We start from the raw sequence: 57,671 nt of genomic DNA, 5'->3' as shown, positions 1-57,671 counted from the left end.
GCCTGGGCCAAGAAGACGTTGCTGTCGGTCGACGAGATCGTCATCACGGCGACCCCGGACCTTGCCAGCCTCAGGAATGCCAAGGCCATGTTCAATATCCTGCAGCAATCCCGCCCGCATGATCCGCCGCCCAAGCTGGTGCTCAATCAGGTCGGAATGCCTAAACGTCCTGAGATCAAGCCGAACGACTTCACGAAGGCCCTGCAGACAGAGCTGATGGCGACGGTTTTCTTTGACGCCAACCTGTTCGGGAGCGCAGCCAACAAGGGCCAGATGATCGCTGAAGTCGCCGGGAGAAGCCCGGCCGCAAAGGCCTTCGGCACCGTGGCAGAAGCTCTAGCGGGACGGCGGGATCAGAAGAGCGGCCGCAAGGGCAGGCTCGGCCTTGGATCGCTGCTGGATAGCTTTCGACGGAAAGCTGGCGAACGTCCCTCAAAGAGGTCGCGATAATGCGCTGACGATCCCTACTTGCCGACAACAGTCGGCACGAGCCTGCATGTTTCGGAGCAGGAAAAGATCTGCATCTCGGTGCCGTGATAAACTGTCGTCACTTGATGTCCGTTGGCAGACACACTGATGGCGAGATTGGCGACTTCCTGTCCGCTGTCTCCCAGCACGATCATGTTGGTGCTTCCGATAGCCTTCCCGGTCAGGACGATGGTGTACTCGTCACTGAGCGTCCCATCGACGATGTTGGGATTGCCGATGACGATCGTACGTGCCGGATAATCAAAGGCAAGAATTCTCGCAAAGTCCAGAGTTACGCCAACCGTAACGGGAGGCCGGCCGGCCGGAACATCCGTCCTGACTGTCCGTGCCGGCCGAAGCTGAGCCTCATCGGCAATGCTGCTTCCTGAGAGGAATGCAGCAGCAGCGAAAGCCGCGGCGGCGAAAACCCTTTGACGGGACTTCGGCATGAGATGGTTCCAATCCTTTGCTCTCTCTTTCAAACCACCCCTTCCTTGGCCTTCGCAATTAGGCCATTTGGCTGATCTTCCAGTCTAGATCCTAGACCAGGAAGCCGAGTAGACCCTTCCGATGGGAAACCGTTTAATGAACTTGCGGCAAAAGAAGCCTGCACATCCCTTTGGAGATGAAAGCAGAGCGACAAACGCCAGGCAGGGGCGTCTACTCACATGTTCGGCAAGAGAAGTCTGAGGGAAGAACGGATCAACGGAACTCCCGGATCCCTTCCGGCTGCCCAGGTTGACCGGCTGTCGATTGCCCCCCCTGCCGGCTTGATACCGGGTTCAGGCGAGCACCCGTCCCCCTCTGCTCCGGCGATTGCCAAAGCCGCCTCGGGCGAAGGTGCGGTCCCCGTGTCCCTCTCCACCCGCCGGTCGGACAAATACTACGAGGTCAAGAATCAGATTTTCGCAGCCCTGATCGAAACCATCGATGTGGCACAGCTGTCCCGGATGGAAGCCCTGCAGGCGCGGGAGGCTATCGGGGAGATCGTGAACGACATTATCACGGCCAAGAAGATCGTGATGTCGATCGCCGAGCAGAACGAGCTTCTGCAGGACATCTGCAACGACGTTCTCGGCTATGGTCCCCTGGAGCCGCTCCTGGCCCGCGACGACATCGCCGATATCATGGTCAACGGCGCCGACACGGTTTATATCGAGGTAGGCGGCAAGGTCCAGAAGACGGACATCCACTTTCGGGACAATGCGCAGCTGCTTCACATTTGCCAGAGGATCGTCAGCCAGGTCGGTCGCCGCGTGGATGAGTCGAGCCCGATCTGCGATGCGCGCCTCGCCGACGGCTCGCGCGTCAACGTCATCGCACCACCCCTTGCCATTGACGGGCCGAGCCTGACGATCCGCAAGTTCAAGAAGGACAAGCTCACTCTCGATCAGCTCGTCAAATTCGGATCGATCACACCGGACGGTGCCGAGATCCTGCAGATCATCGGACGGGTGCGCTGTAACGTCCTTATCTCCGGGGGCACGGGGTCCGGCAAAACGACGCTGCTGAACTGCCTCACCCGCTATATCGAGCCGGGAGAGCGCGTCGTCACCTGTGAGGATGCGGCCGAACTGCACTTGCAGCAGCCGCATGTGGTGCGCCTGGAAACGCGCCCGCCTAATATCGAGGGCGAAGGACAGATCACCATGCGCGATCTGGTCAAGAACTGCCTGCGCATGCGACCTGAACGCATCATCGTAGGCGAGGTGCGCGGCCCGGAAGCTTTCGACCTCCTCCAGGCCATGAACACGGGGCACGACGGCTCGATGGGCACTCTCCATGCCAACTCGCCGCGCGAGGCTCTTTCCCGCCTTGAATCAATGATCACCATGGGTGGATACAGTCTTCCATCCAAGACCATCCGGGAGATGATCGTCTCTTCAATCGATGTCATCATCCAGGCGACGCGCCTGCGTGACGGCTCGCGCCGCATCACGCACATCACGGAGGTACTCGGCCTCGAGGGTGACGTCGTCACCACCCAGGACCTGTTCATTTATGAAATGCTCGGGGAGGATGCGCAGGGAAACATCATCGGCAAGCATCGTTCCACCGGCATCGGCCGTCCGCGCTTCTGGGACCGCGCCCGGTACTATGGAGAGGAAAAGAGACTTGCCGCCGCGCTCGATGCCGCTGAGAAGTCGAACTGAAGCAAAACCCGGGAGAACCTGACCCATGCTTCCGGCAGAGCTTGTTCCCATCGCTATTGCCCTGCTCTCCTTCTGCTGTGTCGCAGGTGTGGTGCTTGCCCTCCTCTATGCGCAGATTGCACGACGGTCGGAGAGCTACCGGCGCTTCGTAGCCATTGCCTCGACTGATGCAGCAGTTGATCGCTCGATGAGTGCTGAGGATAACAAGCGCAAGAAGGCCATCGAAGTCACTTTGCGTGAGCAGGAGGAGAAGCAGAGAGCCAGGAAGGGATCCAGACCGACTCTGTCCGGACGCCTGAGGCAGGCAGGATTGGAGTGGAACAAAGGAACTTACTACATCGCCAGCATGGGTGCCGGCGTGGTCTCATTCCTGATCGCCATTGGAACGCTGAGCTCCAATCCACTTCCGGCTCTCGGCTTCGGCCTGACCGGCGCTCTCCTGATCCCGCATCTTTATGTTGGTATTCTTGGAAAGCGCCGCCTGAAGCGGTTTTCCGACGAGTTTCCCAATGCTGTCGACATCATCGTGCGTGGCGTCAAATCAGGTCTCCCGCTTGGGGATTGCCTGAGGATCATCTCCCTTGAGGCACAAGAGCCCGTTCGGGCCGAGTTCAAGGCGATCCTGGAGGAGCAGACCATGGGGCTGCCGATCGATCAGGCCGTACAGAAGCTGCCCGAGCGCATCCCACTCGCCGAGGCCAACTTCTTCGCCATTGTGATCTCCATGCAGAGCCGTACGGGTGGCAGCCTGTCGGAGGCTCTCAGCAATCTCTCGAAGGTCTTGCGCGAGCGCAGGAAGATGCAAGGAAAGATCAAGGCAGCGAGTTCAGAAGCGAAGTCGTCAGCGGCCATTATCGGCAGCCTTCCCGTTCTCGTCGGCCTTCTGCTCTACCTGACGTCTCCAGAGTATATCGCCCTGCTGTTCACCACCTACCTAGGCAATCTGGTGCTCGGGATCAGCGCATTCTGGATGTTGGTCGGCACTCTGGTGATGCGCAAAATGATCAACTTCGATTTCTGAGGCCGTGATGGATTTGGACATCCTCCTCGTCAACTCCGAATGGCTGATGATGATCTCGGCCGCTACCTCGACCTTCGCGGCGACCATCCTCGTCTTGTGGCCCTATCTGGCTCGCGACCAGCTCCACAAGCGGATGGCCCACGTCGCGAGCGAGCGTGAACGCATCCGTCTGCGGGAGAGGGCACGGCTCAATGCTCAGAACAAGCAGGTATCTCTGAGGACCGAGCCTAAGAAGCTGTTCAAGGACATTGTCGACCGCTTCGATCTCACGAAGCAAATAGAGGATGGGGACCTCGTCCAGATGCTCCGCATGGCGGGCTTTCGGGGGCAGGGTCCTGTTGTGACCTATCTGGCCGCAAGAGCACTCGCTCCGATCGGCATGCTGGCCCTCGCCTCGATCTATGTCTTCCTGATTCTCAAGCTGCAGCATCCACTCTTCGTCAAACTTGGCCTCGTGGTCGCGGCAGGCTGGTTTGGGCATTATGCGCCGTGGCTCTATGTCAAGAACCGCATTACCAAGCGTCAGCAGACGATCCGCCGCTTCTGGCCGGACGCTCTCGATCTCCTGCTCATCTGCGTGGAATGCGGTATGGGGGCGGAGAGCGCCCTGCGAAAGGTCTCGGAGGAGATCGGCACGCAATGCCCTGAACTCGCCGAGGAACTGAGCCTCACGACCGCTGAACTCGCCTACCTCCAGGATCGCCGCAAGGCCTACGAGAATCTTGGCGTCCGGACAGGTCTTGAAGGGGTCAAGAGCGTTGTCACCAGCCTGATCCAGTCGGAGAAGTACGGCACTCCTCTCGCCCAGTCCCTGCGCGTGTTGGCTCAGGAAAACCGCGATATGCGGATGAGCGAGGCAGAGAAGAAGGCGGCGGCGCTCCCTCCCAAACTGACTGTGCCGATGATCATCTTCTTTCTGCCGGTCCTGTTTGCCGTCATCGTCACGCCGGCAGCCATCCAGGTGATGAGCATGAAGTAGAAGGCAGAACGCCGCTATGCGCTCCGCAAAGGACCATACTAGGCATCTTGTCCTTTAACCTTTGGTAAGGATTAGGTCGTTTAGCCGAATGTAAGGTATTAAAATAACGTTCTATGATGCTCATCAGTTAACCATCGGGCTTTCGTGCGTTGGCGGCAGAACTTGGCATGAGCATGTATGTGCGATCCGCTTGGAAGCGCTTCTCTCGCGGGATGAGGGAAGACAGCGGTTCATTCGCCGTGGAGTTTGCCTTCGTCGCACCCTTCCTCATCCTCATCATGGGTGGGATCGTCGAAGGTAGCCTGCTCTTCTACACCTGGGGAAACATGGAACATATCGGCCGGCAGGCAGCCCGCGCTGCGGCCGTCGGCGAGTTCACCCGGGAAGAGGCGCAGGACTTCATCGTGAGTCGGATGGCGGCTTCGATTGGTGGACCAGCCGTCACGGCTGTCGTGAGCTATGAAACAGGCCCCGACCCGATCGACAGCGAAGTCATCGTCGACGTAACGGTTCCAGTCACGGAACTCTCAAAATTCCAGCCGTTCGGTCTGTTTCGGCTGGTCACTCTATCAACCAGGGTCACCATGCATCGGGAGGTAAGCTCATGAAGGGCTTCCGTAGACTTGGACGGGCGTTCAAGCGGAATGAAAACGGTTCAGCGGCCCTCATCGTCGGGCCAGCGATGGTCGCGCTGCTGGGCGTGACGTCGGTTTCCGTTGACACGATGAACGCGTTCACGGCGAAGGAGCAGTTGCTCACCACGGCTCAAGCAGCGGCTTCTGCCGCCGCCAGCGTGATGCCGGACAGGAACAAGGCCGCCGAAGCCGCCCTCACCTATGCCGAGGCGAACCTCAAGGGCGCCCCTCCCGGTACGGTGGTGACCTATGAAGACATTCAATTCGGCAATTGGGACAAGGCTACGCACACCTTCACCCCTGCAGGTGCTGGAGATGCGGCCAATGCCATTCGTGTGACGGCCAGCCGGACCTCTGCGAAAGGCAACGCCGTGCCAACGATTTTCGGGCGCGTTCTCGGAATCGATTCCCTAGGCGACATGTCGATGAGCGCCACTGCATCGCGGTTCGACGGGCTACCCTGCATCAATGCACTAGCCGATTCCGGCAAGGGTCTGACGCTCAGCTCCAAAGCCAAGATCGAAATGGGCGATTGCCCGGTCCATGTGCAGTCGACCTCCAGTGACGCCCTGACCTTGGACTCCACGGCAAAGATCACCGCTGAGGAAGTCTGCCTCAACGGCGGCTATGTGCGAAGGAGCAGCAACGAGGTCACACCGGAGCCGGGCATGGGTTGCACGACGGTCGCGCAGGATCCCTTCGTGAACCTTCCGCCGCCTCCGACCTCCTCGGATTCATGCCTCTTCACCAACAAGCCCCCCATCAATGGCGAGCTTCTCGGTCTGATCCAGAATGCGGTCTATTGCGGCGGCCTGCACATCACGGGCAACTCGACTGTCGTCCTGCCTCCCGGGGTCTACACGATCAGGGGCGGCAAGCTGAAGGTTGACGCCGGCTCGACACTGATGGGTGAAGGCGTCACCATCTACTTGACCGGCAACGATACGGTGCTGGACTTCAGCGATAGCGCTAACATCAATCTTTCGGCCCCGACAGAGGGGCCCCATGCGGGCATCCTGTTCTTCCAGGATCGCAATTATGGCGGCCAGCATAATCTGAGCTCGAACGTGAATGCGACCTTGGACGGAGCCCTGTATTTTCCGGCGGGCACTCTTAACGTGAATGGCAACAGCACGGTCAGTGCCGCGTCCTCCTGCCTGATGATCGTTGCCGACAGCATCAACATCGACACCAAAGTTACGGGGGACTCGGCCAGCACCGTGACGGCCCCCAACTCGTCCCTGTGCCCACCCTCGCCCTACGTAAAGCGGTCCGTGGTGGTGATGTAAGGGGGTAAACCCCCTACTTAATAAGACATCGGTGTGAGCGCTTACACCGATGTCACACGACAGGAGCATTTTTGCTGAGAGGGCCTTCCTCCTGCTCCATGAAACCATCCAGAATGCCGCCTTGCCCTCAGCCCCTAGCTCGTTTCCTGGGTTGTCCTGCTGGCTACAGGATTAGCAGCAAAGGCAGGGTCTGGACTTGCCCGATCCTCATGAGCGCCCCATTGCTGGGTCTTACAAAGCGATTTGTCCTGAAATTCTTGAGCCAACGCTTGGTGCAGAATAGCCATGCAGTCGCTTAGCCTTAGAGGTGAAGCCTGATTGGCGGCTGCAAAGAAGGCTGAACGACACCGGACCGCTCATCACTTGGAGTTTCCGGCGCCCGGTCCAATCCAGCAGCACTCTGCTCTCACCAGGATCGAAACTCTGCTCTACGACAACAGGGATTCGGATTGCAGGATCTGGATCTGTCGGCAAACGTCCAGGGCTTCTTTGCAAACCTTTTCCAGAGGGGTGCGGATATCACCTCCCTCGAGGCAGATCCGCTCAAGGGAAGTACAAAGCGATGCAAGCTCAAGGAATCCCAGAAGTGCGGCCTGAGCGATGATGGCATGCGCCTCCTTGGCGATCTGCCTGTGATCGAGATGAGCGGCATCTTTAGTCAGGAATGCACTCTCGAGTTGCCCCTGGAGTCGGTCAAGCCACAAGGCGACGCGCTCAGATCCCATCGTTCTGCGGAAGCTCTCGAAGTCCGTCTCCGAAAAGCTCGCGGAAGCCCCGGAATCCTCTTCTTTCTGGAATGCTCTACTGTCCTGCCGGGGAAGCCACTCCGCCAGTTTCGCAATCAGGTCTCTGCGTCGGATAGGCTTACCGATATGGTCGTCGAACCCAGCTTCTTTGAAGCTTTGGATCTGCTGAGGCAACACATTGGCCGTCATAGCAAGAATGGGAACCCGCTTCTTCACGCTCTGCGATCCGCGTATCAGCCTCGTTGCTGTGATCCCGTCCATCCCTGGCATCTGGATGTCCATGAGGACGAGATCGAAGTCGCCATCCTGCATGGCGGCGATAGCCTCCACTCCATTCGAAGCACAGCTGACAGCATGACCGGCCGCCTCCAAGTGACCCCGCACAAGCTCCTGGTTGATCTCGACATCTTCTACCAGGAGAATGCGTGACGGCACTGGAGCGGCCGGATCCTTTGCCTGGATCGGGAGTGCGGGGAACTCGCCTGCAGCCGGCAAGACAATCTCGATCCAGAATATCGATCCCCTGCCCTCCTGGCTTTCCATCCCGATTTTGCCGCCCATGAGCTCAACGAGGCGTTTTGAGATGGCAAGTCCAAGTCCCGTCCCTCCAAACTCCCGTCTGATGGATGGATCGACCTGTGAAAATCTCTTGAACAGGCGATCTTGCTTCTCCAGAGGGATTCCGATGCCTGTGTCGATGATGGAGATGCGGATGATCTCACCCTTCGTCGAGCTTCCTTTATGCTCGACATCAACGGTGACATGTCCCTCCCGGGTGAACTTCACCGCATTGTTGAGGAGATTGAGAAGGATCTGTCGCAGACGCGCCTCGTCGCCGCACAGCATGATAGGTTGCCCCCGATCCATCTCGACCCGGATGGGGACGCTCGTCTTGCCTGCTCCGCTGCTCACGATGGACACGGTATCGTCGACCAGTGAAACAAGAGAGAATGGCTCCATTCTCAGATTGATCTGGCCCGCTTCGATGCTCGCGAAGTCAAGGACGTCATTGGCCACCGTCAGCAGGGCTGAGGCCGAGACCTGGATCAGCGCCGCATAGCGGCGCTGGATGGCATCAAGGCTTTCGTCGAGCAAACGTTCGGTATAGCCGATGATCCCATTCAGAGGCGTGCGGATCTCATGGCTCATGGCAGCCAGGAAATCCGTTTTGGCCTGACTTGCAATATTGGCTTGGCCCAGAGCCCGTTCCGCGACCTCCTTGGCTGCCGTGAGTTCATGCTCCCGCTCAGCAATGGCATCCGCCATGCGGTTGAGGGCGCGGGCAAGAATCCGCACCTCGCCCGCGCCTTTGCGCGTCGCGCGCGATCTGAAGTATCCATGTTCCAGTGCTTCCGCTGTATGCACCAATTCGCGTAAAGGGCGAAAAATGAAGCTCTCAACCCCGAGCATTCCCAGAAGCAAGCATCCGCCAAGGATCAAGGTTATCAGGACAAGCCGATAGCGCAGCACTTCGTCGATAGCACCGAGGGCGAGGTCCCGGTGAATTCCGATAGCGAGAATCGCGTCAGTTTCAGGCAGAGCCCGGAAAGCGAAGAGACGGGGCACGCCAGCCAGATCGCGAGCTTCGAAAGCTCCCGCAGGAACCCCTAGGGCCTTCTGGATAACGGGGAAGTCCCGGAGGCTGCCAACGACCGGCCTGTCGAGAGGAGGGAAATGCGCAATGAGGGCTCCCCTGCGATCCAGAACGAACATGCTGATGTTGAGTTCGGAATCTACCCGGATCGGAGAGCGTTCCTCGAATACGTCCGAGCTAATATCGGCAGATATGACACCAACCACTGCCCCGTCTTGAATGACCGGGACCGCAGCCGTCATGCCAGGAATGTCGTTGCGTGGGTCCAAGGCGAGTTCGCCGATCGCGAAGCTGCCGCCCTGCAGGATCTTTTTGAAGAACTCGCGCCCGCCGAAATCCGCTCCGATTGCACCGAGATGCCCGTTGCAGATCTCACTTCCACGAGTATCCGATAATCGGAGGCTGTCGATCCAGCGGTGCAGCGAAATGTGGCGCCTCAGGAAGAGACTGCAATCCACGCCGCCGGCACGCACCTCCGGGGCATCGGCCAGAAAGCGCAGAATGGCCCTGGCCTCTTCCACAATATGGTTCTGACGATCGACGGCATAGGTGATGAGCAGTTCCGCGCGCTTGCGAGTGGCCTCGATGGCACGCTCGCGCTCTTCTCCCGCCAGTTGAACCATTGCGCCGGTCAACGGCATCAGAACCGCAAACCCGATGAGAATGAAGCGCCAGAACAGGCTGTTGTGGTGGAGCCGCCGCAGCGTCGTGCTTCCTGGGCTCATGCGTGCCTCTGCTCGGGCAAAAGGTGAGAACCGCTGGCCAACTTGCGGGCGAGCCTCATCCCGCTACTGGCTACCGGTTAGGCAATCTGCCGACGAGCGGAATAGGGCCGCGCTCCGGCGACGGCTGCGGCCGCCCGGTTATTAACGCCAAAGAAGCGGAATACCGCGGCCATATGGATCTTGACCGTGCCCTCACCAAGGCGCAGCGCCAAAGCAATCTCCTTGTTGCTCTTGCCTTGCACCAAGAGATCGAGCACATCCTGCTGACGCGGGGTTAGCTGTCCCGACATTTCAGTCGCTTCGGAGGCGTCCTCGACCTCTCGGACAATCTCGCTGCTTGACAGCGAAATGTCCGCCAAAGCGGGAGGCGCATAAATGCCCCCGTTGAAGACTGTCTCGAGAGCGGTCGTCAGTTCGCTAATGCTCAGGCTCTTAGGCATATAGCCGTGAACCCCCGCCTCGAAAGCGAGAAGCATGTCGCGTCGCGAGCTCGATCCGGAGATTACGGCAACCCGCGTCTGCGGAAAGCACTCACGCACGGCTCTGAGGTTCGTCGGGGTCTTCACACCCGGCATGGATAGATCGAACAGAGCCGCAGAAACCTCGGTCCCTTCGCTCAACCGCTCCAGAGCCTCGTCGAGGGACGAAGCTTCGATGACCTCGGAAAATCCAAATTGACGCGTGAGGATCGCCCCTACGGCCATCCGAAAGTACGCGTCATCATCAGCAATAAGACCAATCCGCGCTGCCACTTCTTACGCCCCCTACACTTCCGACGCAGGCTGTTCTTGCTTTTTGGCCTTCATGATCGCTGCTGGCCTAGAATTCTTTTCGCATTTGGCACTGCAACGATCATCTTCAGCAAGATACAATCTTTGTTGATAAATACTCCAGGATTTACATTTTTATAAATTCTATATCTTACATCCTCAGGAAGATCTTATATTTACTCTGCTCATATTGTCCCCGTGAGCTCGAGCTTTCCTTGCGGGAGCCTCTAAATGCCAAATCTATTTTATGTATTGTTATTACATATAACAATTTGAGATCCTGCATAGTATCTTTGCAAATTCGCACACAAAATCGTTCATGCTGCGGAATGCCTAAGCTTTGATGAGGTCAGCTCTTCCTGAAAGATCTAAACTTTAAGAACTCCGGTCGCTTCTCGCGCCCTACCAGGAGCTGCCTATCATGAAACCTTGCGGAAAATCTCGCTTCTACTGATCCGTAAGCTTCTTGCGGAAGAGTAGAGAGTAAGTTGGTGGTGCGGGCAGTCGGGTACGAACCGGTCTCCCGTACCCTTTCACTGCTCTGAGGGAAATCTGCAGGGAAAATCCTGCATTTTCCTGGAGTCTCTGACCTCCTCCGTATCAGTTCGCGGCTAGCGTCGGACACTCTCTTTGTCAGCAATATCAATTACTTGCGCATGACCCAGCAGCTGTGGTAGCTCTGATTCGTCTAGCGGCAGTCTCCTATTCCTTTGGGAGCAATTCGCGGACAGCCCTCGGCCATGTCGGCCGAAACACTTCTCGAGATCGTCTGATCTCACGGTGATCGTTGCCGGAGCGTTTCGGCAGCGGGGTTGATCCCTATTGTCTCAAAGGACCATCGCCATGAGCGAGCCAACCGCTATTTCTGCCTCGGCCCTGAACACAGGTGCCGCTGCCCCTCCTCCGAGCCGAAAGGTGAAAACTCTCTACCGTGACCTGAAGCTCGCGGTCGAGTATGTGCCAATCGAAAGCCTTAGGGCTTATAAGCGTGCCCTGCGCACCCATTCTCCCGCTCACATCGAGCAGCTCGAAGCATCCATCCAAGCCTTCGGCTTCGTGCAGCCAATCCTGATTGATGCTGACGGCGAGATCGTCGGCGGGCACGGGATCTTTGAGGCCGCTCGCAAGGCAGGCTACCGCTCTGTCCCAGTCGTACGCCTCACCCACCTCGATGAAGCCCAGAAGCGCACTCTGCGCATCGCCCTCAACCGTCTGGCGGAAAAGTCCGGCTGGAACCAGGAACTTCTGGTGATCGAATTCAAGGAGCTGCTTGAGCTCGATCTTACGCTCGACTTGGATTTCGATCTCACCATCACCGGCTTCGCCTCGCCCGAGATCGATCAGCTGATCGAGGCGCAGGGACAAGCCTCTGATGCTGATCCGGATGACCTTGTGCCTGACGACATCGCAGGATCTCCTATCTCCAGACTTGGCGACCTCTGGCTTCTCGGTGAGCATCGCCTGATCTGCGGCGATGCTCGCGACGAAGCGACTTATGCCAAGCTTCTGGGAGACAAGCGCGCTGCCATGGGCATCCATGACGCTCCCTACGATGTTCCGATCTCCGGCCATGTGGCCAAGCCGGGCCGGCATAAAGAGTTCGTCATGGGATCGGGCGAACTGGGCTCGGACTTTACGCCCTTCCTCAGCGCTTTTCTGACGGCAAGCACGGCCTTCCTCTCACCCGGCGGGTACCAGTTCTGCTTCATGGACTGGCGCCACATGGGCGAGATGCTGGTAGCCGGACAGGCAGCCAGCCTGGAGCTCAAAAACCTGTGCATCTGGAACAAGGGCTCCGGCGCCATGGGCTCGCTCTACCGCTCCCAGCACGAGCTGGTCTTCGTCTTCAAAGACCCGAAGAGCCCCGGCGCCAACTATGTCCAGCTGGGCAAGTTCGGGCGCAACCGGACCAATGTGTGGGACTACCCGGGAGCTGCCAGCCTGCGCAAGGAGCTGGAACTGCACCCCACCCCGAAGAACGTCCGGATGATCGCCGATGCAATCCGGGATGTCACAAGCCGCAATGACATCGTGCTCGATGCCTTCTCCGGCTCCGGCACGACCATCATTGCCTGCGCCAAGGTCGGACAGCGTGGCTACGCGGTGGAGCTGGATCCGCACTACGTCGATGTTGGCGTGCGGCGCTGGGAGCAGTGGTCCAGTGGGGTCGCCTGGCATGCCGAGACGGGGCTCACCTTTGCTGAGATGGCTGAGCAGCGAAAGCAAACACCTGATGTGCAGGTTGGCCCTGAGACAGTTGTAGTTCCAGAGGTCATCCCGAGTGCCCGCGCTCGTCAGCGCTCACCTCGTGTCGCTTGAGGTGACGTGTCATGGCCAGGAAGAAAAACACGAACGCCCCGGCTGCCTATGAGGTTGGCCGGGGCAAGCCACCCCGCTCCAGCCAGTTCAAGCCGGGCCAGTCCGGCAACCCAGGTGGGCGCAAGAAAGGCAGCCTCAATCTCAAGACCGTCATGACGGCCGTGCTGGAGAGCGAGATCGAGCTCACCGAGAACGGCCGCAAGCGCAAGGTGCCGCTGCTCGAGGCCATCATCCTGCGGCAGGCCCAGGAAGCTCTTCGCGGGCAGCCGCGAGCGGCCGAAAGTCTGCTCAATCGCTACGAGCGCTATGCTGGCCACGAGGTCGAGCACTCGGACGAGTTGCCCGACGATGATGTCGCTCTCCTGGAGCGGGCGCTCGGGCGATCCCGGAGGCGCCATGCGTCCAACCCGGCTCTTGCTCCTGATAATCCCGGTGTCGCTGATAGGGAGGATCCGGATCATGACTGATCGGGCACGTCTCCTGCGGGCCCTGCTGCGGCAGGACCTCTCCACCTTCAGCCAGAAGGTCTTTGCCACGCTGGAGCCCGGCACGCCCTACCGGCACAACTGGCACATTGATCATCTGTGCTGGCAGTTGACCCGGGTCGCCCGGGGCGAGGTGCGCCGGCTGATCATCAACGTCCCACCGCGCTCGATGAAGTCGATCACCGTCTCGGTCGGGTTCACCGCTTGGGTGCTGGGCCGGGATCCAACCCGGCGCATCATCTGTGCCTCCTATGCCGATGACCTCGCCCGCAAGCTCTCGGTGGACACCCGGACTGTACTCGACAGTCCATGGTACCGGGAGCTCTTTCCGCAGATGCAGCTTGCCTCCCGTCGCCCGCGCAACACGGAACTGGTCACGACCCAACAGGGCTACCGCTATGCTGCCGGCATGAGCGGCTCAATCCTGGGCCGCGGCGCGGACCTCATCGTCATCGATGATCCGATCAAGGCGACCGATGCTCTGTCCGAGAAGGAGCGCCGGCGGGTTAACGAGGCCTTCGACAACACCCTTTACACCCGTCTGAACGACAAGCGCACTGGCGCTATCGTGATCATCATGCAGCGACTGCACCAGGATGATCTGGTTGGCCACGTGCTGACCAATGGCGACTGGGAGGTGGTCTCAATTCCGGCGATCGAGACGGCGGAGCGGGCCTATCGTCTCAGCGATGATCCCGAGGATGTTTACATCAGGCGCCCCGGCGAGGTGCTGCATGCAGCCCGTGAGCCGCGCGAGATCCTGGAGCAGATGCGCCGCTCGCAAGGGTCGCTGACCTTCTCGGCGCAGTACCAGCAGGCGCCGGTGCCGCCGGAGGGCAACATCGTCAAACGCGAATGGCTGCGCACCTATTCGCAGCGGCCGTCCAGCTTCGATATGGTGATCGCCAGCTGGGACACCGCCTCCACCCTGTCGGAGACCTCCGACTACTCGGTCGGGACGCTCTGGGGCGCCAAGGGGCTCGACTTCTATCTGCTCGATCTGGTGCGCGGCCGGTTTGAGGTGCCGGAGCTCCGGCGCGAGGTGCTGCGCCTGTCGCAGACCTGGAAGACTGATCAGACGATCATCGAAGACACGGATATCGGCCGGGCGATCACGCAGGACCTGCGCCGGTCAGGCGAGTGGCGGGCCATTCTGCGCCGTCCCCGCTTCGACAAGGAGGCGCGCTTCCTCGCGCAGTCAGCCCGGTTTGAGTCAGGCCAAGTGCATGTGCCGCAGGATGCGCCCTGGCTGGCTGGGTGGCTGGACGAGCTGCTCGCATTCCCGAACGGCCGGCATGATGATCAGGTCGACTCCACCAGTCAGGCTCTTGACTATCTTACCGCCCGTACTCATCCGCTGCACGCCTCCGAGATACCCCGCGAGCGGCCGAAGCATGTGCAACGGCCTGCAGGGTTCAGGTGACCCCGGCTTTGAGAGCAGAGGAGTCTGATGATGTGCCTTCGACGGTGCCGTGCTGATGCTGTGAACAACTCACGGGACCTTTAGGCAACCATGGTTGAGCCGTGACTTTCAGGACAGAGAGAGCACGAGGCCGGCAACAAACGTAATTGAACATTGGCTTATAAGATAAGGCATGGATGGATGCGTCCCAGGGTTACCTGAGCATAGGCTGCCCCAGTACACTCTGCCATTGCTGATACTGGCAAGGATAAGGCTGTGTTTCACGGGGCACTTGTTTTGAAGGATATGTCGCAAGCTGTCTGTTTCAGAGTTCCCAGTGTGCTAAGCGAAGTCTCAGTGATGAAGGACATGGTGTTCAGGAGCAAGCATTTTAATCGTTCGATACTTCTGCTCTGCATAACGTGGTATTTTGTCTACAATCTAGCTTGAGAAATCATGAGGAGATGATGGCCGAGCATGACATCTCTATTGATCATGCTACGATCCCCTTGGACATCGCGATAAGCGTTTGAACTGCTGGAGCACCTCAATCATCGCATAGTGCGGCGTCGCATTTGTGTTTGCTTGATGCGCTCGATAGCTCCCAACGCTATGGTGCTAGAGCTGCGAGACGGACATAAACAGCAACTCTTTACAGCAGACCACAATGGAAAGACCGCCGGAGGACATCCGGCAGGGCTTCACGGAGACCAGAGGCCCAAGGGCTCTCGCCTCCCCAGAGCTTCGGCCATGTTGCAAAATGGCAAAGAAGTCTTTGTGGGTCATCTTGAGGTTTATGGAGAAAGTGGCGACCTGGATCATCAGCGCTTCAGCATTGGAAGCGATGGAGACCTTGCGCTTAGACTTGGTGTTAGCTCTATCCAGAGATTACTGTTTGGAGGAACCATCCGGGCTCAAAACGCCGTCGGCGATGGCCTTCTGCTTGATGGCTTCAATGCGAGCCTGCGTCGCAGCAGGATCAGGCCGGGGATTCCGAGCCTCCCAAGCAGCCACATTGGCCTTCACCTCAGCTTGATACACGTGCCCGGCCGCCATAGCGCTGATCCCGGTCGGATCGACACCGGTTGAGGTCATCAACCCTAATGCCGTTGATCCTGGGCCGGCTGCCAGAGGCCCGAGAGGATCAGTTCCTGTCAGCCCCCCACCCGTACCGGGTGGCACGCAGGCGCACAGAGACAATCCAAGAGTAGTGATGAGACCCAATGTATGGGTTGATTGAGCCATCTTAGACAACGAAGAAGTCCTTATGGGTCATCTTGAGGTTTTTGGACAGGGTGGCGATCTGGATCTGAGCCTGTGAACCGGTGCCGTCAGCATCGTAGTACAAGGCGCCGGTCTTCTTGTTGTAGATCAGGTTGTCGTCGCGATCATGCGCTTTCGTGCCCTGGTAGAACTCAGCGCTTTTGAGCACGCCCTTCTTGTCCAGCGTCTTGAACACGCTCTTGGCGAGATGGACCGTGTCGTCCACCACTTTAAAGTCCGTAATCTTGTCCTGATTGGCCTTGTTGATCTTGAACGTGTTCGACAGCTTGGTGTCGAACACGAAAATGTCCTGGCCTAGTCCGCCGCTCAGCACATCCTGCCCGCTCGAGCCGTAGAGCTTGTCGTTGCCTGCCTCACCCTGAAGGACATCGTTGCCCGCATGGCCGTGGAGCACATCATTGCCGGCCTCGCCTGTGAGTCGGTCCACGCCAGACGTACCGCGTAGGGTCTGGGACGTGGCCTCGACGACATCAGCGATGGTGAGCGTGAAGGTGCTGGTGAGGCCCTCGCCATACCCGTTCCAGGCTTTGATCGTGATGGAGTGCTGCGCCTTGCTCTCGAAGTCGAGCGCACCGGTGAGCACGAGGTTGTTGCCGTCGATGCGGAAGGGGCCGTCCGTGCTCTCGAGCGTGTAGAGGATGTCATCTCCATCATTATCGTAGGCCGAAAACGTGGCGACGATTGTGGAGGCCAAGATATTCTCGTTGATCGAGCTAGAGGACAAAGCCAGTTCCGTCGGCTCGCGGTTAGCGGTTCGGAACTTCAGATCGGCAAATTTAAGTTCTTGGATGTCCACGAGAATATCAACCCCACCGCGGGCTTTGATATTATCAGTGATCTGTAACGATCCATTGGCTAGAGTGACGATTTCGTAGCTGGAGAAACTGCCCTCGTACACCGCCGTGTTCTGGCCGTTACCACCCTTCAATACATCATTTCCGCCCATGCCGATCAGCGTGTCGTCGCCGAGGCCGCCGGAAAGGATATTGGCTGCACCATTAGATCCGATGAGCATGTCAGCATAGTCAGAACCGACAATGTTCTCAATCGACGAGAACGTATCGCCTGCGGCCTCACCTGAATTCTTGTTCGGGTCCTCGAGGCTGACGGTTACGTTCGTTTTGGCACTTTGATATTCGGCCGTGTCTATGCCGGCACCGCCGATCATCCGATCCGCGCCCGCGCCGCCATCCAGGCTGTCCTCGCCTTCACCACCTTCAAGGACGTCGTTGCCGTCTCGCCCACGCAGGTCGTCGTCGCCGCCAGCTCCCGAAAGCGTGTTCGACAGGCTGCTTCCTGAAAGAATATTGGCGCCGACATTACCGGTCAGATGAATTCCGTCGACGCCGCCGCGCGTAGCGGCATTCTCAATTCCGCTCGCGAGCGTGTAAACACCAGACACTGTTACTACGAGAGTGTCGCGGCCTCCAGCATCTTCCACCACATCGTCGTTATCGACTTCAAAGCGGTCGTCCCCTTCACCGCCTTTGAGTGTATCGAGCCCGCCGCCGCCGGCCAGCGTATTGCCAGAATTATTGCCGATTAGCGTGTTGGCATTGGAGTTTCCGGCCAGTGAGAGAGATCCGGCCTCGGCTTCTGCACGAACGATCTCCACCGAGACCGCTGAACTCAACGTATAATCTAAGTCGGCTATGATCGTGTCGATCCCAAAATGGCCATTATCATAGGCCTCGACGACAACATCATCCAAGGAATGTACATGATAAGTATCGTCGCCGCTGCCGCCAACCAGCGTGTCGCTGCCGCCGCCACCGTCCAGAACATCACTAGATGATGTTCCCTCCAGGGTCTGGCGATAGCTGTTTCCAACAATCTTAATACCTCTGCCGAAAATACTATAAGGACGAATAACGTCGATCCCGATCCCTTCACCCAAGGCGTAGGACGCATGGATGAAAAGAGTATCCAACCCTTCGCCTAGTTTCTCCACAATGATAGAATTCTGAGATGGTTTGAGATAATAGGTGTCGTTTCCCTTGCCGCCTTCTAAGGTGTCCGCATCCGTATTCTCTATATCACCCCCGTCAAGTCTGTTGTCGCCGGCATTGCCGACGAGGTGATTGGCTAGTTGGTTGCCGCTGAGATGCATCGCGAAGGTGGATGATGGCGACAGGGCGATCATGTTCTCGACATTGTCAGGAAGATCGCCACCCCATTCGGTCAAGACAGTGTCTATGCCATCGTAGTAGGACCTCTCTTGGATCGTATCGCAGACATAGGTCCTGTAACCATCCGTATAGCTGTCTCTGATAATGTAGGTGTCATTGCCCCCACCGCCGATCAGAGTGTCAAAACCATCGCCCCCGTCCAGCCGGTTGTTTCCTGCATTGCCTTTGATGATATTGTCGATCCCGTTACCCGTCAGCGCGATGTCGCCCGCCCCTATCCCAGTCAGAAGCTCCAGGTTGTCGAAGTTACTGATGTTGTAGCTGATGCTTGCATAGACGGTATCTTTGCCTGCGTCGGCAGACTCCACCATGATATCGGAGGCGTCCACATAGTAGGCATCATCACCAAGACCGCCCTCCATGTTGTCTGAGCCGGCGCTGCCTGTAAGGACATCATTTCCTGCGCCGCCTAGGAGGAGATCGGTTCCATCTCCACCGTCGAGAGAATCGTCTTGATCACCACCGTCGAGTGTGTCGTTGCCCAGGAGGCCGGTCAACGTGTCGTTTCCACCGCGCCCGCGAAGGTCGTTGCCGATGTCGCTTCCGCTGATACGGTCGTTGCTCGTCGGGCCACCGATGAAGCCCTCAATGGAGATGAGCTTCATATTGATGTTGTTATTGCCTGTCTTCAGGTCGACAACAAACCAATTCCCTTGATGCTCACTTTGGGCAATGTCGAAGCCCTCGCCCCCGTCAAGAATATCGACATATCCGGCATCATAGATCAGAGTGCTCGCGATAAGGATGTCGTCACCGCTGCCGCCCAGGAGCGTATCGAGTCCATAACCATCAAAAAGCTGGTCGTTTCCGCCCTCGCCCGACAGTACGTCATTTCCTTTTAATCCATGAAGGGTATCGTCACCTGCGCGTCCGGCAAAGGTGTCCGCCTTGTCGGTACCCGACCAATGGAAAACGCCACCGTCACCGCGTGGGTCGAAGACCTGCGAGCGGATGATCGAGGTGCCGCTAGTGTCACCTGCCATGTCCGTCCAGCTGATGGCAAACCGGCCGTCGGCGAAGGCCACGATGCTTGGATCAAGCTGATCGCTAACCGTCGAGGTATTGACCAGAAATTCCGCGCCGTCCTTGCGACCGTCCGCATAGAAGACCTGCGCCCGAATGGACGTGCCGGAGGCGTCGCCACCCGTCGAGCTTGAATCGACCCAGGTCACCACGAAACGACCGTCGGGCAGAACCGTCGTCGCAGGATCGCTCTGTTGACCGAGTCCTGTCGTGCTGATGGTAAAGCCGCCCAGCACCGGACTTCCGGTCCCGGAGAAGATTTGGCCGCGGAATTCACCACTGTCCGTGCTCCACGTAACGACGAAGCGGTCAAACAGCAATGCGGAGATGCTTATATTGGCGACAGGTCCCTCAGAAGAGAGGACGTTCAGTGGCGCAGACGCTTGGCGCCCCATATTGTCCATGATGTTGAGTGTAATGCCGTAGAACGGCTCTATATCACGCGACCCTGGCATGTAGTTTCTGTAGGCCGCGACGACGCTACCGTTAGTCAGCGTCACGAGTTGCGCTGTGCCGGGTTGAGCCTTGAAGCCGGCTCCCAGGCTGAAATCATTGCCGGTGTGCCATAGATCAGCGTCGAAGGTGGAGACGCTATTGCCGCTGGCTCCCCTCCATGTCACAGCAAATCCGCCATTCGCCAGCGCAGAGACGTCTGTCAGACTGTGGGGTGAGCTCGTCGTTTGCGGAATGACGAAGGAGGAACCAATCAATTTGCCATCGGCGCCGATTAGCTGGCCTTTGACTTCTGTTTGTATTGGGCTCTTCTCATCCCATGCTAGCAGGAACCTACCGTCCGACAGGGCCGTCAGGATAGGGTTTGGGCTGTTCTCGGCTAGGCCTCCGGAGCCCACCCATTGATCGGCGCTGTTAATCGGCGTGCCGAGAAAATCATGGACCCGGATCCAGACTGAGTTGTCCGTTAGGGATACATAGGCCCTGACGACGTTGCTCGTTTGCGAACTGACCGCCGAGGTCGATGACAGAAACGTCCCAGAGTTGCTGACGCTAGTCTCTGAACCCCATTTCACAACTTGAACCATGCTTGCCTCGGACGATCTGACTAAATTGTCAAGACCATGGCAATGACACGGAACTTAATCTTGGAAACTGTTGAAACACCCAGGTTTCGCGCGTCACTTCGCGCATTTTGAAGAGAGCTATCTCACCAAATGTACGCACATAGATATACCAATACCTCAGTATACAACCAGTAATGTGCATTACTATCACATTTCTAGGATCGCTAGCTCGTTGGAACCGAAGGCGAAGGTCGGTTTGATGTACGCTGAGCTGAGGCTAGGGTGCCATCGCAATAGCCTCAGCCACAGCCCCTAACGTGCTCACTGGAATGAGAATGGCTCAGGAGCAGATGCTCCCGAGAACGGTCAGCCCCGGTTTATGCGCAAATCGTCTCAGGCTACGAAGAAGTCTTTGTGCGTCATAGCGAGGTTATTGGAGAGGGTTGAGAACTCCACTACCTTCCTCGTACCCGATCCGTCGGCACCGTAGTACAAAACGCCCTTCTTGTTGTCATTGACCACGTAGTCGTTCTTGTCCTTGGCCTTGGATCCGACACCGATTTTGGTGAAGACCTTGTTCTCCAGCCAGATCGAGGCGTCCTTAGTTTTGATCTCGACGATCTCGTCACAGTTTGTGGTCTTGCTCGCCCTGGAGTCGAACACGAATGCGTCCTTGCCGGTCAGCGTGTCGTTACCTGTTAGGGTCTCGTCAGCATGCAGGGTTTAGCTGAAGAAATTCGGGCGTTTTATCGAGATACCCCTATGATAACAGCTCATAGGAAATTCTGCTTTAGAGTGTGGAGATTGAGCGCCGCCTCTCTGCTTCCCGAGGATCGTAGACAAACCCACTGCTGAGCAAAACATCGAGGCGACCTTGCAAATACAGCTGAGCTGGGAAAGCTTCTTTCTCGGTCGGAATGAGCAGCAACCGCCGACGGTCTTGCGGATCAGCTTGGCGAGCCAATACGCCGGCAGATTCCATGTCGTCTAAGTGCCGAGAGAGAGTTGCCTCTGTGAAAAACAGTGTGAAGTAGGTCATCAGTTCCTTGAGAGTGATGGGGTGACCTTCAAGATATCGACACAGCACCATGGTACGCACCATATCAGCATCGAATACACTTCGCCTATGAGTTCCGGTCCTGACGTCTTGATCCATGCGCTTCTCGAATGAGGACCTGAACGTTAGCCATTTAGTCTCCATCTCAAGGACCGCTAGCTGCTCTTGGCTGAGGCACGCTGGATCGAACGTGTTAATCTCCGGCCTCTGAGTTGGCGACAATGACCTGAGTAATTTTGGCTTTCGCGAGCTGTTTCGCCTGCTATGTTTGGAATTTGCCATTAGCTCTGCCGTGAGATGATTACGGCCACGAATTGGCAGGGATCACTTGTTGTGTCCCTATGTGATCATACAGGATATTGCATCTAGATGAGAGCTGTGTGTGGCAGGACACGAGCTGGTGACACCAGCGACTTCTGGAATATCGAGTTAAGCCGATCCTTGCTTGAACAGCGCCCCGTTAATTGACTCTACCGTTCCGCACAATTCGGAATGAGCTAGCACCTAAGCCGCGGTCAAAGCATTCACGATGACCGGCTTGTCCAACGCCCTGAAGGATCCGACCCGCGCGCCAGGCGCTTTTACAATGATCTAACGCTTTAGCAATCTTTGGACTACTGGAAGTCGAGCCTCGCTTGCACGCCTTCGCCGAGTAGCCTGAGCGTGGCACGGTTCCGGTCTTCCGCTTTCGCGAGCATGATTGCGCCTCATCCCTACGATATCATTGGGTAGATGTTTTGGCTTATGTAGTTCACGCAATGCGGTGTCATGCATTCTTGCTTGTGAGCACTCGGTTCCAAGCATCCTTGCTCAGGCGAAAACACATCCAGACAGCAGGGGAACCAGATAAGTCGAGGGTTGCATTATAGGCGTGTTCAGCCCCAAGCTTGGCAGTAGCCTTCTGAGAGCGGATATTGGTCGGAGCGATATGAAACCATACCTCGGGGAAACTCTTGAATGCATGTTCGAGCATCAATCGCTTGAGGTGGAAATTTGTTTCGCCGCCCCAGTAGGCATGGTTCAGGAAGGTGAACCCAATAGAAACACTGTCGTGCTGGTCTGGAGAGACATAGTAGCGTGAGCAGCCGATGATTTGGCTCAATCGCCGATCTATCACAGCAAGAGCCGCCCTGCTCTCCAGCAAAGAGACAAAATATGGTTCGAACTTCTCCCTCTTGTAACGGTCCTCCGCCGGATGTCCGGCCCAAATTTCAGGATTACTCGCAGCAGAAAACAGCTCTTCAATGTCCTCTCGCATCAGTGGCCTGATCGACAAAGTGTCGTCCATCATCTCTGGCTGTGGGTCAAAGCTGTTCTTAAACATGCCGGTTGCGTCCGTTTTGCTGAATGTGAAGGCAGTTCAAGAAGGCAGTGATTTGGAGTTCGATCCATTCTTAAGGGAGATCAAGGGGATCGACACCGCAAGGAGCAATCAGCTCTTCTTTAGAAGTTCTGCTGTTGGAGCTTCCACAACAGGTGCGAGCGAACCGTTGGCCATTCGGATGCGATGATGCTGTAGACACAGGTATCCCGGAGTGTTCCATCTGCCATACGCAGCTGAGACCGGAGTACACCGTCCAACTTCGCGCCAATTCGTTCGATCGCACGCCGACTTTGGTGATTAAAAAAGTGTGTTCTGAATTCCACAGCAAGGCAATCGAGATGGTCGAATGCGTGTGTCAGAAGGAGAAGCTTTGCTTCCGTGTTTAGAGCGGTTCGCTGAACGCTTTTCGCGTACCACGTCGATCCGATTTCCACGCGGGGGCCAGCAACCTCGATATTCATGAAGGTGGTCATGCCGACAACACGGCCACGTGGCCGGTCTATGACTGTGAAAGGCAACATGGAGCATGCCGCCTGCAAAGCAAGTCTACGCTCGACCTCCCTCTCCATGCGTTCAGGACACGGGATGCTGGTATACCAGAGTTGCCAAAGATTTCCGTCACGCACAGCGAGAACAAGATCATCAATGTGATCCACAGAAAGCGGAACCAACTCGACATGTTGTCCCGCCAGTGTTGTGGGCTGTATCAAACTTGTGGTGTTCAACGGTATCCCCCAGCTTTTTGCATTATAAACTTCTGAAAGATTGAACCTTTTCTGTGCTTGGCATGGGCAGCTCCATTTTAGCCTATCCCATATAGGATAAGTAGATCCAGAGACTGCCCTCTGTCAGCCTTACTGCCCTAATCCGTTAACGCATCATCCTCATTTCCGTGAGCGTCTTGAACAAGCTGTCTTTGCAAGGCTCTGGCTTTGGAGAGCTCGATATTGGGATCTGTTGCGATGCCGCCCGCTGACGAGACAGCCTGAGCAATTCTAGCCTGTGTGTGCGCCTGGTATGCCACTCCGCCAGCTATATGGCTGATTCCGGTCGGATCAAGGCTAGTGGCAATTCCTGCAGCCATGAAACCTGCACCCATTGCCACGCCAGGGGCCTGACTGCCTTCAGGCGCAGAACTGGAGACACAGCCCGAAACAAATGCTGCCGTGCCACAAACAGTAATCCGGAGAAGCCTCAGCATCTTCCATGTAAAATGTCTGGTAGAATACGCACTCATATGCCGAAGTGCTCTCTGTGTGTCATTTGGAAGTTGCTTGACAGCTTGATCGTAGAAGTTCGGTATCCTTTCTCATAAGCGCGACTCAAAGAGATGCGACTGATGTGGCTAAACCCTCTGCATCTCCTGGAACCACACGAACGATGGTGGAACGAGCAACGCCGGTGTCGGCATTGCTGGCCACAATGGTGCCATCGACCTTGGTCAATACTGTGCGGCTGTTCTGAAGACCGTCGTCCCAATTGAGGCAATAAGCTTTCTCCTCCAGGTGCCAAGTTCCGGTCCTAACCCTTGCGTCCGGCATGCGAGCCGCCGCTTGCCCGTCCTCACCGAAGAAGAAGGGAACTTCGCCCTGTCCGAGAGGGGAGTTGTCTACGAGCTTGTGGTACGCAGTAGCTCCGCGCAGGAGGCCGTCAATCTGATCCGCATTCATCGTATTTTACCATGAGGTTTGTAGAAGGAGCTTAGGTTGATCTCGACTTTTCAGACAACGAAGAAGTCTTTGTGGGTCATCTTAAGGTTCTTGGTGAGGGTCGCGATCTGGATCTGAGCCTGTGAACCGGTGCCGTCGGCATCGTAGTACAAGGCACCAGTCTTCTTGTTGTAGATCAGGTTGTCATCGCGATCATGTGCCTTCGTGCCCTGGTAGAACTCAGAGGCCTTGAGCACGCCCTTCTTGTCCAGCTTCTTGAACACCGACTTGGCGAGGTGCAGCGTGTCGTCCACCACCTTGAAGTCCACGATCTTGTCCTGATTGGCCTTGTTGACCTTCGAGGCCTTCGACAGCTTGGTGTCGAACACGAAGATGTCCTGTCCGTCGCCCCCGTTCAGCACGTCCTTGCCTGCACGGCCGTAAAGCTTGTCATTGCCAAGATTGCCGAGCAGGGCATCGTTGCCGCTCTGGCCATAGAGCACATCGTTGGCGTTATGGCCTTCCAGGCGATCCGCACGCGAGGTGCCCCACAGGGTCAGGGGCAGGTTCGGGTTGTTGGGATCCTTTGGATCGTTGCTCTCGAGGACGTCCAGCACATCGATGGTGAACGTCTGCGTCGTGCTGTCACCATAGCTGTCCGTGGCTTTGACCGTAATCGTGTGGCTGGCCTTTGTCTCATAATCGAGAGCGCTGGTCAGGATCAGGTTCTTGCCATCGATCTTGAACGGGCTCTCGGGCGAGACAAGGCTGTAGCTGATGCTGTCGTCCTCGGCATCCTTGGCCGAGAGGGTCGCTATGATCGTTGTTGCAAGCGTATCTTCACTGACGCTGGTCCGCGAAAGAGCCAGCTCCGTGGGAGCGGTGTTGTAGGTCCGGTAGTTTGCATTCTCAAACACCAGATAATCGACGTCCGCTACGCTGTCTGTGCCATCACGGTCGGCAATGGTATCCTTGACGGTAAGGCGCCCGCCTGCATCCTGAGAAATTTGATACTCAGACATCTTCCCGCTGAAGTAGGCTCTGTCGAAGCCACCACCGCCGTCGAGGGTGTCATTGCCCCAATCGCCCTGAAGCACGTCATCGCCGCTTTCGCCCAAAAGGCCGTCATTTCCGGCGCCCCCAAAAAGCGTGTCGTTGCCATCATCTCCTTCCAGCCGATCAAGGCCAAGCCAGCCCTGAAGGTTGTTGGCGTGTGCATCACCATAGAGAGTATCATGATACTTTGAGCCGACGACGCCTTCGACACTCTGAAAAGTGTCGCCTCGGGATTCCCCGAGAACATTGTTTGCTCCAGAGAGATCTGCATGAACGGCAGCGGTGGCCGCGGAGTAATCCGCGTAGTCATAGCCATCGCCGCCAATTAGAGCATCGGCACCGAGTCCACCATTCAGATAATCGTTGCCTTGGCCACCCTTAAGCGTGTCATTTCCAGCGCCGCCAATGAGGGTGTCCTCGCTGTTATTTCCGTCCAGAATATCTGCGCCTGCCCCGCCCTGGAGATTGTTAGAAGCGTAATCCCCCAGGAGTTGATCATCATAGCTGGATCCGATGAGCCCACTAATCTTTAGGAAGAAGTCATCTTTAGCATCTTCAGTGTTATCACTATTTTTAAGGAGATTAGCTGTTACACCTGTTGCTGCATGTTCATAAGAAACGTAGTTGAAACCTTCGCCTCCCAATAAACTATCACCACCTCCCCCACCCTCTAAGGTATCATCTCCCTCATACCCTTCAAGGCTATTGATTAGCTCATTACCAACTAGCGTGTCATTGAAGTTTGAGCCATGTATTCCACTAATATTGATATACGTGTCGCCTGCCGCATCACCTGTACCTAGGACACGCGGGTCGAGGCTTGCGACAATTCCTACGGTGGAACTACGATAGCTTGCATGGTTCCAGCTATTGGAACTGGTAGTATCCCCATCGCCATCGAGGATATCGGCACCCGGGCCTCCATCGAGCCAGTCAAAGCCGATGCCACCTTTCAGAATGTCGTTACCGTCTTGACCATAGAGGAAGTCCATCCCCTCTTGACCATAAAGGATGTCATCGTTGCCGCCGCCGTAAACAGTATCATCTCCGGCACCAGCTACAATCCAGTCAGCCAGATCACGGCCACGCAGGGTATCGTTCTCAATGCCGCCTTCAATGGTATTCTGATATCCAGCAACGAGAGACGTTCTGCCGGTCCATGCGATGAGGGTGCGATAGTAAGTCATGCTGTGCCTCTGCCCTTGCGTGATGCAAAGCAGATGGCATGCCATGGGAGTTCATCCCTGTCCCCGTATGAACACCTAGGATCAACCGATCACACCATCGCAGCGCGCGACGGCGCATAAGTGAGCCCACTGAGAGCTTCCTTTGGGCTATTGTCCCACCTTAAGAAAGGCCTCTGTTAAAATCATTGAGCCGAAGTTATTAACCCGCAGAAAGTGCGTGTACACGGAACATGTCACAATGTTTTGTAAGGAAATTGATTAGTGAATACGCCCTTATCACCCAAGTGGGTGATTAGACTCAAGCAACAGGGCGCTATTCACTTGACTTCCGCTGCGGAAGAGGATCCGGCCTATGTCTCAGATTACCTTGTGTCCCGATCAGATAAATGCCCTCACCAGCTTTTCCGTCGGCACCCTCGATGATCGAGATGCCATGATGGTGCTTGAGGTCGCCGTAACATCCGAGGATTTCTGCGAAGGTGCCCGATGCCAAGTTCCACTCACCATGACACCTGAGATGGCCCGCGATCTGGCCTATGGTTTAATGGCGGCTGCAGACTGCGCGGAAATGGGCCCAAGTCCGACAATAGCAAGGAACTGAGACCGCATCCTCCAGTAAGCACTGTCCTCCATTCGAACACATTGGGATCAACATGCAACCTCCCTTCTATGAGGCTCAGATCAGTTGCGCTGACGTTGAGGCAGTAGCCCAAGCGTTTTATGAAATCTCATTTCCACATACCCAGTGGGAGATGACTCCTGTCGCTCCTAAGGCAGAGTTCAAGGCCAATGCGCGTGCGACCATTCAATTGCTGCTTGAAAGCAATCCGACCAGACGTCGACTTCATGTAAAGAGCTGCCCCTCACAAATTGGCCGCATGCTTGCCGACATAGCTCTGCAAGCAGGCCCCAAATGAGGCTACGTCAGATGGGCATGGACGAGAAGCATGGCGCACAAGCACAGGCTGCGCTCATTGGACCAGCTAATCCCAGGTGTTCATACGGGGACGCCGTTGCGAAAAGCATGGCATTGAGTCTGCCTTTATCATGAGGCTTCCGTGACTTGCATCATGCATAGATATGAATTTGCATCAGCTTCTCCCTCATTGTGCTGCTTGCGCGATTTTAGAGCGATCCAATGAAGAAACCAAAAAATTCGAAGATTGCGCCACAAGAGATTGCTCAAGCTTCAGCGCAAACTCTCATACCTTCAGCGACTGAACTGACCAAAGAGGAATTCTCTGCTCTGGAACTAGAGGTCGCCTGGCTTCATTGGCGATCTGATTTTCGCAAGGCTGTTGTCGGCTCTGGGCAACTCCGAGCCCCATGGCGTAACATTTTCGAAGCAGATGCGATTTTTTGCCTTATCGCACATCGATGGCTTACGGCTACTCCGATAACTCTCAAGGAAGTAGCGACATACCTCTCCGAGTTCACTACAGAGGCTACCATATCTCGTCATATCGACGATATGGAATATGCTGGGATGCTGAAAAGAACTAAGGATCCAGCTGATAATCGCAGGTTACTCCTTGTCCCTACAGAAAGGCTTCTTCTCGTCGGGAGAAGCTTCTTACAAGGGCGGATTGCAGTGATGAAGAAGAATGGATTTACATCAAGCGGAGCCCCAAACGAGTGAATCTCCACCAAGCTGCGATTGATGCGTCTTGCCGTAAGCATCCCATAAACTAGCGCTCTGATTGTTGCATCCCTAATTCTAGGTATGCACGCCCCGTAAGAACCATCGCTTTGATCAGGCGGCGAAGAAGTCCTTGTGGGTGGGCTTGAAGTTCTTGGACAGGGTGGCGATCTGAACCTGGGCTGCCAATCCGGTGCCGTTGGCATCGTAGAACAAGGCGGCGGTATTCTTGTTATAGATCGGTTCATCCTTCGTACTGGTCGCCGTGGCGCCGATGATGAATAAGTCGTTTGACAGCTTCGCAGACTTCTTCTCAGAAGCCGAACTTACCGAGCTACGTGAAGATCTCATTGCCGAGCCAGATCGTGTCATCCTCCACACTGTAATCAACAATCTTATTGTGGTTGGTTTCTTGTGCCGAACTTGCCCGTCGAGTCTAAGGCTATCTCTTCGTCAATGCTCAGAAAATTTAGGAACAGCCGGGCTTCGTCTGCTGAAGAGAGAGACGCACCCTAAGGTCTCAATCTGCAATCGGCAGAGCGCGTGCCTCATCCTGCCCGGGCCTTGAGCCATTGGCTGATGGTCCGGTCGATCTCCGGGTGATACTCGCCTGCTTTACCGACCCTGCGGTTTCGGAAGCTCTCGTCTTGATCCTTCATGCGGTAGAAGGAATGGTCCATGCCGGTGATCTCGACATAGACTGCTGCGCCGGCGCGCGCGGCGTTGATCGTGTCTGCAATCTCACGATGCTCCTCGGGACTCGTGAGGAAATCCGAGCCTCCGTAGATGACCAGCGTGTCAAGCTTCAGGCGTGTCCAAAGCTCAGGCAGATCGACCGCCGCAATCTGCTGCAGATAAACGTCGGAGGAAGGGATCTTCATTTCCTCAGCGCAGGCAGGGCGCTTCTCTAAGATCTGCGCGCGGAGCTGCTTTTCGATCAGAAGCTGATGCATGCACCATTGCTTGAGCTGCATTTGTGCGCCAACCTTGGCGAGGGGCATGCCTTCCAGCTTGAGCTGCCGCCGACGATTGATCAGCTCGTATTCAAACCATGTGCTACCGATCGTTTCTGCAACGACGATGCCGCGCACAGAGACGCGATCCGCTACAAGCGGGGCGACGATGCCGCCGATGCTGTGGCCGACGATGAACAACTTATCCGGATCTACATAGGCCTTGTCCTTTAGAGCCTTGAGGCCCGCCGCATAGCCTTCGACTTCCGTGTTCAGGTCGACCTTGGCACAAGCCTCGCCTTCGCTGTCTCCCATGCCGCTCTTCTCGACCCGCATGGTGGCGAAGCCCTCGCGGGTCAGAGCTGCGAGAAGCTGTCGGTAAGGCTCAGTCGGCGCGAAGGGATAATCCATGCTGTAGCAGCCAATTCCGCCCACGAACAGAATGGCGGGGCTGCGTCCTTCCCCGCGAGGCTTGGTGATGATGGTGCGGCGCAGAGCGCCCTCAGCTTCGACGGCCTCATACAGTGTGTCGTAATCGGGAGAAGTTTCCGGTGGAAGGCCGATGAGGGTGATCTGTTGCTCGAGAGGCTTTCCGTCGCGAACAATTGACAAAGTGACCGTGTCATCAGCTCTCTTCTTACGAATCTGGGTGACGACGTCCGAGGAGGAGCGAATCGTCGCCTGATCGAGCTTCAGGAGAATGTCGTTGGCTTGAAGCCCCGCCTTCTGAGCCGTCGAACCGGGGATCACCCTCTCGATCAGGACGCCTTCGCCTACCGGAACAGCCGCAGCCATTCGGGCCGCTTCAGGGACAGGGGCCATCCCGATGCCCATGAAGGCGCGGCGCGCAAGCTCCGCGCCTTCGGCTTGGAAAGGCAGGACAAACAGAAGGGCGGCAATAGAAAAACGAAGCAATGGCGGCATAAGAGGACCCTTAGAGAAGGATGTGATTTTATCTTATCTTGCCGCTTGACGCTAAACTTTCCACCCGCTCCATAGAGCCCCGAAATGTTCCAAGCTCTTCAACTCCACATATTGAACTTCGATATCAAACGGGAAAACTGCGCAGAAGGCCCTTTATGGAACGCAAGGGACTTTGTCCCTTGCGTTTACCGGATCCGCTACAACACGGGTGGCCCCATCGCCTGTTATAGAACAGTCGGCAGGATGGGCTTTCCTGCCATCCATCGTCGAATTCTCAGATGATCACGAAATCCATGTGGGTGATCGCTGTCTTATTGACGAGAGTAGCGAACTTGATCTGCGCTGCGCCGCCAGCACCGTCCTTGTCGTAGAAGAGCGAGCCAGTCTTCTTGTCGTAGATGATCCGATCATCCTCATCATGGGCTTTCTTGCCGACGTAAAACGCCGTCTCTTTGAGCGCTCCCCTGCTGATGGTCTTGAAGATGCTGCGGGTCAGGCTCATGATGTCATCGGCGGCTTTGAAGTCCATGATCTTGTCGACGTTAGTCGTGGCGTTTAGCTTCGAGTCGAAGAAGAAAGTGTCCTTGCCTGCGCCACCATAGATCTTGTCGTTCCCTGTGCCACCCGCAAGCACATCCCCACCGCCATAGCCGTAGATGACGTCGTTACCGGCTTGGCCATAGAAGCCGTCCAAGCTGTTGGTACCCTTCAGCACGTCGTTCTTCGGCGTTCCCATCGGAGGAAGCTCGTAAGCCGCCGCGCCCCACAGGGCATCCTGTCCCTGGCTGAGGCTCGGCATGGTCCAGTTGGTCTTGGAAGTAGTTTTTGTACTCATTTTATTGTCCTCGAAATGGGCGTCGCCCTGGGATCGAATCAGCGGGGTGAATAAAAGCAGAGTCCTGTTGTTCGTCGCTCTGGGACGACGCTCATCAGGCCTCTTCATGCCACGCCTTCCGCTGCGTCGTCCCCGTATGAACACGCAGGGTTAACTGGGCACATCACCGCAGGGTGCGACGGCGCACCAGCAGGCAGACCGATGTGCCCTCTTTGATGGTTTTCGCCCTTCAGCAGCTCTGACGCAAAACGCCAGCGTGTCCCCACGCTGGCGTTTCTCACGATTGAGGCAGATGACTGACTGCGGCTTACAGGATGAAGTGATCCTGGGTCAGGACCGTGTCGGGGGTGAGGGTGGCAAACTTCACCTGAGAGCGTGCACCCAAACCGTCCGCATCGTAGAACAGCTCGCCCGTCTTGCTGTGTAGAAAGTCTTTGTAGCCTAAGGCGACGTTATCTTGAGCATGGGCTTGAGCGGGAGGTGGGCACGCCGCCCGGAATCTCAGGAGAACTTAATCTCAAGTAAGAAGAGCCTCAAATTAGGCCTCTCATTAGTTTGGATTGAAGAGGGGCGGATCGCCGGGGATGGGCATCGTCATGGAGAAGCGCAAGCCTTCCTCCGGAAACTCCATGGACACATCCGCCTGAAGCTGAGTGGCCAGCACCCGCTGCAGCAGGCGCGAGCCGAAGCCCTGGCGCGCGGGTGCGCTCACCCGCGGACCGCCATTTTCGGCCCATGAGAAATGCAGCAGGGGCCTCGGCTCTCCGGGCTCGATCTTCCACACGACCTCAACTTTACCCCCGAAAGTCGAAAGGGCCCCGTGCTTGGCGGCATTAGTGGTAAGCTCATGGATCGCCATGCCGATGGGCACAGCCGCCTCCGAGGGCAGCTCCACATGGGGGCCTTCCAGAATAATTCGATTTCTCGCCTCGTCCTCATAGGGTCCAAGCTCGGTCTGTACCAGGTCCTCCAGGGCCGCCTTCTGCCAGAGATCTTCCGTGAGCAGGTTGTGCGTGCGGGCGAGCGACACGATGCGGCCGACGAAGCCCTGGTAGAACTCGTCGATGCTCGACGCGGTGCGGGCGGTGGAGCCGACGATGGCCTGCACGGTGGCCAGCGTGTTCTTGACCCGGTGATGCAGCTCCCGGATCAGCAGCTGCTGGCGTTTCTCCGCCTGTTTGTGCTTCGTCACATCGATGTTGACGCCGATGATGCGTTTCGGCTTGCTATCCGCATCGTAAAGGATCGTAATACTACCTTCGATATGGCGGAAGGATCGATCCGGCATCGGAACGCGGTAAGCGAAGGATAGCTCTCGGTCTTTACACGCTATGGCAGCTGCAAAGTTGTTTTGGAAGACAGCCACATCATCCGGGTGAACACGCGAAGTCCAGCCTTGATAGTTGCCTTCGAAGCTGCCTGGCGCGATCCCGAACAGTTGCTCCTGCTCAGTGGTCCAGAGGATCTTGTCCGCCGCTACATTCCAATCGAATACACCAATGCCTGCTGTCCGCTGCGCTAGGGCAAGACGCTCTTCGCTTGTGAGCAAAGCCTCCGTGGTTTCCCTAATATCGTGAATGTCGATCGCTGTCCCAACCTTGCCTTGATATTCTCCATGAGGCCCGAAAAAGGAGCCGACTCGGCAGAGGTGCCAGCGATAAGAGCCGTCCGGCAGCCGGTAGCGCACCTCCCCTTGCCAGAAATCTCCATAAGCTCGATCAAGCTTGGCGTCCTCAAAGATCCTTATGAGATCATCTGGATGGCAAGCTGATGTCCACCCGTTGCCCAGAGCCTGTTCTGTAGCCATTCCGGCAATCTCGGTCCATCTCTCATTCATGTAAATAAGGCGTAGGTTCTTATCGTACACGAAGAGAACACCTGGCATTGATTCTGCAATCAGCCGGAAGCGTGCTTCGTTGTCACGCAGGTTCTGTTCGGCGCGCGCTTTCTCGACCGCCGTCCAAGTGCGCTCAGCTACGTCTTCTGCCAAAGATAGATCATCTTTCGACCAAGCCCGAGGAGTGTAAGAGGTTAAATATAGGAGAGCAGTGAGGCGTCCATTCTTGAAGAGAGGGACGGTAAGAACAGCCCGAGCGTTGATGGTGCTGTAGAAACTTTGAAGGGCAGAGTCACTACTATGGGCATCTGTCATGACATCTTCAATCGCGTGGGCGCAGCCCTGTTCAGAAGCGTCAATCACACCATGCATGAAGTCCTGGACACGGTAGGCGCGGCCCTCGTTGCTGATGGCCCCCCTGGACCATTCTCGCTCGACCAGGACAACACCCCGACTCTCGTCGACTTCACCATATCCGGCACTATCGACCTTGAGGAGTTGACCGAGGCTTTTGGCCGTTGCTTCCATGATGGCTAAGGGATCTTCGAAGCTCCGCAACTGGTCGTTCAGCTTCAAAAGGAATTCCTGGCGGCGTTTGTTGTCTTGAAACTCTTCCCTGATCCTTTCACGCTCTGTGATGTCCTGCGTAATGCCGATCAAGCGAGTAGGGGTACCATGTTTGTAAATCGCGGCGCCCTTGACAAGGATCCGGCCGATGTGACCGTCAGGCCTGAGTACCCTGTGCTCGATATGAAAATCGGATCTACTAGCCAGGGCATAGGTTATGGCTTGGTCGATCCGCTGAGCATCTCCGGGATGTTTCAGATCCTTGAGCCGTTCGAAGGTCAAGAGCTCGTCTGGTGCAAGGCCGAGATGAGCTTTGCAGGTGGCATTCGCCACCATCTCGTTGGTAATGAGATCGCGTTCCCAGGAGCCGAGCCGGCCCGTATTAAGGGCCAATCGCAATGCAAGGCTGTTTCGGAGCAGCACCTCCTCCCTGTGATGACCATCGCCTAGATCAATCCGCACCATATCGGTCTCATCTCGTATGGTATGGGGTCGTAGAAGCTCGGAAGCTTTGGTGCCATCGGTCATTGATACTGCCCTGCTCTGCCTCTCTATTCGTAGAGCTCTCCTTCAGTCATGTCACGAAATTATGTCACGCGACGGTGTAGAATCATAGAAATCTAAGGCTGAAACTATCTCGGCACGCCGCGCACTTGAGGTCTAAGCGCGTCTGCAGATTGGACATCGCAGGCGCTGGCGAGCGCCGGATGGAGGGCGTCTCGGAAGAGATCCTCGACAAGGCGGTTTTATGAATCTACTCACCGCATTGCTAACCTAAATACGTCTATGCTGATCAGCACTCGGCCACTGACGGGTGGATTCTCTAGATAACGATGATGGAAAGTCTCAAAAAGGTGACTTCTGAAAGAGGCTGACACCTCCTGTCAGATCGTTCTGCAACCTCTTACAGGACAAACTACAATGAAAGGCCTGCTAGGGGAGTATCTGGCAGGACGTCACGAGACCCTAGGCTCAAGGCTTTTGCTCCCCGAGCTTCGGTCCTGTTGCTTAGATGATGAAGAAGTCCTTGTGGGTCATCTTGAGGTTCTTGGAGAGGGTGGTGATCTGGATCTGGGCTGCCAAGCCGGTGCCGTCGGCATCGTAGTAGAGCGCACCGGTCTTCTTGTTGTAGATCAGGTTGTCGTCGCGATCATGCGCCTTCGTGCCCTGGTAGAACTCAGAGGCCTTGAGCACGCCCTTCTTGTCCAGCGTCTTGAACACGCTCTTGGCCAGGTGCAGCGTGTCGTCCACCACCTTGAAGTCCATGATCTTGTCCTGGTTGGCCTTGTTCACCTTGGGCGATTTCGACAGCTTGGTGTCGAACACGAAAATGTCCTGACCGTCGCCCAGCTCAGCACGTCCTTGCCGGCTCCGCCGTAGAGCTTGTCGTTGCCGGCCTCACCCTAATGCTGTGACAGCTCGCCGTAGCCTAAGCTCCACGTAAAGATACAGGAATTCTGGCTCACATAACCGGATGTGTGGTTGCGCACATGTTGCTATTCGATAGCGCAAGTTCCGGACTTCCTAACGTCATATCCGAACTTACGGGCTTCTGTACAATACCAACTCTATCGAACAGGAACAAGAGGCTAAACCCCGCTCCGAGGAACGAATGCGCTATAGCAAGAACGTCCTACAAATGAACCGCGTGTTAGATAACGTAGAAGTCGCTATACGTGATGCTCAGGTTCTTGGTTAGAGTAGCAATTTTCACCTGAACCGCGCTCCCAGTACCATCCACGTCATAATAGAGGACGCCAGCTTTCTTATCATAGATCACACGGTCCTCAGCATCAGCAGCCTTCGTGCCGACTTGAAATAAGTCCTTCTTGATCTTAACGGGCTTCTTCTCAGAGCCCTTCCCACCCACCGTATAAATTTTATTCTCAAGCCAAATCGAGTCGTCTTTCACGTTGAAATCCATGACGCGATCGACGCTTTTCTTGTTAGGGGGCGTATCGAAGATGAACAAGTCTTTTCCGCGCCCGCCGGCAAGTTGGTCGGCGTCCAGGCCACCGTAAATTTTATCATTTCCCTTTCCGCCTGAAATGATATCTTTTCCTGCCGCGCCAAGGATCGTGTCATTGCCGCCGAACCCCCAAAGGCTATTTTGAACACCGTTACCAACAATCTTGTTGTTGGTGTTACTGCCTTGCAAGTCGGCTGTATTGCTGGAAGAAAGGACTAGTTCCTCGATTTCTTCTTCCAATCCGAGTGCAAATCCAGTTTCAGCATAAACAATATCGTATCCTCCTTGAGAGGCCTCAATAACGACGTCGCCAGCAGCGCAATAGTAAGTATCATTTCCTGAAAGGCCGACGAAAGTGTTTGAGTGATCGTTGCCGTAGAATGTATTTGCATGATTGCTGCCAGACAACGTTGTAGGACGAGCCCCGACTGCGAAGAGTTCTTCTATTTCGGCATCAAGCGCCAAGGTAAAGTTGGTGCTTGCAAATATCTTGTCATGACCGCCGCCGACATGCTCGATGATGAGATCGTCGTCGGAGACGTGGTAGCTGTCATCACCGACGCCACCATCGAGAGTATCTATCCCCTGCCTGCCGATCAGCACGTCGTTGCCCGCCCCACCGGCAAGATAATTGGCTTTATGATCGCCTGTAAGGTTGTCGTTGTAGATCGACCCGATGACACACTCGATATCGACATACGTGTCACTATCAGCGTCTCCATTCTGCCCTATGGATGTGGCTAAATTGATCGACACGGCAGCGGCGGATGTCTCGTAAGAGACCGTATCATAGCCATCCCCCCCACTCAGAATATCCGCACCCGGACTGCCGAGAAGGGTGTCGTTACCAGCCAAGCCCTCGAGGAAGTCGACTCCTTTGTCACCAGTGATGAGATCGGGTCCTGGCGTCCCTTGTTTCTGACCAATCATTATGAAGAAACCCGTTGATTTTCCCGGTGCCATTATATCGCCTGACAATGCATTCTGCTTGCTCTGACAGCCTTGGAAGCCGAGGCAGCTCTTCCTTGACAAAATTTCGGCCAATCAGGGCGATTGCCCTGATTGGCCTGTCTTCCTATCACTCGTCCGATCAAGTAGGTCGCCTTGACACGACTTATCAGATAAAGAACAGCTCCTTGTAGGTGAAGTTCTTGAGCGCCTTGTTGTTGGTGAAGGTCGCCATCTCGATGGCAGCCTTGGAGCCGGATCCGTCCGCATCGTAGTACAGCACGCGCTTCTTGGCGTCATACACGAAGTAGTCGTCCGCCTGCTTCGCCTTGTCACCCACGGTGAAGAACTTGCTTTCCAGCTTCTTCGGCGCAAGCTCCGTTCCCTTCTTGATCTTGGCATAGAGCGCTTTGTTACTCTTGAAGAGATCGTTCTCGAGCCAGATTGAGTCGTTCTTGACGTCATAGTCCTTGATCGTATCGAAGTTCACCTTTCGATCCGTCTTGGACGTGCCAAGCTTGCCGTCGAACACAAAGGTATCCTTACCAACCCCACCCCAGAGCGTGTCGTTGCCGTACCCGCCCCAGAGCTTGTCGTCTCCGGCGCCGCCGTAGAACGCATCCTTGAAGTTGCCAGTCTTGCTGCCCTTGATGACGTCATTCAGCGGGCTGGCCGAAGCTGCGCTCATCAACTCACGGGCTACATCCGCGACATTAATCGCAAACACCTGCCGTGAAGTCCCACCTCTGCTGTCGCTCACCTCAACTGTGATGGAATGCTGTTTAGCTTGCTCGTAGTCAAGCTGCACACCGTTAGCAACCTGAAGCTGATTGCCGACGATCTGGAACCGGCCATCGTTATCGACCAGAGCTCCGCTCGTTGACACGATCTTATAAGTAAGCGCGTTGCCATCCGGATCAGTAGCTGAAAGCGTACCAATTGGAGCGTTGTCAGGAGCGAGTTCCTGAATGTTTGCATTGCCGAGCGTAGGAATGCCCGGAGCACGGTTCGGAACGGTCTCGACGACATCGTTGACGTTGATTGTGAAGTTCTGATCCAAGAACCCACCATTGCCGTCAGACACTCGCACACTGATGACATAAGCGTGACTAGAACCCGATGCCTCATAATCCAGGCTCTGACCATCTTTAAGCTTCAGGAGCCAGCCGTTTGTGGTTAATTTGACTTCAAACTTCCCACTAGGATCGCCACTCGGGCTTATTGCGTAAGTGAGTTGATCTTGAAGATCAAGATCAACACCACGAAGAACACCAAAGACCGCTCCTGCTACATTTTCGTTCGCCGAGACTTCCACTGTGCCATTTATGAACGCTAGGCCGGTTGGATTTCTGTTTCCAGGTGTCTCGGTAACATCGGTCACATTAATCGTGAAGTTCTGGAAGGACGACATGGTCCCATCCGTTGCAAGCACGCGGATTGTGTAGGAGGTAACACCGCTTTCGAAATCGAGCACTCTGCCTGTCGCAACTCGAACCTGACCGTTTTGAATTACGAAAAGTCCGCCAGCATCATCCGCTAGAGTGTAAGTAATGGCGCTACCCTCTGGATCAATTCCACTTAAGTTACCAACGAAAGTGGAATTCTCCTGAACGGATACAGTCGTATCGTTGTTTAACCTCACATTGATAGGAGCCTCATTCACGTTTGTGACGTTGATCGTGAATGTTTGCGGCTGACTTGTTCCGTTACTCCCGTCTGAGGCTGTTACCTTTATAGTATAAGTTTTAGTGCCTTCGAAATCGAGCACCACACCTTCACGCAGTTTTACCGTCTTTGTGGTATTGTCGATCTCGAACATGTTATTCGGATTGCCATCGACCGTAAATGCAAAGCTGGCAATCGGGTCACCGTCTGGGTCCGTAGCCCCAAGAGTGCCGATGGTTGTCGCATCCTCGCGAACATCAACCGCATTTGTAGAGCCATTCAGCGTCAAGCTATGAGGTGGGCGGTTCTCAGCAACATCGGTCACATTAATCGTGAAGTTCTGGAAGGACGACATGGTCCCATCCGTTGCAAGCACGCGGATTGTGTAGGAGGTAACACCGCTTTCGAAATCGAGAACTCTGCCTGTCGCAACTCGAACCTGACCATTTTCGATAACGAACATACCATTCGCATTATCGACTAGAGAATATGCAATGGAAGATCCTTCTGGGTCAGTGCCGCTCAAAGTACCAATGATTGTAGAGTTTTCCTGAACAGTTACAGTTGTTGCGTTATCCAACCTCACATTGCCGGGGGCCTCGTTCACGTTTGTGACGTTGATCGTAAAATTTTGAGGAGTACTTACTCCGCCCTTACCATCTGACCCTGTGACCGTAACAGTGTAGGTCTTCGTACCCTCAAAATCGAGCACGACACCATCACGCAACTTGAGTTGGTTGGTCTCATTGTCAATCTCGAACATGTTGCTCGGATTACCATTAGTGGCAAATTGGAACGTAACATCGTCACCGTCGAGATCGACAGCTGTGATATTACCCGAGAACGCCGAGTTCTCCTGAATATTTACACTCGTGCCACCATTCAGCCGGATCGTACCGGGCGCCCGGTTTGTATCATCGAGATCGGCGACATTGATTGCAAAGGATTGCGTTGCAGTTGCGCCATGCTCGTCGGTTACCATAATTGTGACCGTGTAGAACTTCTGCCCCGCTGGCAGCGCCTCGTAGTCGAGGACTACGCCGTTAGCGAGCTTAAGCTGCTTAGTAACATTATCGATCACGAACATGTTGGCCGGATTGCCGCCGCTGGCAAAGGAATAGGCCAGGTTTGCGGCCGATGTCTCGTTATCGACGGCGCTTAATGCCCCAATAATGGCTCCATTTGAGTTATTCTCATTAACTGTAATGGATGTCTGACCATTCAGGCGAACCGTGCCGGGATTCGTGTTTTCAAACACATCGGCGATATTCACCCGGATTGATTTTGACACAGTATTGGTGCCATCCGAGACATTGACAATGACATCATAGTATTTCTGTCCGACAGGCAGAGACTCATAGTCGGCGCCAGCCTTGAGGGAGATCACGCCACCAGCGGTGATGTTGAACAGGTTGCTATTCGGGTTCCCAGTGGTCGCGAACGAATAGGTCAGACCTGCCGCTTCAGGATCGGTAGCGATCAGTGTGCCGACAGCCGTGACGTTCTCGTTTATCGTGATCGTGTCCAAGCCATTGCTTTGGAACCGGACAGCCGCCGGCGCCTCGTTGACGTCGGTGACGTAGACCTTCACCATCGTGGTGGCGGACTGCGAGCCCGGCCCGTCGGTGGCGCGCACCACCACCTCGAAGTACTTGCCGTTCTGATCGCTCTTCAAGTTCGGGTTGGTCTCGTAATCCTGAGCCCCGCCGTTCAAGGTGATCTGGCCGTTGCCGGCATTGATTGAGAACAGGTTGCCTGGATTGCCGCCATTGGCAAACGAGTACGAGACCGAGCCGCCGCCGATGCTATCGTCATTCGACAGCACGGTAGCCACCACCTTGGAAGTGCCGTCGTTCTCGATGATCGCCGTCACAGAGCCCTGCACCGCAGGCGCCGATGGCGGCTGGTTCACGACAACCGGGTTGACGGTGAAGGTGACCGGTTCGCGGTGGGAGCCGCCGCTGCCGTCGCTGACCCGCACATAGACCGTCACCTGGGTCGGGGTGGCGACATCCGGCAGCCCGCCCGGTCCGACCGTGATCTCGCCGGTGGTGGCATTGATCTGGTAGTTGGTGCCCGTGTAGGCCGAGCCGTCCTGGTTCACCAGGGCGTAGCTGAAGGTGCGGAACGCTGGATTGGTGTCCGGGTCTGTAACGTTGGTGCCAGTGGCGATCACTGCGCCCTGCCCGGCATTCTCACTGACGGTGTTGACCGTGGTGTAGGACAGGTCCGCCGGCGCCTCGTTGACGTCGGCAATGTTGACACGCAGCACCTGCCTCACGGCCGGATTGGTGCCGTCCGAGACCAGAACTACGAGATCGAAGTACTTGTTGGCGCCCAGCGCCTCATAGTCGATGCCGCTCGCCAGGCTAATTACGCCGGTGTTCGAGATCGTGAACAACCCGCTGCCGTTGCCGCCGGCCTCGAACGAGTAGCTCAGCGTGTCCGCGTCGGTGGCCGTCACCGAGCCGACAGTCGTGGTGTTCTCGTTGATCGTGAGCGTAGTGTCGTTGTTGCTCGCAAACCGAACGTTTGTCGGGGGTGTATTGGTCGGAGTCTCCACCACATCGGTAATGTTAATGCGAAGAGTTTTTGTGACTGAATGACCTGCGCCACTCACATCAGTAACGATAACTTTCAGGTCGTGCCACTTTGCACCAGCGGGCAAAGATTCATAATCGACAACTGCGCCTTGCTTGATCCGCAGATAATACCCGCCGTTCACTGTGTCAGCAAAGACCTCGTACAGGCTAGCATTCGGATCGTTGGGATCAATCGCGAAGCGGGCACTATTAGGTCCCCAGGCGGCTGTTTTATCCGGATCGATAGAGACAAGTCTTCCGAGAGAAATTGCTGAAGCAGCCCCATTTGGAGAGGGCGTCTCCTGCACCGTCACGTTGTCGCCTTGTGTAGTCGAGGCTGTCGGAACGATCTTGATATCTGTGGGGGCCTCGTTCACGTTGATGAGGTTGAGGTTCAGAGAAAGCGTGGTCGTAGTGCTCGTACCAGAACTTCTGATAGAGGCCTGAAACGTGCTGAGCGTCTCAAAGTCGAAGATGGCACCATCATTCGCAACTAAGTCGAGAACCTTGGTGCCATCCGGGAGTGTCCGTGCAACCAGCTTGAACCAAGACGCTATGTTGGTAGTGCTTCCCGCAGCGTCGAAATTATACGTGGCTCCCTGATCGAGGCCCGTATAAGTGCCAAACACGATCTTTTCAGGAGTGTTTTCATTAAATCTGTAAGTTCCCGCGCTAGCTGCAGTTAGAATGTTTGTATTGGGAGTAAAAGTAATAGCCATGCGATGCCCCTGTTATTTCAGCTTAAGTGAAATCTGCACATAGGTAGATTTCACCGTTGAGACCAAGATTAAGTGTTAGATGATGTGGAGATTCGCAAAGGTGAGGCGATCGACACTCAGGTAAGCAATCGTAACGGCCTCTTCGAATCCTCTTCCATCAATGTCGTACATCAGAGAGCCCGTGAAGGGATTATAGATGATGCGCTGGTCAAGAGTGTCTGCTTTTGAACCCTGAATGAACGCATCTGCCGAAAGATCCCCAGGACTGAGCGCGTCGAACACGGCAGAGTGGAGGTAAATCATGTCGTCACTCGCATCGAAGTCGATGATATCATCGACATTCATGCTGTCAGGCTGAGTGTCGAATACGAATACGTCGTTGCCTGCACCGCCGGTCAATTGATCAGCGCCCAAGCCTCCGTAAATCGTATCGTTCCCGCCTCCACCTTCTAGTACGTCATCACCAGCATTGGCCTTGATAACATCGTGGTTCTCTCCACCAACTGCGAACTCCTGAAAGAGATTGGAGACATCCAGATGAACCTTGAAAGGTCCAGAGGCAACGCCGTTTGATGTAACCAAGATCCATAGTTCGTAGAAAGGCTTACCCTCGAAGTCGATAAGGATTGAGTCCTTCACACGAAGGAGGTTGTCGTTATCGAAATAGAAGCGCCCTTCTGCATCGCCATCCTGGGCAAAGGAGAATGTATAAGTTGCACCTTGCTCACCTCCCAGTACGGCTATGTCAGCTACGAAGGTGTTAGTGCCTGCGAGCTCATCGATGAAGTCTTGCGAGAATTGAATGCCCGTTATGGGGCCCTCACCCGGGCCAGGATTGCTACCTGGCTCCGGCGGTTCGACATCCACGAACACGTTCTCGACTCCGTGGCTTTTCAGCCATTGGATATAGGCATTAAGCGCCGTCTCATCTTCGTAGTTATCGCTGAAGATATAAGCCGTATCCCTGGTGCCGCCGGCGGCACCATCCAGATCCTCAATCACGGTGTCATCCGCGTGATAGAGGACATAGATGTCGTTACCTGTACCACCCCACAACGTATCGGCGCCTAGACCGCTGCTGTCGAGATAGTCATCTCCGTCGCCGCCATCGAGGAGATCGCTGCCGTTTCCGCCTATCAGGTGGTCGTTGTCCAAGCCGCCCTGCAGCGTGTCATCGCCTTCACCACCCTGGAGCTTATCGTTGCCTGCGCCGCCGATCAGCGTATTCGAGAGTTCGTTACCGATCAGCTTGTTGGCGTCGTCATTGCCCGTGAGGGTAATGCCGGTCGCGCCTTGGGCAATCTTGATAATCTCAATGTTACCTAAGGGATCTTGATTCAGATCGAGGCTGAATGACACCTGGGCTGTATCGGCCGTACCGCCTTCATCGGTGATGACCGAGCTTGTCAGATCGTCGGGATCAGTGAAGATGTAGGTATCGTTGCCTTCGCCGCCGTTGAGCTCATCAATGCCCTCTCCGCCATCCAGCGTATCGTCGCCGGCACCACCATTGAGGATGTCGTTGCCCGCGCCGCCCAAGAGAAGGTCGTCGCCAAGTTCGCCAGAGACGCTGTCATTGCCGTCGTTTCCATTCAGCGTGTCGTTTCCAACGCCGCCAGTGATCGTATTAGCCCGGTTGTTTCCTTTGATAGAAACGCCGAAATCAACACCTTCACCCACCGCGAGGATTTCTACGCCGACTGTATCTAGCAGCTCGTATTCATCGATGAAGATGTAGGCTGTGTCGGTCCCTCCTCCTTCGAGGGTGCTCTCGACAATCACGTCTCCTGGATCACGAATGTAATAGGTATCATCGCCTAACCCACCGTCCATGGTGTCGTCACCAGGGCCGCCATCCAGTGTGTCATTACCATCGCCACCGGTCAGGATGTCGTTGCCATCGCCACCGTTGAGCGTGTCGTTGCCGGTGCCGCCGTCAAGCGTGTCGTTGCCTTCGCCGCCGGTAAGAGTGTCATCACCACTACCACCAACGAGTGTATCATTGCCCGAGCCGCCGTCGAGCGTGTCGTTGCCGTCGCCGCCAGTAATGGTGTCATCGCCGGTACCGCCAATGAGCGTATCGTTGCCACTGCCACCATCGAGCGTGTCGTTTCCGGCTCCGCCGTCGAGCGTGTCGTTGCCCGTTCCGCCGTCCAGCGTATCATTGCCGTCGCCGCCGGTAAGGGTATCGTTGCCTCCACCACCAATGAGCGTGTCGTTCCCCCCCCCACCGCCGAGTGTATCGTTGCCGCCGCCGCCAATGATCGTGTCATCGTTTCCGGTACCTCCGACAAGCGTATCCTCTGCGATGAAGATGAGGTTCTCAACGTTCTTGAGCCTATCGCGCCATTCCTGCTCACTGCGCCCTCCGAGGAGGATGTAGGCCGTGTCATTGCCTCCGGCAGAACCTGCTAGCTCGGTTATGTAGTCATCAAGACTATTGATGTAGTAAACGTCATCGCCTTCACCACCCACCAGGGTGTCACCTCCACCGCCTCCATCCAGTACGTTGTTCTGCTCGTTTCCGGTCAAAATGTTCTTGTTCTGATTGCCTTTCAGTTTTTGAACATTTGTTCCGGATTGGGCGCTTACGTTTTCGATGGGAGAGTCGGAATCCAAGGAGTAACTGGTGTTGACCCAGACAGTGTCATTACCACTGGCGTCGGCGATGATTTCTCCCGGCGTATCGATGTAATAGGTATCATTACCATCGCCGCCATCTAACGAGTCCGAACCGCTTCCGCCATCGAGAACATCGTTCCCACCCCCACCCAGGAGCGTATCGATTTCAGAGCCGCCCAGCAGGATATCGTCGCCGCCGCCGCCATCTAAGCGGTCGTTACCAGCGTTTCCATTAAGCGTGTTCGCGACACCGTTACCCGTGATCGTATTGTCTTCTTCACCGCCATCGATTGCGACGTTCGCGACTTCTGACTCAATTGATATGACCTTAATGCCCGTTGAGGTGAAATCGTACACGCCCTCGGCGATCACGATGGCCTTGTCGTTGCCCGAGCCGTCATTGATCTTGTCCAAGGCGTCTACATAGTAAGTGTCATCACCTTCCCCGCCCTCCATGGTGTCCGAACCGGCGCCGCCATACAGATGGTCACGGCCACCACCACCGACGAGCGAGTCATTGCTGTTCCCGCCATCAAGCGTATCGTGGCCAAGCCCACCGATGAGCGTATCCGCGCCGATTGCGCCCGCGAGACTGTCGGAGCCCGAGCCAGCTGTTAGCGAATTTGCTAATCCATTCCCAATCAGCTCAACATCCTCAACGGCCGCATTACCGTCGATGTGCTCAATTCGTGAAAGGGCGGCAATCGAGTAGCTGTAATTATAGCGAATTGTGTCGATACCGGTGCCGAGTTCCTCGACCGTATCCTGATCGTCGATGATATAGAGGTCCGATCCATCCCCACCGATCAGGATATCCGCCCCCATCCCTCCATCGAGGGTATTGGCGTTTTCATTGCCGGTCAATTTATTGGCAAATTGATCCCCAATCAGGCTGATTCCGGTCAGGAGCGCATCGGCAGATAGGTTCTCGATGTTCTGGTAATCGGCCAGCGACGCACTAAATCGCGTAATGATAGTGTCAGTTCCGCCGTTTAGACCAGCCTCTTCCGTCACACTATCTGACGCAAGATAGACCCTATAGGTATCATCACCCGCGCCACCGGTTAGTGTATCCCCGCCTCCAGCACCATCTAGGAAGTTGTCACCCACGTTGCCCTTGAGCGCGTTCTTGAGGTTATTTCCCGTCAGCTTGAGGTTTCCCGTACCAAGCGCCGTAATGGCTTCGACCTCTGAGTCCTTGGTCAGGGCGAAATCAGACCGGGTATTGATTGTATCGAAACCTGAATTAGCTCCCTCGTTGACGACATCACCCAGGCTATCGATAGTATAGGTATCATTACCGCTGCCGCCGTTAAGCGTGTCATCACCGACACCGCCGTCGATCAGGTCGTTACCCATGCTTCCAACTATGGAGTTGGCAAGGCTGTTGCCTATAAGCGTGTAGTTGCCGGCTGAACCAGCTATTAAATTCTCGACATTCGCTTGGGTAGCGAGACTGTATGTCAAAAGGCCGGCTGCCGTAGAAGCGAGCTGGATCGTGTCTACTTCATTGCCACCGGTAACTGCAGCTTCCTGCACTTTATCGCCAAGGCTATCGACAAGGTAGAGGTCTTTGCCTCTGTATCCAATGAGAACGTCATCGCCACCTCTGCCGTCTATCGTGTTATTCGCGTCATTGCCGGTGATGACATTCGATTTCTCATTGCCAGCTAATGAGATGTTACCCGCCGATACATTTGCGGTCAGATTCTCGACAAACGAGCCCCCGGCCAGCGTGTAACCAATGAGACTGACAATCGTGTCAGTACCCCTGTCGGCATCTTCAACCACCACATCGAGCAAGCTGTCGACATAGTATGTGTCGTCCCCGCCGCCGCCCGAAAGGTGATCATCTCCCGATCCACCATCAAGGCTGTTGCTGCCTTCGTTTCCAACAATGGTGTTGACGAAGCGATTGCCGGTCAGCGACAGGGCTGACGTGTCCGTCGCTACGCGTGCGACCAAACGCTCGACTTCTGAATTAGACGAAAGGGTGTAGCTGACATCGGTCAGTACGACGTCATCGAGGCCTCCACCCTCGTTTTCGAGAATGGTGACAGCACCGGAGCCCTGACTTGCACGAACATAATAGGTGTCGTTTCCGGCACCGCCCCGAAGCTCATCGCGACCGCTCACACCATCGAGGGTGTTGTCACCGGCGCTACCAACGATGGTATTATCGAGAGTGTTGCCAGTAAGAATGATATTCGTCAGTCGATCTGGATTTAAGGCAACAAGAACTTCAAAATTTGCCTTCAACGTGTAATTGCTGTCGACCTTGACTGTATCAATGCCTGAATTGACTCCTGATTCTTCGGTGACGACATCGGTGAGGACATCCGTCTCCTCAAGAATATATGTATCGCTGCCGAGGCCTCCAATCATAGTATCGGCGCCGCCGAAACCCCAAAGTTGATTATTACCGTTGTTGCCCGTGATAAGATTGGCGATCGCGTTTCCAGACAGCAGAATATTGCCAGTACCGATTCCTGTCAGGTTCTCGACTTCTGTGTCGCTCAGCCGGAAAGAGGCCCAGGTGAGCACGAGGTCTTTTGACCCTTGACCTGAATTCTCGGATACGCTGTCGTTGGAGTTGTCGACGTAGTAGAGATCGTTTCCGTCGCCACCTGTCATAATGTCGATGCCGGCACCTCCATCGAGAGTGTCGTCATTCGCGTCGCCGGACAGGATGTCACCATCGTTGCCGCCGTATAGAGAGTCAGCTCCGTAGCTGCCGTAAAGCGCATCGAAGCCGTCGAGTCCCCTCAGAATATCATTGCCTGCATTGCCACGAAGATCGTTATCAGCAGCATCGCCGGTTATATCGTCGTTGTCCCACGATCCTCTAACGTCCTCGATTCGGTTAAGGATAAGCCCTCCCGAGTTCTGGCCGGTCGTCAGGTTGATCGTTACACCCAGGGCTCCAGTTTCCACTTGTAGTTCAAGATCGGCGAAACTGATCACATCACGTCCAGAACCACCGTCGACGCGCGTTGGCACCCCAAGGACCTTGATCGTGTCATTGCCGCTGCCGGCGTCTATTGTATCTACTCCGTCTTTAGCATCTATAGTATCGTTACCCCCGTCCCCGCGGATCTGGTTGTTGCCAGTACCACCATTGATGCTGTCATTGCCTTCTCCACCGAGGAGAGTGTCATTACCATACTTGCCTTCGATCGCATCGTTACCATCACCGCCCTCGACGTAATCATTGCCGGTGCTGGCATCGATCGTATCGTTTCCGCCCATGCCGTAGACAATGTCATCACCTTCGCCAGAGTAAATAGCGTCGTCGTACTTGCGGCCCATGAACTCGTCGGCACCGTCGGTTAGAAGCACGCTATACGTCGAGTTGATCTCTCCGCGGGGGTCGAACGTCTGACTGCGAATGCCGAGGCCTGACCCATCCGCGTATTCATCGGTCCAGGAGATGGTGAAGCGTCCGTCCGGATGAACCGCGATGCTCGGGTGGTACTGGTTCCAGAAGGTCACTTCGTTGACGAGAAATTCATCGCCCGACTTTGAGCCATCCGCGTTGAAGATCTGCGCCCGAATGGCCGACCCAATTGTATCGCCGCCGGTCTGGCTATTGTCTGTCCATGCAACGACGAACCGGCCATCCAGCAGCATGGCGGCAACCGGCTCGGTTTGTTCACCAGTTGTCGTTGTATTGATCGTGAAGCCCGAACCCATTCGCCCTTGCGATGCGCTGTAGATTTCTCCCCTAAGCTCACCGCCGGCGCTAAATCCAGCAATGAGAAACCTATCAGATTCGAGGGCCGTAACAGTAAAGGCTTGAACACCTAACCCGTCAAAGACGGCAAGATTCGTGCGCTGACCGGGATTGGTTCCTGCCGAATTCAGAACATGAAATGAGAGGCCTTCAAAGGGTTCCGTCTCGATGTTTCCCGGAATGGAATTCCTATAAACCGCGATTATGCGACCGTCGGACAGGTGCTCCAACTGCGCACCGCCAGGCCGTGCATTAAAACCAGGTCCGAGAGTCGCTTCTGACCCGATCTTGGTTCCGCTGGCGTCGAAGGCCTGAGTCAAATTAACTGGAGTGGCAACGCCTTGGCGGCTTGCATAGCTGACAACGAAGCCGCCATCGGCTGTTGCGGCAATGTCGGCAGGGATCTGACTACCATCAGTCGTAGTGTTTATTCTAAAGGGCGCCCTTTTGACGGCCCCATACCCATCGATGACACTCCCCATGACCTCTGTGTTACCGTCGGCATAAGTGACAGACCAAGTTATTGCGAAATTTCCATTTGAGAGCGCTGCAACATAAGGCTTGCCCACGGTACCGTTCGGCGAAGTGAGCACCACATCTCTACAGAAGTAATCGGCACCTAATGCGTTGCGCACCGAGAAGACTATTTGGTTGGCACCAGGATGAGATTCATAAGCAAACAAAATGCCGCTGCTTTCGACACTCACAGCTTGGGCGGAGCGTTCCTGGGAGCCGGAAGTAGTCGTCGCGTTATTGACCTGGGTTTCGCCTTCCCAGCGATAGAGACTGACCATTTTTATTGCCCCCTGAGTACACGTCGGCATACGGAATAGTGGGCTATAACATCACACATTTGAGAAGTTTAAACTAGTCGAACACCTAGGGTGATTGCTGTTCAGAGACGATGGAGGTCACGAAAATACGATACCGCAAGACACTGAACGCGCATTCGAAGATTAGAGTAGAGGATATTTCGCTTTCAATTAGCTTGCGGCCAAGGTCACATTTGGTAATGTGTATTCTCAGCGCTCCAAGCCCCTCCCAAGCCTGATCCTTCATAATTTAGAGTCTAGACGCCCGAACTTACCAGCAGGTCGCGACCACAAGATCCTGCCCAAATTCGCAGAGCGTTAGGTTGCGGCAATGGCATTCACGCGCACCGTGTAAATCCCCCTGAAGGATAGCTGGACACTCCGAACAGTCCATAGGTATCCGGGACGCCCGCTAAGTACGCGGGTTTCAAAGGATCTATTGGGCAGCATCAGAGTCCCAGCATGCCTCCTCAGGCATAAGGAAGGATCCTCGTTACTCATCAGTGAAGATAGCGCGTCAAACGATCACGCATCACATGACTACTCAGCCAAGCCTCCTGAACCGGCATGCGATGCACGGATCATACCCTCGACTTCAATCGCATTGCTGATGCCGGTAAAACCGGCGTTCTCAGCTTCCTGCCTTAACACAGCGGATAGAAGCGGTGATTGCACTTCCTTCACGACACCAGTTTTGCGGCAAACGAAGGTGATGGTCGCAGCACCCTTCTTAGGCTTTAACCTCAAGTTTGCCAGAGCATATGCTCTGTTCGACTTGACCTTAGTGACTAGGCCCATCTCCACGAGGAAGTCCAGGGCCTTGTAGACAGTTGCGACGTTCACGCGTGCCAATGGAGTGCTTATCAGATCTGTAAGATCATAAGCGCCGATAGAACGGTCATTTGCAGCAACCTCGCAGAACACACGCCGCCGCATTGGAGTAAAATTAGCGTTCTTGTCCAGACAGCGCCTCTCAGCAATGCGCTGCAACTCATCGATTTCAGAAACAGAATTGATCTCAAACTGTATCGAACGGCTCATAGAAGGCTCCATTTTAAAAGCTACCTCACGCCTCCTCCGACAAACCCCACTGCACGGGACTGCAGGGCGCAACTCGGCCCGATTGCGCGAGTTGGATAAATAGGAATCGGGCAGCTCGATTTTACTTATGCCACCCTGACTTGACCCCTGCCCCCTATGAACAGCCAGACATTATAAAGTATTTTCGGCTCGCGTTATCTATCGCGAAGGAAACCGCAGAGATCGACTTGAAGCGTGAGAAAAACCCGAAAAAGCGAGCAACACGAAGTTAATTTCCCGCGAGAAGCGCAATCTATCTTTAAGTGATCTCCAAGTTCTGAAAATACTTAAAATATTTTACAATGAATTACTTTTTATATTCGACATTGATTGCAACTCAAAGAGCTTTCTAAACTATAATTCAAAGTGTTATTTGATTATGTCGCATAAACTCCAAACATTTGTCCTATTAGAAATAAATTACTATGGTAGCTACTCTCATCAAACAACCCATCACTGCATATTTCATACACCCCTTAAAGGGTCACTTGCAGGATGCATCGCAAAAAAAATAGCCTCAAAACTGCAAGCGATTGGCCATTGGCACAACAACGTTATTCTATAAGGTTGGCGCCGATCGAAGTTAGTAGTTCCTCTTAGGCAGCAGCATAACGGACCGCCATACCAGCATAATATCTGTTTTTAACTCAGGCAGTTAGCGCCGACTTAGCTCCGTCAAGTGGCGGCGCAAGGTGCATAATATAATCAATCGGTGGCCGAGCGCCCCTCCTGCTTATGAGGATCCATCAACTTAGCCAGCATCCAAAAGCTGCATGGAACTATTCCAAGGGAAGTACACGGTGTTGCAAATGATCCCGAATATCGCAGGTGAAAAGCGCCTCATTCTATGTGTCGAGGATGATCCATGTATCCGCTCTGACATCACCGAAGAGTTGGGGGAAGCTGGCTATCTCGTGGCGGAAGCTGAGGATGGTGTTGCTGCATTAAAAGTCCTTGAGCAACGCAAACCTGATCTTATCCTGTGCGACATCTCGATGCCGATTATGGGAGGCTTCGACCTGCTCCACACCATACGCGAGAATCACCCGTCGCTTGATGATGTACCTTTTATGTTTCTTTCAGTCATGGGTGACCGCGAAAACATTATCCAGGGTAAGAACTTTGGGGCGGACGACTACCTCGTTAAGCCAGTCGATTTCGATATCATGCTTGCCGCCATCAACACACGTTTAACCCAAGTATCCCGCATGAAACGGGCGATGGCGCCGGATGCAGCTGAGCTAATCCAATCGCCGATACTGACTGCAATAGAGGACACCAGAGAAGCATTTGCCAGTATCGCCAACACCCTGGATGGCATGGAGAGCGGCGTTATCTTTCTCGACTCTATCGGCCACGTTCAAGTGATGAACAGGACAGCGACACAGATAATCAAGGCGGAAGATGGCCTCCTGTCGACACCTACTGGTCTTCGCACTACATCAGCAAAGTCGACCCGTGCACTGCGTTTAGCGATTTCTGATGCTCTTGAAGCCTCCCCAAAAGGCAGCACGATCTCTGTCGCGCGCGAAGCGCAACGCCCCCTAGTTGTGCAAATCTGCCCGCTCGGTGCCCGAGAGACACCTGGCCTGCCGACAGTCGCCGTCCTTGTTATAGATCCAGCAAACCGCCCCCGGCTTATGCCGCAAATTGCTGCGCGCATGTATGACCTGACGCCGTCCGAAGCCAGGCTAGCGTCTGCATTGGTAGATGGAAAACGTTTGGAAGAGATTGCAGACGAATTCGATGTCGCGCCGACAACGATCTCGTTTCATCTTCAGAATCTGTTCCGCAAGACGCAGACGACTCGTCAGACGGACCTAGTGGCTCTCTTACTGCGTGGAGCTCTCACCCTCCGCAGCGAAGCGGCATAATTCATCACATATCCCAACAGATCTAACCACCCATTTGGGTGATATCCATTGAGAGCAATCAGCATAGATATACCGAGATGTGACCATGTTGTTCCAATGCCAGGATATGCATGATCCTCAAAAGATTCTAACGCAAAGGATATGCGGCAAGGCAATGAAAAATAAGAAGGTCCTTTCCCAGCGTCGTGTCATTAGAATGGTCCGGCAAATTGTAAGCTGGTTCAAAGGTGCACATCAGAGACAATATCTCAATCAGATTCGAGGTGAGGACATTTTGAACGTTGTCTCGCATCAATTATTGACCCCACTAGCTGTGATTAATAGTTCGGCCCAATATATGCAGCGGCGCTCTGCCACGATAGATGCTGCAGAACTCGAGCGTCGTAGCACCCGAATTCGACAAGTAACAGACGAACTTATCTCTTCCTCCCGAGCACTCCTAGAACGCTTTAGGTCGCATGATGGCCACATCCCCCTTGAAGAGCAACCTATTGCACTGCAGGGGCTTTTCGAAGCTGCACTTGATCATATACGTTTGTGTCAACCGGAGAGAGTTGTACATTTCAGTGTAAGCTCGGATGCTGAAATCATATTAGCAGATCCGCTTCTTCTTCAGGCTGTGCTTATCATTCTGGTAGATAATGGAGTGAAATACTCTAAATTTGATACTCCCATTGTTCTCTCGGGCTTACGATCGAGTAACACTGCAATCATATCAGTGTCTGATTGTGGCATTGGGATCCCAAAGGATGAGATCTCACGGCTTTTCTCCCCGGGATTTCGGGCGCAAAATGCACGAGGTTATCATGGTAGCGGCATCGGTCTCCATCTCGCAAACAGGATCGTGCGTAACCATCGTGGCAGCATCACGGTAGATAGCATTGAGGGCGTAGGTACGACTTTCAATGTTCATCTTCCCGGGGCTTACCGCGAGACCCTCTGAAAAGGAACCATATCCTCGAACTCGCAAGACACGTGCTCACATATACAATCCTGCGATTACGATGGAGCCTTTGTCGTCAATGGCCTTTATAGAGCCAGCTTCAGACTAGTTGGAAATCGCGAAGATAGCTAGTTCGCAGGATCTTATATAGAAACAGTTCGCCAGCGCATGGCGTTGTTGAGCAAATGCAGTCTCACTCCTAATTATAGAAGGGCCGCTTTTCAATCCGGACAACATGTTTCTACGACCGAGACCTACTTAGCCGCCGTCTCTAAGCACGCTTAGTTTTCAACCCTCTTTAGCGAAGAATTGCCTATACCTAGGAGGGACATCGCGTCCACAGCAGTAGCTTGCAAATAGTGGTTAGGGTACTCTTCACAACCAAGCTTAAGGCAGAGAACAGATATTTGAGGAGTACGGAATATGACGGCCTACATCATAGCTCAGTTAAAGTTTACTGATCTTGATTCTTACCGGAAGTATCAGAGAGCCTTTCCCAAGGTCTTTGGTAGGTTCAGAGGGACTATCGTAATTGCAGACGAGCATCCTCGCCTTCTCGAGGGACATTGGGAGCGTGACAAAGTTGTAGTGCTCAGCTTTCCCTCAGAAGAAGATGCGCTCGCATTTCAGAACTCTGACGAGTACCGTCTGATCGCTCGTGATCGCAAAGCTGGCGCGGAAGCAACTATCCTGCTCGTTCGCCAGTTTTCATAGAACGAGGGTACAGGTCCCCGTAATGACCACGGAAATAGGTCGCTTGCGCGGTCTCTTCCCGCTCTTCGCGATCCCGCGCATTGGGAATGACATTCTTTCTCAAAGAGAAATTTGTCTGTCAGCTTGAGGTTCTTGCTTGAGTTCGTAATTTGATCGGCTACACCTTCGCCCAAGCCGTCCCTATCAAACGGCAGCGCGTCAACCTTTTCTTATTATCAGCGAGATAGCTGTTGGCGTCCGCTGCCTTTATACAAATCTTGAAGGCGCCCTTCAACTTGGCAGACCTCTTCTCTGAGCCCGACTTGCCGAGCCTCTTCAACATAGCATTATCAAGCCAGACCGAGTCATCGTTGCCTCTGAAATCTGGGATGGTTTTGAGGTTATTCCTCTTATTCGTCGTTGTTGTGAACACAAGATTGCCTTCGCCTTTGCCGCCGCTCAGGATGTCGTTGCCGAGCCTCGCATAGGGTCAATCCTTGCCAGTTTCAAGATTGAGTGCCTCGTTGCCTGCGCTCGACATATACCTGGAGGCATCCGTAGCTCACAATGGGATGGACACCCGGCAACTTGCCCTAGATGACCTACAACACATCAACTGTCGGAAATCTCGCACTTCCGCGGACGCATTCCCACAAGAAGCAGGCAAGGCCAATGTCACCTGTCCAAAGAGAGAACCGGCGGCAACCGAGGTAAGCAGCCTCAGCATCACTCTGCATGATTGCGTGCATAGCAAAACGACGCGCCCGATCCAGCCAAATCGTATCGCCTGTTCGCTCGAACAGCTTAAGGAATGCAAAAGCGTTTCCGGCTGTCCCATGGCAAAGACCTGGTCCCTTTTTAAGTGGACCAGCCTTCCAGGTCAGCTCACCGCCGCCTAAAAGCAATTCATCAATAGGCTCTTTGAGACCAGACAACGCTGTTACCATGCCGGGAGCTCCATGGCAGTGCTGTAGCAACAGCGGCGCGCCATCTCTATTTGGCTGAGCACGTGACGGCCAATTAACCCCATATGAGCTCTTAACTGCGGTAACCTCAAGCGTCCGTGCGATCTGCGAGGAAAGTGATGCCCATTGAGCGTCACCAATGAGATCGCGGCCCTTGAGGAGCACATGAACATTGCCCGCATAGCCATGAACAGGGCCAAGATATTGTCCGACTCGACCGTAGAGGTTCTGAGTCCAAATATGTGCACCTAATCTCTCATCGTAATGAAAAGAGGCCTCAAGGGCTCTTGCACCGGCGCAATAGAGATCCTTCCAGAAGGTGGAGCCACTATGTCGATACATGTCAAGCGCTGCCAGCATTGTGCCAGGAGCTCCCCACATTAGCTCCAACGAAGGATCCTCCGTATTCTCAGCAATAGCCTCTGCGAGGGAGGATAAGACCGCCTCCGAGCGAGTTATCTTCCACTGTGTGAACAAGATCCCTGCATCTCCGAGGAGCCACGAGCGAGTTTGCCATGCAGACCCAAGGAGCTCACGCCAAGCCTTTGACTCAAGCATGCTCCGGTTTCGGTTTTGGATCTCCGGCAAGTACTCGGCAAATGATGGGCCTGTGCTTGCCGCGCCCTCGCTAACAAGATGATTAAGACCCCAGATTACACCCGCGGCTCCGAAATAAAGCGAGGTATGTGGCCCCTCCTCATCGCCTTCTTGGTCGTTAGGATGGATCTTCCAGAGGCCCTTAGGTGTGAACGCTCTGCGAGCGTCGGAAACGATACGCTCAATGGTATCGCAGGCCCTATCAGCATCCCAGCCCCCAATGTCGAGATGCTGGTGACGGTCTGGGTCGAACAGAGCTATCGTCACCTTTGAGTACCCTGTGTAGAACCGATGAATGACAATGTCGTACTACATTCTCCGTCGGCCGGACAGCCCTATGTGCTCTTGCACATCGTACAAGGTTCTGTTGATCGAATTCGGTTGAGCTATGACATTAGCACTTATAGCCACGCCCGTGCCAGCTGCATGTGAGATAGTTGTCTGCACGACGATCTTTTGAACTCTCGTCTAGATTGAGCATGCTCTCGTGAAAGCTAATCTGGTCCCCTACCTTGATGACGGTTAAGGCGCGATAATGCCTTTGTGGCAAACGCGTACCCTCACCTACCGACGCTCTCCTCACGGCAGACTCTCGCAAGTTCGATCAGAACGCTGCGCAGCATTCTTGCCGACTCAGGATCTTCGGCTGGATCAATGGTGCCGAGTTCCCCGAGCCGGTCCAGGGTCACACTTGCTTGGGGCTGAACGTGGCCAGCCATTGTAGTCAGCACCTCGATCAATTGAGCCTGGGCATGAGTTGCACGAGGCGAGGTGTTGATCAGGGCGATAGGCATATCTAGGAACTCCGAACTTGCGACTAGCCAGTCCAGCGCGTTTTTGAGAACGCCAGGGATACCATGAGCGTATTCTGGGCTGGCAATAACTAGAGCGCTAGCTGTACCAACCAGTTGTCGTAGGCGAGCCACCTCCTGTGGGGGCTCATCTCCGTCCAAGTCTGGGTTGAAATGAGGCAACTTATCTAGCCCCTCGTAGATGAGGACTTCTACATTCCATTCTGCAACCTCACGAAGTGCACAGATGACCCGGCTGTTCGAGGATGCCGCTCTCAGACTCCCGGAAATCGCTAAGATTTGCATTCGTACAGCTCTCCAATATTTGTCCTAGAGTCTAGCACAAGATTATCTATTATTGGCTCTCCTCAGCATATTCGCCTAACTTGAGATGCTGTAAGCCTTCAGAAAATCATTCGCCTGAGGCAACTTGCAAGATCCAGGGGGGATGGTCCCTTCGGCGAGACTTGATATGCTGCAGTAGCCCGCCACCAATAGCACAGCGATATGTGGAATGCGCGCAGTTAACCACCTATTGCTTTAGATCCAGTTGGCTGATCAATCCTGGTTTTTGTATATGCTCGTCGTGCTACACGCGGCAATAGGTATTGAGATTAGTGAAGTTGATTGCAGGCCCACTTCCTACAAGACCATGTGTGACTACCTCACCGATGCGATCCCGTCCGTTCATAGGGGGAAGGTAGCGTGAGCACCATGGTAGACTTGAGGAAACATGCCACTACCACCCTGAGAGCTGAATAGATGCCATACCGAGCCATCAAAGCCACCGCCGTCTCAGCACTTGTCGTTGTCTTAGCTGGATGCCAGACGGCACCGCCGGTGGCCGGGGACCCTGCAACTTTCCAGTACGATGCACTAGGATCGGCCTCAGCTAAGCTAAATGCGCAGCTCAATGCCGAAGCTACTGCATTCGGCACGGCTCAAGGCGTTGCCGGAATCGCCTCCGCTAGTGACCCAACTGGCTTGTCGGCCATTCCGCTTATGGTTGGAGGAGGCATCGCACATAGAGCAAGGCTCGCCAAAAACGACGCACTTATGAAAGCTGCAGCGGAAGAGGACCTCCAAGCCGCTTACAAGAAATACGGGATGAATTCCGACGGAACACCCTCTGGTAAGCGAGGCCCAGGATCAGCACCATGAGAATAGCCGTTCATGAAGAAACCCGCGATCTTGTCGTAAGAGCACAAGGCCTGGGAGCTCAATTTCAAGCACACGGTCGAGGATCTCAGAGCGGCTGCGGGCTTAGCTCTGGAAAACAAATTCGTAGGCTGATGGCTTGGCGGCAATGGAGAGGAAGTGAACGCTGATCCGACCAATGATCAAAAGAAAGTTCTGAGCGACACATGACGGCTGGCAAGATGACCCTCTCCACTAAAGAGACCATGCGGTACCGTCCATAACCGACGACCAAGCCATAGCGGCCGGTTGGGCATAGCGCTTGTTTTATGTGAGGAGCATTGCCAGCAGATACCGGTCGGCTCACGGTACGCCAGATCCACAAGCGAGCTAAAAGTTTCCGTACTCGTCAGGCAGGGCGGCAACATAGGGCTGTAGCCACTGAGAGAAGATGCTGTTGCTAGCTCTGAGCCGACCTGGTGTGAGCCCAGCCAAATAGATGTCCCACGCTAGAGACTCCCATAGGTGATTGGCATACAGGCCTTGCACCTCAGCCTGGCATGTGGATGTGAATAGAGCGCGTAGCGATCCCTCATCCCACAATGGCCAGTAAAAGGCATTATGCGGAAGAATGGTGACTTCATCGACGTGGGTCTCCGCTAACCGTTTGGGCAGAGCAACGGAATGCTCAGCCCAATAGCGCCCGCCCGGCACATCGTTGCGGAACGAACGATACTGCTCCCGCCACCGGCGCAGGAAAGCGGCACCTGGCTGAGCAAGGATGACCGCATTGGCAAGTCCAAAATGGCCATCCAAACCCTCCTGCCCCAATACGACCGCGTGGCCAAGCAGATCGTCAAAGCTTCTGTGCACAATCACGTCCACATCCATGTAGATGCCGCCATGCTCTAGAAGTCGGTCGAGGCGAAGCACGTCGGCACGATGGGCATAATGATGGATGGGATTTCCAAACACCTCTGTTGGCGCTTTTACAGGAACCCTCTCGACAAGCTGACTTGTCAGGTCCCACCAAGGCCCACGGGGCTCATGCTCGTAGTAGAAAAAGACACGCTCCGGTCTGAGATGATGGATGGCACTCGCCACGCACGCGTGGTGCACCAAGCTCCAGAGGCGCCCACCGTAGTCCGGCGTCAAGCCAAAGCAATAGTGCAAAATTCGAGGAACACTCTTCGTCGGCTTTGTTCGTCTTAGCCAGGAAAGCACTCTAGCAGACCTTTATCTTTTCTAAGGAACATAGATACGTAAGGATCAAGAAGGAGCGAGCCTTCTTGATCCTCTCTCCTTTGGGGATTCCTGCATCAGATGACGAAGAAGTCCTTGTGGGTCATCTTGAGGTTTTTGGAGAGGGTGGCGATCTGGATCTGAGCGGATGAGCCGGTGCCGTCGGCATC

At 55.0% G+C, this 57,671-nt stretch carries 39 protein-coding genes and 2 pseudogenes (1 of these 41 running past the window's edge); 17 read left to right on the top strand and 24 right to left on the bottom strand.

The window, feature by feature from the left end:
- On the top strand, positions 1–450 hold the final stretch of the coding sequence (locus tag VB618_RS12200) for an AAA family ATPase (RefSeq protein ID WP_329796937.1). 924 nt of this gene lie to the left of the window's left edge; only the last 450 of its 1,374 coding nucleotides appear in the window; the start codon falls outside the window, past its left edge; its stop codon occupies positions 448–450.
- A 14-nt stretch (positions 451–464) separates the two neighbouring features.
- Here the strand turns inward: VB618_RS12200 and VB618_RS12195 are convergent, their stop codons facing one another.
- Positions 465–917, bottom strand: coding sequence for a pilus assembly protein N-terminal domain-containing protein (locus tag VB618_RS12195; RefSeq protein WP_329796936.1), 453 nt, complete (start codon positions 915–917; stop codon positions 465–467).
- 219 nt (positions 918–1,136) lie between these two features.
- On the opposite strand from VB618_RS12195, the gene VB618_RS12190 reads away from it, so the two are divergent.
- From VB618_RS12190 to VB618_RS12170, 5 genes are all read left to right on the top strand, one after another.
- Entirely contained in the window at positions 1,137–2,621 is a 1,485-nt protein-coding gene (locus VB618_RS12190) for a CpaF family protein (RefSeq protein ID WP_442931760.1), read from the top strand.
- A gap of 25 nt (positions 2,622–2,646) precedes the next feature.
- Entirely contained in the window at positions 2,647–3,642 is a 996-nt protein-coding gene (locus tag VB618_RS12185) for a type II secretion system F family protein (RefSeq protein ID WP_329796935.1), read from the top strand.
- 7 nt (positions 3,643–3,649) lie between these two features.
- Positions 3,650–4,621 (top strand): type II secretion system F family protein, encoded by a 972-nt coding sequence (locus tag VB618_RS12180; protein WP_329796934.1) that lies wholly within the window; start codon positions 3,650–3,652, stop codon positions 4,619–4,621.
- A gap of 212 nt (positions 4,622–4,833) precedes the next feature.
- Positions 4,834–5,229: a TadE/TadG family type IV pilus assembly protein gene (locus VB618_RS12175; protein WP_329796933.1), complete on the top strand. Its 396-nt coding sequence runs from the start codon at positions 4,834–4,836 to the stop codon at positions 5,227–5,229.
- Complete coding sequence (locus VB618_RS12170) at positions 5,226–6,545, top strand: TadG family pilus assembly protein (protein ID WP_329796932.1); 1,320 nt, start codon at positions 5,226–5,228, stop codon at positions 6,543–6,545. Before VB618_RS12175 ends, VB618_RS12170 begins: the two co-directional genes overlap by 4 nt.
- Before the next feature lie 428 nt (positions 6,546–6,973).
- Here the strand turns inward: VB618_RS12170 and VB618_RS12165 are convergent, their stop codons facing one another.
- Positions 6,974–8,761, bottom strand: coding sequence for an ATP-binding protein (locus VB618_RS12165; RefSeq protein ID WP_329796931.1), 1,788 nt, complete (start codon positions 8,759–8,761; stop codon positions 6,974–6,976).
- 204 nt (positions 8,762–8,965) lie between these two features.
- On the opposite strand from VB618_RS12165, the gene VB618_RS12160 reads away from it, so the two are divergent.
- Both VB618_RS12160 and VB618_RS12155 read left to right on the top strand, forming a co-directional pair.
- A complete protein-coding gene (locus VB618_RS12160) occupies positions 8,966–9,280 on the top strand; it encodes a hypothetical protein (protein ID WP_329796930.1) in 315 nt (104 codons plus the stop codon).
- Positions 9,281–9,313: 33 nt separating this feature from the next.
- Positions 9,314–9,637 carry a hypothetical protein gene (locus VB618_RS12155; RefSeq protein ID WP_329796929.1) on the top strand — a complete coding sequence of 108 codons (324 nt, stop codon included), beginning with the start codon at positions 9,314–9,316 and terminating at the stop codon, positions 9,635–9,637.
- A 50-nt stretch (positions 9,638–9,687) separates the two neighbouring features.
- On the opposite strand, the gene VB618_RS12150 is transcribed toward VB618_RS12155, so the two are convergent.
- Positions 9,688–10,362 carry a response regulator transcription factor gene (locus tag VB618_RS12150; protein WP_329796928.1) on the bottom strand — a complete coding sequence of 225 codons (675 nt, stop codon included), beginning with the start codon at positions 10,360–10,362 and terminating at the stop codon, positions 9,688–9,690.
- 861 nt (positions 10,363–11,223) lie between these two features.
- On the opposite strand from VB618_RS12150, the gene VB618_RS12145 reads away from it, so the two are divergent.
- The 4 genes and pseudogenes from VB618_RS12145 to VB618_RS19800 form a co-directional block, all read left to right on the top strand.
- A complete protein-coding gene (locus VB618_RS12145) occupies positions 11,224–12,699 on the top strand; it encodes a site-specific DNA-methyltransferase (protein WP_329796927.1) in 1,476 nt (491 codons plus the stop codon).
- Positions 12,700–12,710: 11 nt separating this feature from the next.
- Positions 12,711–13,166 (top strand): DUF5681 domain-containing protein, encoded by a 456-nt coding sequence (locus VB618_RS12140; protein ID WP_329796926.1) that lies wholly within the window; start codon positions 12,711–12,713, stop codon positions 13,164–13,166.
- On the top strand, positions 13,159–14,607 hold the full coding sequence (gene terL, locus VB618_RS12135) for a phage terminase large subunit (RefSeq protein WP_329796925.1): 1,449 nt from the start codon (positions 13,159–13,161) through the stop codon (positions 14,605–14,607). The genes VB618_RS12140 and terL overlap by 8 nt, the downstream gene beginning before the upstream one ends.
- Positions 14,608–14,958: 351 nt before the next feature.
- Positions 14,959–15,092 (top strand): annotated as a pseudogene (locus VB618_RS19800) (IS6 family transposase); the annotation flags it as partial.
- 382 nt (positions 15,093–15,474) lie between these two features.
- On the opposite strand, the gene VB618_RS12130 reads toward VB618_RS19800, so the two are convergent.
- The 8 genes from VB618_RS12130 to VB618_RS12095 all read right to left on the bottom strand — a co-directional run bounded on the left by VB618_RS12130 (position 15,475) and on the right by VB618_RS12095 (position 26,374).
- Entirely contained in the window at positions 15,475–15,681 is a 207-nt protein-coding gene (locus tag VB618_RS12130) for a hypothetical protein (protein ID WP_329796924.1), read from the bottom strand.
- 151 nt (positions 15,682–15,832) lie between these two features.
- Entirely contained in the window at positions 15,833–20,122 is a 4,290-nt protein-coding gene (locus tag VB618_RS12125; protein ID WP_329796922.1) for a cadherin domain-containing protein, read from the bottom strand.
- Positions 20,123–20,494: 372 nt separating this feature from the next.
- Complete coding sequence (locus tag VB618_RS12120) at positions 20,495–20,764, bottom strand: hypothetical protein (protein WP_329796921.1); 270 nt, start codon at positions 20,762–20,764, stop codon at positions 20,495–20,497.
- Positions 20,765–20,891: 127 nt separating this feature from the next.
- Entirely contained in the window at positions 20,892–21,257 is a 366-nt protein-coding gene (locus VB618_RS12115; RefSeq protein WP_329796920.1) for a MarR family transcriptional regulator, read from the bottom strand.
- A gap of 667 nt (positions 21,258–21,924) precedes the next feature.
- Positions 21,925–22,482 carry a GNAT family N-acetyltransferase gene (locus VB618_RS12110; RefSeq protein ID WP_329796919.1) on the bottom strand — a complete coding sequence of 186 codons (558 nt, stop codon included), beginning with the start codon at positions 22,480–22,482 and terminating at the stop codon, positions 21,925–21,927.
- A gap of 119 nt (positions 22,483–22,601) precedes the next feature.
- Complete coding sequence (locus VB618_RS12105) at positions 22,602–23,192, bottom strand: GNAT family N-acetyltransferase (protein WP_442931779.1); 591 nt, start codon at positions 23,190–23,192, stop codon at positions 22,602–22,604.
- A gap of 612 nt (positions 23,193–23,804) precedes the next feature.
- Complete coding sequence (locus VB618_RS12100) at positions 23,805–24,152, bottom strand: hypothetical protein (protein ID WP_329796916.1); 348 nt, start codon at positions 24,150–24,152, stop codon at positions 23,805–23,807.
- A gap of 50 nt (positions 24,153–24,202) precedes the next feature.
- Positions 24,203–26,374, bottom strand: a complete 2,172-nt coding sequence (locus tag VB618_RS12095) for a cadherin domain-containing protein (protein WP_329796915.1) — start codon at positions 26,372–26,374, stop codon at positions 24,203–24,205.
- A gap of 352 nt (positions 26,375–26,726) precedes the next feature.
- On the opposite strand from VB618_RS12095, the gene VB618_RS12090 reads away from it, so the two are divergent.
- Both VB618_RS12090 and VB618_RS12085 read left to right on the top strand, forming a co-directional pair.
- The gene (locus VB618_RS12090) at positions 26,727–26,975 is read left to right on the top strand and encodes a hypothetical protein (RefSeq protein ID WP_329796914.1); all 249 of its coding nucleotides are present in this window, start codon (positions 26,727–26,729) and stop codon (positions 26,973–26,975) included.
- Between the two features lie 537 nt (positions 26,976–27,512).
- On the top strand, positions 27,513–28,013 hold the full coding sequence (locus VB618_RS12085; RefSeq protein ID WP_329796913.1) for a MarR family transcriptional regulator: 501 nt from the start codon (positions 27,513–27,515) through the stop codon (positions 28,011–28,013).
- 114 nt (positions 28,014–28,127) lie between these two features.
- Here VB618_RS12085 and VB618_RS12080 read toward each other — a convergent pair whose 3' ends face one another.
- The 10 genes and pseudogenes from VB618_RS12080 to VB618_RS12040 all read right to left on the bottom strand — a co-directional run bounded on the left by VB618_RS12080 (position 28,128) and on the right by VB618_RS12040 (position 49,220).
- Positions 28,128–28,364 carry a hypothetical protein gene (locus VB618_RS12080; RefSeq protein ID WP_329796912.1) on the bottom strand — a complete coding sequence of 79 codons (237 nt, stop codon included), beginning with the start codon at positions 28,362–28,364 and terminating at the stop codon, positions 28,128–28,130.
- A 197-nt stretch (positions 28,365–28,561) separates the two neighbouring features.
- Positions 28,562–29,788: an alpha/beta hydrolase family protein gene (locus VB618_RS12075; protein ID WP_329797200.1), complete on the bottom strand. Its 1,227-nt coding sequence runs from the start codon at positions 29,786–29,788 to the stop codon at positions 28,562–28,564.
- A gap of 376 nt (positions 29,789–30,164) precedes the next feature.
- Positions 30,165–30,725, bottom strand: a complete 561-nt coding sequence (locus tag VB618_RS12070) for a calcium-binding protein (RefSeq protein WP_329796911.1) — start codon at positions 30,723–30,725, stop codon at positions 30,165–30,167.
- 550 nt (positions 30,726–31,275) lie between these two features.
- A complete protein-coding gene (locus VB618_RS12065; RefSeq protein WP_329796910.1) occupies positions 31,276–33,657 on the bottom strand; it encodes a PAS domain-containing protein in 2,382 nt (793 codons plus the stop codon).
- Positions 33,658–34,137: 480 nt separating this feature from the next.
- A complete protein-coding gene (locus tag VB618_RS12060; RefSeq protein ID WP_329796909.1) occupies positions 34,138–34,455 on the bottom strand; it encodes a hypothetical protein in 318 nt (105 codons plus the stop codon).
- A pseudogene (locus tag VB618_RS19795) lies at positions 34,419–34,532 on the bottom strand (hypothetical protein); the annotation flags it as partial. The gene VB618_RS12060 and the pseudogene VB618_RS19795, both read right to left, overlap by 37 nt.
- 248 nt (positions 34,533–34,780) lie before the next feature.
- On the bottom strand, positions 34,781–36,061 hold the full coding sequence (locus VB618_RS12055; protein WP_329796908.1) for a calcium-binding protein: 1,281 nt from the start codon (positions 36,059–36,061) through the stop codon (positions 34,781–34,783).
- A 154-nt stretch (positions 36,062–36,215) separates the two neighbouring features.
- A complete protein-coding gene (locus VB618_RS12050; protein ID WP_329796907.1) occupies positions 36,216–41,012 on the bottom strand; it encodes a cadherin domain-containing protein in 4,797 nt (1,598 codons plus the stop codon).
- A gap of 75 nt (positions 41,013–41,087) precedes the next feature.
- Entirely contained in the window at positions 41,088–48,161 is a 7,074-nt protein-coding gene (locus tag VB618_RS12045) for a hypothetical protein (RefSeq protein WP_329796906.1), read from the bottom strand.
- A 558-nt stretch (positions 48,162–48,719) separates the two neighbouring features.
- Positions 48,720–49,220, bottom strand: coding sequence for a transcriptional repressor (locus VB618_RS12040; RefSeq protein WP_329796905.1), 501 nt, complete (start codon positions 49,218–49,220; stop codon positions 48,720–48,722).
- Between the two features lie 812 nt (positions 49,221–50,032).
- Between VB618_RS12040 and VB618_RS12035 the strand changes: the two genes are divergently transcribed.
- From VB618_RS12035 to VB618_RS12025, 3 genes are all read left to right on the top strand, one after another.
- Entirely contained in the window at positions 50,033–51,133 is a 1,101-nt protein-coding gene (locus tag VB618_RS12035; RefSeq protein WP_329796904.1) for a response regulator, read from the top strand.
- Between the two features lie 154 nt (positions 51,134–51,287).
- The gene (locus tag VB618_RS12030) at positions 51,288–52,076 is read left to right on the top strand and encodes a sensor histidine kinase (protein ID WP_329796903.1); all 789 of its coding nucleotides are present in this window, start codon (positions 51,288–51,290) and stop codon (positions 52,074–52,076) included.
- Between the two features lie 423 nt (positions 52,077–52,499).
- Positions 52,500–52,790 carry a DUF1330 domain-containing protein gene (locus VB618_RS12025; protein ID WP_329796902.1) on the top strand — a complete coding sequence of 97 codons (291 nt, stop codon included), beginning with the start codon at positions 52,500–52,502 and terminating at the stop codon, positions 52,788–52,790.
- Positions 52,791–53,371: 581 nt separating this feature from the next.
- On the opposite strand, the gene VB618_RS12020 is transcribed toward VB618_RS12025, so the two are convergent.
- From VB618_RS12020 to VB618_RS12010, 3 genes are all read right to left on the bottom strand, one after another.
- A complete protein-coding gene (locus VB618_RS12020; RefSeq protein WP_329796901.1) occupies positions 53,372–54,598 on the bottom strand; it encodes a lanthionine synthetase C family protein in 1,227 nt (408 codons plus the stop codon).
- A gap of 293 nt (positions 54,599–54,891) precedes the next feature.
- Positions 54,892–55,428 (bottom strand): NADPH-dependent FMN reductase, encoded by a 537-nt coding sequence (locus tag VB618_RS12015; RefSeq protein WP_329796900.1) that lies wholly within the window; start codon positions 55,426–55,428, stop codon positions 54,892–54,894.
- Between the two features lie 1,221 nt (positions 55,429–56,649).
- A complete protein-coding gene (locus VB618_RS12010) occupies positions 56,650–57,363 on the bottom strand; it encodes a glycosyltransferase (protein ID WP_329796899.1) in 714 nt (237 codons plus the stop codon).
- Positions 57,364–57,671: the final 308 nt, after the last annotated feature.

The sequence above is a fragment of the Microvirga sp. CF3062 genome, from assembly GCF_036314045.1.
GTDB lineage: Bacteria > Pseudomonadota > Alphaproteobacteria > Rhizobiales > Beijerinckiaceae > Microvirga.
This window is presented reverse-complemented; position numbering and strand designations above follow the sequence as displayed.

Coding starts and splice junctions, on each gene's coding strand:
- VB618_RS12140 (WP_329796926.1), top strand. CDS start 12,711: ATGGCCAGGAAGAAAAACACGAACGCCCCGGCTGCCTATGAGGTTGGC.
- VB618_RS12025 (WP_329796902.1), top strand. CDS start 52,500: ATGACGGCCTACATCATAGCTCAGTTAAAGTTTACTGATCTTGATTCT.
- VB618_RS12095 (WP_329796915.1), bottom strand. CDS start 26,374: ATGACTTACTATCGCACCCTCATCGCATGGACCGGCAGAACGTCTCTC.
- terL (WP_329796925.1), top strand. CDS start 13,159: ATGACTGATCGGGCACGTCTCCTGCGGGCCCTGCTGCGGCAGGACCTC.
- VB618_RS12070 (WP_329796911.1), bottom strand. CDS start 30,725: ATGAGTACAAAAACTACTTCCAAGACCAACTGGACCATGCCGAGCCTC.
- VB618_RS12065 (WP_329796910.1), bottom strand. CDS start 33,657: ATGACCGATGGCACCAAAGCTTCCGAGCTTCTACGACCCCATACCATA.
- VB618_RS12180 (WP_329796934.1), top strand. CDS start 3,650: ATGGATTTGGACATCCTCCTCGTCAACTCCGAATGGCTGATGATGATC.
- VB618_RS12075 (WP_329797200.1), bottom strand. CDS start 29,788: ATGGCCCCTGTCCCTGAAGCGGCCCGAATGGCTGCGGCTGTTCCGGTA.
- VB618_RS12130 (WP_329796924.1), bottom strand. CDS start 15,681: ATGACCTCAACCGGTGTCGATCCGACCGGGATCAGCGCTATGGCGGCC.
- VB618_RS12035 (WP_329796904.1), top strand. CDS start 50,033: ATGGAACTATTCCAAGGGAAGTACACGGTGTTGCAAATGATCCCGAAT.
- VB618_RS12055 (WP_329796908.1), bottom strand. CDS start 36,061: ATGGCACCGGGAAAATCAACGGGTTTCTTCATAATGATTGGTCAGAAA.
- VB618_RS12050 (WP_329796907.1), bottom strand. CDS start 41,012: ATGGCTATTACTTTTACTCCCAATACAAACATTCTAACTGCAGCTAGC.
- VB618_RS12195 (WP_329796936.1), bottom strand. CDS start 917: ATGCCGAAGTCCCGTCAAAGGGTTTTCGCCGCCGCGGCTTTCGCTGCT.
- VB618_RS12145 (WP_329796927.1), top strand. CDS start 11,224: ATGAGCGAGCCAACCGCTATTTCTGCCTCGGCCCTGAACACAGGTGCC.
- VB618_RS12125 (WP_329796922.1), bottom strand. CDS start 20,122: ATGGTTCAAGTTGTGAAATGGGGTTCAGAGACTAGCGTCAGCAACTCT.
- VB618_RS12085 (WP_329796913.1), top strand. CDS start 27,513: ATGAAGAAACCAAAAAATTCGAAGATTGCGCCACAAGAGATTGCTCAA.
- VB618_RS12040 (WP_329796905.1), bottom strand. CDS start 49,220: ATGAGCCGTTCGATACAGTTTGAGATCAATTCTGTTTCTGAAATCGAT.
- VB618_RS12080 (WP_329796912.1), bottom strand. CDS start 28,364: ATGAGATCTTCACGTAGCTCGGTAAGTTCGGCTTCTGAGAAGAAGTCT.
- VB618_RS12185 (WP_329796935.1), top strand. CDS start 2,647: ATGCTTCCGGCAGAGCTTGTTCCCATCGCTATTGCCCTGCTCTCCTTC.
- VB618_RS12030 (WP_329796903.1), top strand. CDS start 51,288: ATGAAAAATAAGAAGGTCCTTTCCCAGCGTCGTGTCATTAGAATGGTC.
- VB618_RS12175 (WP_329796933.1), top strand. CDS start 4,834: ATGAGGGAAGACAGCGGTTCATTCGCCGTGGAGTTTGCCTTCGTCGCA.
- VB618_RS12190 (WP_442931760.1), top strand. CDS start 1,137: ATGTTCGGCAAGAGAAGTCTGAGGGAAGAACGGATCAACGGAACTCCC.
- VB618_RS12045 (WP_329796906.1), bottom strand. CDS start 48,161: ATGGTCAGTCTCTATCGCTGGGAAGGCGAAACCCAGGTCAATAACGCG.
- VB618_RS12090 (WP_329796914.1), top strand. CDS start 26,727: ATGTCTCAGATTACCTTGTGTCCCGATCAGATAAATGCCCTCACCAGC.
- VB618_RS12160 (WP_329796930.1), top strand. CDS start 8,966: ATGCGCAATGAGGGCTCCCCTGCGATCCAGAACGAACATGCTGATGTT.
- VB618_RS12110 (WP_329796919.1), bottom strand. CDS start 22,482: ATGTTTAAGAACAGCTTTGACCCACAGCCAGAGATGATGGACGACACT.
- VB618_RS12100 (WP_329796916.1), bottom strand. CDS start 24,152: ATGAATGCGGATCAGATTGACGGCCTCCTGCGCGGAGCTACTGCGTAC.
- VB618_RS12170 (WP_329796932.1), top strand. CDS start 5,226: ATGAAGGGCTTCCGTAGACTTGGACGGGCGTTCAAGCGGAATGAAAAC.
- VB618_RS12015 (WP_329796900.1), bottom strand. CDS start 55,428: ATGCAAATCTTAGCGATTTCCGGGAGTCTGAGAGCGGCATCCTCGAAC.
- VB618_RS12115 (WP_329796920.1), bottom strand. CDS start 21,257: ATGGATCAAGACGTCAGGACCGGAACTCATAGGCGAAGTGTATTCGAT.